Source organism: Rhizobium sp. BK008 (genome assembly GCF_014197345.1).
In the GTDB taxonomy this organism is placed as follows: Bacteria; Pseudomonadota; Alphaproteobacteria; order Rhizobiales; family Rhizobiaceae; genus Rhizobium; species Rhizobium anhuiense.
The window spans coordinates 2,132,257-2,189,927 of sequence record NZ_JACIFK010000001.1; the positions used below are offsets into that span (position 1 = coordinate 2,132,257).

A 57,671-nucleotide genomic window follows, 5' to 3' on the forward strand; every position below is an offset into this window, starting at 1 on the left:
AAATCGATGCAGGATGCGATGAAGGAATCCGAAGCCAATCCGAATAAGGAACAGTCGCAGCAGGCGCTCGGCCTTGCCATGCTTGGCCTGATGCAGCAGCTGTCCTTCGAGGCCGCACAGGTGCGCTTCGAAGATGCTTCGATCACCAAGCGCGCGCTGGATTATGCCGGTTCGCAGCAGAACATGTCCGGCAAGCAGATGGCGGATTCGCTGAAGGCGATGACGCCGATCATGCTGGCGCAGCTCAATATCCCGGAACTGCAGAACGCCGTTTCGGCCGCCGTCAACACCTTCCTCGACGATCCGAAGAGCCTGACGGTCAAGGCCGCGCCTGAAAAGCCGGTGCCGTTCCCGACGATCGTGGGCGCCGCCATGGGCGCCCCGAACACCCTGCCGCAGGTGCTCGGCGTCAAGGTTACCGCCAACGACTGATCGCTTCGATCTTGCGATCAAAGGCCCGGCAGCAGTGAACTGCGCCCCAAAGGTTGATGTCCAACTTTCGGGGCCAGTTCACGGACTGCCGGGCCTTTTCGTTTTCAGGCGCGGTGGCGGGCGACCTCGGCGATCGCGTGGGCTGCGATATCAAGCAGTTCGTCAAGAGGCGCCCCGTCCCTCGCCTGCACCGACATGCCCTGGATGATGGCGCCGAGGAACCGTGCGAGTGCGCGAGGGTTCGTCCCGGCCTTGATATCGCCTTCGCGAATGCCGCGCTCGATCCTCGCGGTGAAAGCGTCGAGCGACCGACGACGCATCGCCGCAACATGATCGACGATCACGTCGTTCTCGCTGGCGCAGTTCAGCGCTGCCGTCGAGATCATGCAGCCTTTCGGATGCTCCGGTGCCGAGAAGATCGCCGCCGAGCCCCGCAATATGCGCTCGAAGGCGGAGACGGTGTCGATCGGCTCGCCGAGCGCGGAAAACGTATCGGCGCCCAGGCCGCGATATTGCTCGAGCGCCGCGCGATAGAGATCGGCCTTCGAGTGGAAGGCGGCATAGAGGCTTTGCGGCGTGATGCCCATGGCGGCGGTGAGATCGGCGATCGAGGCGCCCTCATATCCATGCGCCCAGAAGGTCTCGCGCGCCGCCGAGAGAACGGTCTCGCGGTCGAAGGCCGGCGGGCGGCCGCGTCGTCGGGCGGCGGTTTTTTCTACGTCTGGAGTATTTTTCACAATGATCACTCTAGAAATTCGAGGCGCCTTGCTATATTCAGGAACGGTCATTGTGATTATAGGAGATTTAATCTGATGAGTCTTCCCCTCGAAACGGCGGATGCCGACAGGAATTCATCCCTTGCCGCAGCAGTCGATGCGGCAATCACAAGCGCGCTCACCGAAAAACGGCTGGTTGGAACGGTGGTGCTCGTCGCCCGCGACGGAGAGATCGTCCATCGCCGTGCCGCCGGCCTTGCCGATCGCGAAAACGGTTTGGCCATGCGCGAGGACACGATCTTCAGGCTCGCCTCCATTACCAAGCCGATCGTCACCATCGCCGCGATGCGGCTCGTCGAGCAGGGAAGAATCGGGCTCGACGACGCGGTGACGCAATGGCTGCCGGACTTCCGTCCAAGGCTGCCCGACGGCGCCGAAGCAACCATTCGCATCCGCCACCTGCTGACCCATACAGCGGGCCTCGGCTACAGCTTCTCCGAAGAGGACGGCGGCCCTTATATCAGCGCCGGCGTTTCCGACGGCCTCGACGAACCGGGACTGCCGCTGGCCGAGAACCTGCGGCGGATCGCCAGCGCGCCGCTGCGCTTCACCCCGGGCAGCGACTGGCAATATTCCCTCGCCATGGATGTTCTGGGCGGCGTCATCGAGGCGGAAACCGGCGTGCCGCTCGGCGACGCGGTCGCTGATCTGGTGACGAAACCGCTCGGTCTTGCCGATACCACGTTTTCGGTTCGCGACCGCAGCCGGCTGGCGGCGGCCTATATGGATGCTTCACCGGAACCGGCGCTGATGGGCGAGAATGCGCTGGTGATGTCGCTGATGGGTCCCATCCGCTTCGCGCCGAACCGCATCTTCGACCCCGCCTCCTATCATTCGGGCGGCGCCGGCATGGCGGGAACCGCGGGTGACGTGCTCGCCATCCTCGACACCATCCGCAGGGGCGGCGCCCCGCTGGTCTCGAGCGAAACCGTAGGGATGATGACGACCGACCAGGCCGGCGGGCGCCGCCAACAGCACGAGCCCGGTTCCGGCTTCGGTTTCGGCTGGTCCGTTATCACCAATCCGGCCGAGGCAGGCGTCCCCTTCCCCAAGGGCACGCTGAAATGGGGCGGCGTCTACGGCCATAGCTGGTTCATCGACCCGGTCAACGGGCTGACCGTCGTGGCGCTGACCAACACGACGCTGGAGGGCATGTGGGGCAAGTTCACCGTCGATCTTCGCGAGGCGATCTACGCGGCATTATGAGCGAGTGAAACAAGCAAAAGCCCGGCGGTTGTGCCGCCGGGCTTTTGCATTTGGGATCAGAGATCTCAGTCTTTCTTGACCGGCGGGATCGGCCGGATCGAGAGCTCGCGCAGCTGCGTCGGCGTTGCCGGGCTCGGCGCCCCCATCAAGAGGTCCTGGGCCTGCTGGTTCATCGGGAACAGCGAGATTTCGCGCAGGTTCTTCGCGCCGACGAGCAGCATGACGATGCGATCGATGCCGAAGGCAGCGCCGCCATGCGGGGGCGCGCCATACTGGAAGGCACGGTAGAGACCGCCGAAACGATCTTCGACATCCTGCTGGCTGAGGCCGACCTTCTCGAAGGCGGCGACCATGGTTTCCGGCGACTGGTTGCGGATCGAGCCCGAGGCGATTTCGAAGCCGTTGCAGACGGCGTCATACTGGAACGCCTTGATCGTCAATGGATCCTGGTTCTGCAGCGCGTCAAGGCCGCCCTGCGGCATCGAGAACGGGTTGTGGGCGAAGTCGACCTTCTTGTCTTCCTCGCTCCACTCGAAGAAGGGGAAGTCGACGATCCAGCACAGTTCGAAGCGGTCGCGGTCGACGAGGTTCAGTTCTTCGCCAGCCTTGGTGCGAGCCTCGCCGGCGAACTTGTAGAACTTTTCCGGCTCGCCGGCGACGAAGAAGCAGGCGTCACCATCTCCGAGACCGAGCTGGGTGCGGATCGCATCGGTGCGTTCCTCGCCGATGTTCTTGGCAAGCGGACCTGCGCCTTCGAGCTTGTCGTTCTCACTGCGCCAGAAGATGTAGCCGAGGCCGGGCTGGCCCTGGCTCTGTGCCCAGGCGTTCATGCGGTCGCAGAAGGCGCGCGAGCCGCCGGTCTTTGCCGGGATCGCCCAGATCTCAACCTTCGGGTTGGAGGCGATCATGCCGGCGAAGACCTTGAAGCCGGAGCCGGCAAAATGTTCGGTCACCGCTTCCATGACGATCGGGTTGCGCAGGTCCGGCTTGTCCGAACCATATTTGCGGATCGCCTCGTCATAGGGGATGCGCGGCCATTCCTTGGTGACCGGCTTGCCTTCGGCGAATTCCTCGAAAATGTTGGTCATCAACGGACCCATCGTGTTCCAGACGTCTTCCTGGGTCACGAAGCTCATTTCGAGGTCGAGCTGATAGAATTCGCCCGGCAGGCGGTCGGCGCGCGGATCTTCATCGCGGAAGCACGGCGCGATCTGGAAGTAGCGGTCGAAGCCCGCGACCATCAGCAGCTGCTTGTACTGCTGCGGCGCCTGCGGCAGGGCATAGAAGGTGCCGGGATGAATGCGCGAGGGCACGAGGAAGTCGCGTGCGCCTTCCGGCGAAGAAGCCGTCAGGATCGGGGTCGTATATTCGGTGAAGCCGACATTGCTCATTTCGCGGCGCATGGCGGAGATGACCTGGGTGCGCTTGACGATGTTCCGGTGCAGCGTTTCGCGGCGAAGATCGAGGAAACGGTATTTGAGGCGGACGTCCTCGGGATAATCCGGCTCGCCGAAGACCGGCAGCGGCAATTCCTTGGCGGCGGAGAGGACTTCGATCTCCTGCGCGTAAAGCTCGATCTCGCCGGTCGCCATGGTCTTGTTGATGGTGTCTTCGGTGCGAGCCTTGACGAGACCGTCGATGCGGATGACCCATTCGCCGCGGACGGTTTCCGCCATCTTGAAGGCCGGGCTGTCGGGATCGGCGACGACCTGGGTGATGCCGTAATGGTCGCGAAGGTCGATGAAGAGAACGCCGCCATGGTCGCGAACGCGGTGGACCCAGCCGGAAATGCGGACGGTCGAGCCGACATCCGTCTTACGGAGGGCGGCGCATGTGTGGCTGCGATAGCGATGCATGATGTCAAATCCTGGCATGTACTGAGACGGCAGCAAGGGTTTCAGGACCCTCAAGCGCCGACAAGAAAATCGGGCGGAAAAGCGCATGGACGCTCCGATTTGTCAAGGCTTGGCGCACGCGGCCGGGCGTTTGACACGTGTTTATGGCGAGGCGGCGGCCGCCATGCTGCGGCAGTTTGGCCGCGCTTGCCGTATTGCTGAAGCTACCGGTCAACTTTAAAAGGATCGGCATTCTCACCGTGGAGCGTCCGCATGCCTCTGCTTACCCGCCGCAACCTCTTGAAGGCATCCGCCGTCGCGGGCGCTTATGGCGCCGGCATTGGCATTGCCGGCAAATTCGGGCTTGCCGAGGCAGCTCCCGAGCCGCAGTTGCTGACGGCGGTAAAGACCGAGGCCATGCTGACCGAGGCGGGACCGACCAGGGATATCATGAGCTGGGGCCACGACGGCATGCCGCCGGTTTTGAGGATGACCAAGGGACGCCCTTATGCGGCGCGGCTGAAAAACGGGCTCGACGAGCCGACCACGATCCACTGGCACGGGCTTCGCATCGACAACCGCATGGACGGCGTACCGTTCATGACGCAGCCCTACATCTATACCGGCGACAGCTTCGATTATGCCTTCACGCCACCCGATGCCGGCACCTTCTGGTATCATCCGCATTGCAACACGCTGACGCAGATGGGGCACGGCATGACCGGCGTCATCGTCGTCGAGGACCCAGCCGATCCGGGGTTCGATGCCGAAGTGGTGCTGAACCTGCGTGACTGGCGGCTCGGCGGCGACGGGCAATTCATCGCTCCCTTCCGGCCGCGCGACGCGGCCAAGACCGGCACCTACGGCACGGTGCGCACAGCCAACTGGCACCAGGAACCGCAATATGACGCGCCAGCCGGCGGGCTGGTGCGGCTGCGCATCGCGATCACCGACGTGACGCGGATCTTCTCGCTGAAGATGGAAGGCGCCGATGCGACGGTGATTGCGATCGACGGCAATCCGGTGCCGACGCGTTTTCCCCTCGACCTCCTGCAGATCGGGCCGGGTCAACGGCTCGATCTTGCCGTGCGCATGCCGGATAGCGAAGGCGCGGTCGCGACGCTGGAAGATATCCGCGGCACGACGCCGAAGACGATCGCCAGCCTGCGCGCGGTCGGATCATCATTGAAGCGCGATATCGGCGATCTCGGGCCGCTTGTCGAAAATCCGGTGCCGAAGGCCGATCTTTCCACCGCCGAACAGATCCCGCTGGTGCTGAGCGCCACCGCCGAGAATGCCGCCGTCGAAAGCATCTGCGGCACGCTCGGCTACAGTTTCTGGGCCATCAACAAGGTGCCGTGGCCGGGCGACACGCCCGATCCGACGGCGCCGCTTGCGGAATTGAAGCTCGGCAGGAGCTATGTCTTCAATCTGGAGAACACCACGCCGCATACGCATCCGATCCATCTGCACGGGATGAGCTTCACGGTGATCTCCTCCTCGACGCGGGAGGTGATGCCGCTCACCTCCGATACCTATCTCATCCAACCGGACGAGAAGGTGCAGCTCGCCTTCGTCGCCGACAATCCCGGCGACTGGCTGCTGCATTGCCATATCATCGAGCATCAGAAGACGGGGATGACGAGTTATCTCAGGGTGAGCTGAGACCGCGCGCCTTCACGATCGTGGCCGCGCGTCGCGCCGTGGTTCGCCCTTGCCTCAGTTTGGACGTGATTCTTCGCCAGCAATGCTCGAAGCGTATGCTGTTGTATTGACATATCGAACCGAAAGGAGAAGGAAGGTTCAACCGACCTTTTCCTTGCGAATGAAATGATATGATCGAAACCACCGCCGATTTGGCGGCCGCCTGCAAAGAGCTGGCCAAGTCCGACTTCATCACCATCGACACCGAATTCCTGCGCGAGACGACCTTCTGGCCGGAGCTCTGCCTGATCCAGATGGCAAGCCCGACGACCGAAGTTCTCGTCGATCCGCTGGCCAAGGGCATCGATCTCGCCCCCTTCTTCGAGCTGATGGCCGATACGAAGGTGCTGAAGGTCTTTCATGCGGCGCGCCAGGACATTGAAATCATCTTCAATCGCGGCAATCTCATTCCGCATCCGATCTTCGACACGCAGGTCGCCGCCATGGTCTGCGGCTTCGGCGACAGCGTCTCCTACGATCAACTGGTCAGCCGCATCAAGAGTGTCCATATCGACAAGTCGTCGCGCTTCACCGACTGGAGCCGCCGGCCGCTCTCCGACAAGCAGCTGGAATATGCGCTGGCCGACGTCACCCACCTGCGCGACGTCTACCTGTCGCTGAAGGCGGAGCTCGATCGCGAAGGCCGCACCTCCTGGCTCTCCGAGGAAATGGACATTCTCGAGGCGCGCGAAACCTACGACATGCATCCCGACGATGCCTGGCAGCGATTGAAAATGCGCCTGCGCAAGCCGCAGGAGCTGGCGATCCTGAAATATGTCGCCGCCTGGCGCGAACGCGAGGCCCGCGCCCGCAACGTGCCGCGGTCGCGCGTGCTGAAGGACGATGCGATCTACGAGATCGCCCAGCAGCAGCCCAAGGATACCGAGGCGCTGGGCCGGTTGCGCACCATTCCGAAAGGCTGGGAGCGCTCGACTTCCGGCGCCGCTGTCATCGAGGCCGTCAACGCGGCGCTTGCTCTTCCGAAGGCCGATATGCCGCACGCACCACGCCAGGCGCAGGCGCCCGAAGGGGCCGCTGCCGCCGTCGAACTGCTCAAGGTGCTGTTGAAGCTGATTTCGGAAAAACACGGCGTGGCGCCGAAGGTGATCGCCAACAGCGAGGATCTCGACAGGATCGCCGCCGAGGGCGAAAAGGCCGATGTCGCGGCCCTCAGCGGCTGGCGGCGCGATCTTTTCGGCGAGCCGGCGCTGCGGCTGATCCAGGGCGACATCGCTCTGCGCTTCGTCGACCGGAAGGTCGAAACCGTCAGCCTCTGAGGTTGGATAGATTATGCAGCACTTCCAAGGGCTGCATCGTGCTTCACGCGTCCGAACGACGCGGCGCCGTCGTTTCGAATTCGCTTGACGGTTGGTTCCGGCCGGAAACAATGGCTGGGTGAAACATCACGGCGCAGAGGCGGCATGCGGGAAATATCTCCGACGCAGAATTGGATCCTGATCGCGATCGTCCTCGCGGCCAGCGGCGTCATCTATGATTCCATGTTCTATTCCAACCAGACGCCCGTCATCGGAGCGATCTTCGCGCTTTTCATCGGCATGCCGATCATCGCTTTCGAGCGTAAGGTACTGTTGCGCACGCTCTACAGGCGCATCCAAAAGCTGCCGACTTTCGCCTTCATCATCACCGAGCTGGTGATCTATGAGATCCTGATGAGCATCGGCTTTGCCTGCGCGGGCCTGCTGCTCTGGTCGGTCGGCATGCTGAAGCCGCCGTCGCTCCTCGATCTCGTCATCATGCCGTTCGAGGTCTTCCTCTATGCGCTGGCGGTCTGCGCCTTGATGATCTTCGTCCTGCGTGTGCGAGAACTGCTCGGCCGCGACGTTTTCCTCAGCATGCTCGTCAGCCGCTACCGCAATCCGGTCAGGGAAGAACGTGTCTTCCTGTTCATCGATCTCGTCGATTCGACGGCCTTTGCCGAAAAGCACGGTGACCTCAGGGCGCAGCAGCTGCTGAGCTCGCTGTTTGCGACCTTCGCCGAGCCCGTCAGGCGTCACAAGGGCATGATCAACGACTATGTCGGGGATGCCGCGATCATCACCTGGCCGCTTGCCCGTGGTGTCAAGAATGCGCGCTGCGTGCGCTGCATCTTCGACATTCTCGCCGATATCGACGCCAATGCCGCCGGCTGGCGGAAAAATTACGGCCAGGTGCCGAAGCTGCGCGCCGCCCTTCACGGCGGCGAGATCATCACCGCCGAAGTCGGCGTCGACCATCACAAAATCAGCTATTTCGGCGATACGGTGAACACCACCGCCCGGCTGGAAACCCTCTGCCGCAGTCTGAACCGGCCGGTGCTGATCTCCGCCGAGCTTGCCCGGCGCATGGAGTTTCCCGACAACATCTCCTGCGAAGATCTCGGCACCCATGCCGTCAGGGGCCGCGGCCAGGCGCTTGGCGTCATGGCGCTTTCCTCACGCGCGGTGACCGTCCTGAACACGCCCGCCGTCATTCTGCACGGCTGAGCAGCGGTTCGGCCGCACGTCACCAAAGCTTCACCCAACCGTCAATTCGCTGACATCAAAGCCCTGCTAAGCGGAAAGCATTCGCATCCGTTCCACGGGGATATTATGAAGACCGTCCTTTTTGCTTCCGTATCGCTTTTCATCCTGGTCGCGACCTCCGCTGCGGCCGACCAGCAGCAGTTTCCGGCCAAGCTCGCCGGCCAGGCGATCCTGCCTGCCAACACCATGGTTCCGGCACCGGCCGATGCCCCCGAATTCCTCAAGCATTCCGGCAAGTTCACGACGGCGGACCGCAAGCGCACCGAAGCGCTCGGCACCGTTCCCGGCAAGGACGGCGCCCGCATCACCGATCTGAAGCTTCCCTTCAACGGCCAGCCGATCCAGGGTTTTTCCGGCATCAAGACGATGACCGACGGCACCTTCTGGACGCTCTCCGACAACGGCTTCGGCTCGAAGGCCAACTCGTCCGACTCCATGCTCTTCCTGCACCAGATGAAGTTCGACTGGGCCGGCAACAAGGCTGATGTCGTCAAGAACCTCTTCCTCTCCGACCCCAACAAGATCGCTCCGTTCCCGATCGTGCTCGAAGGCACCGACACGCGCTACCTCACCGGCGCCGACTTCGATATCGAATCGATCCAGCCGGTTGCCGACGGCTTCTGGCTCGGCGACGAATTCGGTCCCTACATCCTGAAATTCGACCCGTCAGGCCGCCTGACCGACGTCATCCCGACGACGCTCGACGGCAAGCCGGTGCTTTCGCCCGACAATCCGCTGATCCAGCTGCCGGGCAACCCGGCCGCGAAGATGCCGGTCTTCAACCTGAAGCGCTCCGGCGGCTTCGAAGGCCTCGCCATGTCGAAGGATGGTTCCAAGCTCTACGGCCTACTCGAAGGCGCCATCTACAAGGATGACGGCACGATGGAAACGGTCGATGGCCACACCGCCATCCGCGTTATCGAATTCGACGTCGCCGCCAAGAAGTGGACCGGCCGCAGCTGGCTCTATCCGTTCGAAGACAAGGGCGTGTCGATCGGCGACTTCAACATGCTCGACGACACGACCGCTCTCGTCATCGAGCGCGACAGCGGCGCCGGCGCCAAGGACAAGGCCTGCGCCGACCCCAAGCAGCCGAAGCCGGATTGCTTCGAGGCTCCGGCCGAACTGAAGCGCGTCTACAAGATCGAGTTCAACGATGCCAATGTCGGCAAGGCCGTCCGCAAGATCGGCTATATCGACCTCCTCAATATCCAGGACCCCGACAACAAGAAGAAGGCCGGCAGCAAGGACGGCGTCTACGACATGCCGTTCGTGACGATCGAAAACGTCGACCGCGTCGACGCCACGCACATCATCATCGGCAACGACAACAACCTGCCCTTCTCGGCCGGCCGCGCCGTCGACAAGGCCGACAATAACGAGTTCAGCCTGCTTGAGGTCGGCGAGTTTTTGAACGCGAAGTAATTCGGGTTTGATGTGAGATAGAGAGGGCGGTACGTAAGCGCCGCCCTTTTTTATCTGGTCGTGGGCATCTAAGTTTCTCCTTCATTCCTGTGCTCGTCACAGGAATGCAGTGCGCCCAAGTCGTTGGGCGCAAGAGACTTTTTCAACCCTCGCATTGAGTCGTTCACCGAGCGGACGCGCGGTGGCTGGATTCCTGTGACGAGCACAGGAATGAGGGAAGGCGGAGGGACGGCACGGTCAAAACAGCCCGCCGTAAAGATGCCTACCCTACTCGAACAGAAACGCCAGCCGCTTGTTGGTCAGTCTCGACAGCTGCTGCAGGCGACCGTCCAGGCGTTCGCCGGCGAAATCGCGGTACTCGGGAGGCACGACGAATTCGAGGTCGAGGTCCGGGTTCGGCGATTTGCGGAAGGTCAGGTTCTTGACGATGCCGGGCATCGAGGCCGAGAAGAGGTAGACGACACGCAGCATGCCGCCGAGCAGCTTGGCGCGCTCGATGAGCTGAGGCGTGGCGATCTGGGCCAGCGGGCCGGTGGCGCCGTCGTCATGCAGGCCTTCGAAACGGTAATAGTTGGAAAGCGCGATAAAGGCGCGGCCGGGATGACTGATGCCGACGAAGGAAGAGTGAGCGATGACGTTCAGCGCCTGCAGCCCTCGATAGTCAGGATGGGCGCGCCAGCTGATATCGGCAAGCAGACAGGCGGCCTGACGGTAGCGGCTTTCCTCTTCGGTTTCCTGGATGCCGAAGAGGGGCATCATGCGGCCGGTCCATTCGGCCAGCTCGCGAGCATGCTCCGGCGAGCGGGCACGCAGGATCGCCAGCTCGCCGGCAGCGGCAAGCAGCGGATCGGCGCGGCGCTCGGCCTCCGACAGCAGCGAATAGAGATATCCCTCGCGCACACCTTGCGCCGAGAAGGAAATCATCGACGGCTTCATCGCGCTCAGCACTTCCTTCATGGCGACGGCGCCGAAGGGCAGCAGCGACCGGCGATGCTTGGAAACGGCCTGCAGCGCCGGCTCCCTGGAATCGCGCGCGGCCACCACCTGGTCGAGGAACTGCATCATCGCTTCGAGCGACACCTCATAGCCCTGCATCATGTGCAGCGGATAATGGGTGATTTCCATGTGCAGCTTGGCGATGTTTCGCCAGGTGCCGCCCACGGCGTAGAAGGTACGCCCCTCGCCTTTCGACAGCAGCTTTGCCGTCTTCAACTGCTTGCGGGCAAAGCTCTGGGCCTTGGAGAGCGAACCGCCGGCATATTCCGACAGGCGCAGGCCGCCGAGCGGCAGAGTGATGCCCTTGCCGAATTCCTTACCCTTGATATCGATCAGCTCCAGCGAGCCGCCGCCAAGGTCGCCGGCAATGCCGTCAGGATTGTAGAAACCGCTGATGATGCCGAGCGAGGCGAATTTCGCCTCTTCCTCGCCCGAAAGCACGCGGACTTTGCGGTTCAGGATGGTTTCTGCCTGGTGGATGAAATCGGGACCGTTGCTCGCCTCGCGCGCGGCTGCCGTTGCCAGCACATACATGGTGGCGGCGCGCGCCTGGTCGGACAGAGCCTTGAAACGATGCAGCGCCGCCAAAGCCCGCGCGACGCTGTCTTCATCCATCTTGCCGGTAAGGGCGACGCCCTTGCCAAGGCCGCAGAGGACCTTTTCGTTGAACAGGACGGTCGGCGAACGGGACATGCCTTCGTAGACGACTAGACGAATGGAATTCGATCCAATATCGACGACGGAGACCGGGGCGATCCCCGGAAGGCGCCCCTGGGCTTCAGATTCAACCATTTAGGTCCAGTTTTACTTGTTGTTGCGGCCTTCGAGCAGGCCGGCGATCAGCTTCGGCGCACTGGACTTCAGAGCTTCACCACGGCCCGACAGGCTCGGATTGGTCATGAAATACTGCTGCGCATTGAACGGTTCTTCGCCCCTGCGCACTTCCATGCGTCGCGACGTACCGTCGGGCAATATCTCGTAGCTTTGTTGATTGTCAATCACGTTGCCGAGCATAATCTGTGACAAGACTTGCTCGTGAACGGTCGGATTCGTCAGCGGAACCATGGTTTCGACGCGGCGATCGAGGTTTCGTGGCATCATGTCGGCCGAACCGATGTAAACCAGCGCCTTATCGGACGGCAGGCCGTGGCCGTTGCCGAAGCAGAAGATGCGGCTGTGTTCGAGGAAGCGGCCGACGATCGACTTGACGCGGATCTTCTCCGAAAGGCCGGGCACCTGCGGGCGCAGGCAGCAGATGCCGCGCACCACCAGATCGATCTCGACGCCGGCATGGCTGGCGCGATAGAGCGCATCGATGATGTCGGGATCGACAAGCGCGTTCATCTTCATCCAGATCGCGGCCGGCGCGCCGTTCCTGGCATGCTGGATCTCCTCCTCGATGTGGCGCAGGATGCGCGGGCGCATCGTATAGGGCGAGATGGCGAGCTGCATGCCCTGTTCGGGCTCGCCGTAGCCGGTGATGAAGTTGAAGATATTCGCCATGTCATGGGCGATGACGGGATTGCAGGTAAAATAGGAAAGGTCGGTATAAATCTTCGCGGTGATCGGGTGGTAGTTGCCCGTTCCGAGGTGGCAATAGGTGCGCAGCTTGCCTTCCTCGCGCCGGACGACCATCGACATCTTGGCATGGGTCTTGAGCTCGATGAAACCGAAGACGACCTGCACGCCGGCGCGTTCGAGATCGCGCGCCCAGCGGATGTTCGCCTCTTCGTCGAAGCGGGCCTTGAGCTCGACCAGCGCCGTCACCGACTTGCCGGCTTCGGCGGCGTCGATCAGGGCGCGGACGATCGGGCTGTCGTTGGAGGTACGGTAAAGCGTCTGCTTTATCGCCAGGACGTCAGGATCGCGCGCAGCCTGGAGAAGAAACTGGACCACCACGTCGAAAGATTCGTAGGGGTGATGGACGACCATGTCCTTTTCGCGGATGGCGGCAAAGCAGTCGCCGGCATGTTCGCGGACGCGCTCGGGAAATCGCGCATTGTAGGGGGCAAACCTGAGATCCTCGCGCGGCGCCTTGGTGATCTCGGACAGGGTGTTCAACGCCAAAAGACCCGGCAGAACGGCGACGCGATTGTCCGGGATATTGAGGGCCTGAACGACGAACTGGCGCAGCGAGGCCGGCATTTCCGAGTCGGTCTCGATGCGGATGACCTTACCGCGGCGGCGGCGCTTCAGCGCCGTTTCGAAAAAGCGGACGAGATCCTCGGCCTCTTCCTCGACTTCGATATCGCTGTCACGGATGACGCGGAACGTACCGGAACCCTGCACCTCGTAACCCGGGTAGAGCCGATGGATGAAGATGTTGGCGACATCTTCCAGCGTGATGTAGCGGATCGTGTTTCCATCATCCGGCAGACGAACGAAGCGGTCGAGCGCCACCGGCAGGCGCAGCAGCGCCGTCATCGGCTCGCGGCCGTTCTTGCTGACGAGCTGCAGGCCGATCGAGAAGCCGAGATTCGGAATGAAGGGGAACGGATGGGCCGGATCGATCGACAGCGGCGTCAGGACCGGGAAGATCGCCTGTTCGAATTCGGCGGCCAGCCACTGGCGGTCGGCATCGCTCAAGGCGCCGGGGCGCACGATCAGGATGTCTTCCTTGGCGAGATATTGCTGCAGGACGGCGAGCGAGGCCTGCTGCTCCATCTGCAGATGGTCGATCTCCTGCAGGATCGAGTCGAGCTGCTCGGCCGGCGTCTTGCCGTCGGGGCTGCGGATGGCGATGTTCTGGCGCACCTGGCCCTCGAGGCCGGCGACACGCACCATGAAGAATTCATCGAGGTTGGCGGCTGAGATCGACAAGAAGCGGACGCGCTCGAGCAGCGGATGCTCGGTATTTAGCGTTTCTTCGAGGACACGGCGGTTGAACTGCAGCCAGGAGAATTCTCGGTTGATGAAGCGCTCGGGGCTCTTGAGCAGCTCTTCCAGCGGGGGAGTGTTGTCGTTGATCTCGGGAGCGAGTTCTTGATGTTCTGCGACTGCACTATCCATTGTCCGCTTACCCCGTTCTCAATCGCCAAAGGCAATTATATCAGTTTGACGACGGAACTGTGACAGTCAATCGGCCGGTTCCGAATTTCCCAATTCATTCAATACTTCGGCAGCAAGAGACCGGGTGATTTTCGTGCCCCGCGACAGGGCCAGCCGGTCAAGCCTTTCGACGATCGTCTGGGCCGCGTTCAGCGACCGCTCCATCCGGTTGACGATATAGAGCACGAGTTTGTCATCTATATAAAGCTGCCGGTCGGCGAAGAGCTTGACGATCACCTGCGACAACAGCGCCTCATCGGGTTCGCCGATCTCGACGACGGTTGCCGCTTTCAGGCGTGAGCGCAGATCGGGCAGCGAAACCGGCCATGACATCGGCCAGAGACGGCTGGTGATCAACAAGCTGGTGCCGTTTTCGCGCACGCTGTTGATGACGTGGAACAGCGCGTTGTCATCGAAGCCGAGGCGATCGGCGTCCTCGAACAGCACCGGGCCGGCGGCGGCGGCAACGGCGGCATCCGAGCCGAGCTCGGGATGGATGTCGACGGCGCCGCTCAAGTCCCGCCAGATGCGGGCAAGATGCGATTTACCCGAGCCGACCGGGCCGGCGAGCACGACGACCGGCGATGGCCATGCGGGCCAGGCATCGACGATCGAAACGGCGGCGGCGAGACGCTCCGAGATCAGGAGGTCGTCGCGCCCGCTTGCGGCATCGTGCGAAAAGACCAGCGGCAACTGCTCTCCGGCCTTGCGCTTCGGATCAGCGTTCTTGACGTCATTCATTGGGAACTGATTTCGTCTTCCTGGCGCGGCCGCTTGATGACCCGCCAAAATAAAGATCGCTCTGAAGGTAGCGTGAAAGCGCGAAGCGAACAAGGACGCCGACGGCTGCGGCGGCCGGCACGGCGACCAAAAGACCGACGAAACCGAAGAGCGCGCCGAAGGCAAAAAGCGCAAACATCAGCCAGACCGGATGCAGGCCGACGCTGGAGCCGACGAGCTTCGGCTGCAGAATGTTGCCTTCCAGGAACTGGCCGCTGAAGAAGACGACGAGCACCAGCCCGATCCAGGGATAATCCGGCCAGAACTGCACGAGCGCCACGCCGATGGCGAGGACGAGGCCAACCATCGAGCCGACATAGGGAATGAAACTGATCATGCCGGCGAAGAGGCCGATCAGCAGGCCGAAATTCAACCCGACGAGAGAAAGGCCGACGGCATAATAGATGCCGAGGATAAGGCAGAGCGAGCCCTGGCCGCGGATGAAGCCCGCGATCGCCTGGTCGATCTCCTTGGCGATCTGGCGGACATCGCTGACATAATCGCGCGGGATCCACTGATCGACCTTGGCAACCATGCGGTCCCAGTCGAGCAGGATATAGAAGGCGACGACGGGGGTGACGACGAGCAGCGATATGACGTCGACGATCGCCTTGCCGGAATTCCAGATCTGCGCGAAGAGCCCGGTGAGGAACCCCATACCCTCCGACAGGATGCCGGAGAGATTGTCCTTGATCGCGCCCATCTGGTTCTCGACCCAGTCCGGCAGCAGCGAATTCTGCGCCTGCGTGATGAACTGCTGCAACTGGCTGATATAACCCGGCAGACGCTCGGCAAAATCGTTGAACTGGCTGATGAGCACCGGAATGAGGATCATCAGCGCTAAGGCGAAGACGATGACGAAGGCGACCAGAATGCCGATGGTCGCCATCATGCGGCTCAGGCCCAGGCGTTCAAGCCGGTCGGCCACCGGATCGAGGAAATAGGCGATCGCCATGCCGGCGATGAAAGGCAGCAGGATCGAGCTGAAGACATAGAGAAAGACGATGAAGAAGACGAGCACTGCCAGCCAGAAGAAGATCTGACGCTTGAGACTGTTGCCGCTGACATGCTGTGGCATCGCTTCCCCGTTGATTGCTCGCCGCCGCCAAACGCCGCATCCGATCCGAAGCGGCCATTCAGCACATAGGATGCAGGCGCAAAGATGGTCAACCCTGTCGCGTCAAATCCCGGAAAGGGTGGAGGGAGACGCGGGAAATTGGGGGCTTTTGCCATGCAACGCTTGCATAAACGCCCCTGTCATGCAATTGCGACCGGCAGATGACGCGGCACGTTTGCCGCCTGAAATAGCCATCGGAGACCAGCATGAGCCAGTCTGGGAAAAACGGCCTGACATATAGCGATGCAGGCGTCGATATCGATGCCGGCAACCTCCTCGTCGAGAAGATCAAGCCGGCAGTGCGTTCGACGCGCCGTCCCGGCGCCGATGGCGAGATCGGCGGCTTCGGCGGGCTCTTCGACCTCAAGGCGGCGGGCTTCAGCGATCCGGTTCTGGTCGCCGCCAATGACGGCGTCGGCACCAAGCTGAAGATCGCCATCGATGCCGACTATCACGACACCGTCGGCATCGACCTCGTCGCCATGTGCGTCAACGATCTCGTGGTGCAGGGCGCCGAGCCGCTGTTCTTCCTCGATTATTTCGCGACCGGCAAGCTCGACCCCGACCAGGGCGCAGCCATCGTCGGCGGCATTGCCGCCGGCTGCCGCGAGGCCGGCTGCGCGCTGATCGGCGGCGAGACCGCCGAGATGCCCGGCATGTATTCCTCCGGCGACTACGATCTCGCCGGTTTTGCCGTGGGTGCTGCCGAACGCGGCAAGCTGCTGCCCTCGGGCGATATCGCCGAGGGTGACGTGATCCTCGGCCTCGCCTCCTCCGGCGTCCATTCCAACGGCTTTTCGCTGGTACGCAAGATCGTGGAACTGTCCGGCCTCGACTGGAGCGCCGCCGCACCTTTTGCCGAAGGCAGGCTGCTCGGCGAAGCGCTGCTCGAGCCGACCCGCATCTATGTGAAGCCGCTTCTGAAGGCGATCCGCGAGACCGGCGCCATCAAGGCGCTGGCGCACATCACCGGCGGCGGTTTCCCGGAAAACATTCCGCGCGTCTTGCCGAAACACCTAGCCGCCGAGATCGATCTTGATGCCGTCAAGGTTCCAGCGGTGTTTTCGTGGCTCGCCAAGACGGGCGGCGTCGAATCCAGGGAAATGCTGCGCACCTTCAATTGCGGCGTCGGCATGATCGCCGTCGTTGCCGTCGAGAACGTCGCGGCCGTTTCGGCCGCCCTCGAAGCCGAGGGCGAGACTGTGATCACGCTCGGCCGCATGATCGCCCGCGACGAAGGCGCTGCCGGCACGGTCTACAAGGGCACGCTTGCGATATGAGCGCACCGCGCAAACGCGTCGTCGTCTTCATATCAGGCAGCGGCTCCAACATGATGGCGTTGGTTGCGGCGGCGAAGGCCGCCGACTATCCGGCCGAGATCGTCGGGGTGATCTCCGACAAGGCGGATGCCGGCGGGCTTGCCAAGGCTGATGCCGAAGGCATCGCCACCTTCGCTTTCCCCCGCAAGGACTACGCCAGCAAGGACGCGCATGAGGCGGCGATCTTTTCGGCGCTCGACGAGCTTTCGCCCGACATTCTGTGCCTGGCAGGCTACATGCGGCTACTGACGGCAACTTTCATTCAGCGTTACGAAGGCCGGATGCTCAACATCCACCCTTCCCTGCTGCCGCTGTTTCCCGGCCTGCATACGCATCAGCGGGCGATCGACGCCGGGATGCGGATCGCGGGCTGCACGGTGCATTTCGTCACCGAGGGCATGGATGAAGGGCCGGTGATCGGCCAGGCGGCCGTACCGGTTCTCTTGGGCGACACGGCCGAAAGCCTTGCCGCGCGTGTGCTCACCGTCGAACATCAGATCTATCCGCAGGCGCTGCGGCTGTTTGCCGAAGGCCGGGTGACGATGGAAGGCGGCAAGGCCGTCGGCGCGGAGGCCTCGACCGCCGCACCCAAGGCACAGCTGATTTCGCTGATCGGCGACCGCGCTTAAGCCGCCAAAGCCCGCAGCGGATGCAGCGTGCCGTCGCTGTAGACGAAGCGGCCGGCGCGGAAAGTGGCGCGGATGCGGTTGATATCGCCCGGTTCGACCACGACGAGATCGGCGCGCTGGCCGATGGCGATCTCGCCACGATCCGACAGACCGGCCGAGCGGGCCGCATTGCCGGTCGCCATGGCAACGGCTGCCGGCAGGCCGCCTTCCACCATGTCGGCAAGCTTGAAGATGCCGGGCACGAAGGCGGCCGGATGATAATCGGCGGCGATGACGCTGAGCAGGCCGGCCCTTGCGGCATCGAGGGCGCTGAGATTGCCCGACATCGACTGGCCGCGCAGCGCGTTCGGCGCGCCCATCAGCGTCCAGAGGCCACGGCGGCGCGCCTCTTCCGCCGCAGGCGCCGTGACCGGAAACTCGCTGATGGTGACGCCGAGATCATGCATCTCGGCGACTTTTTCGACGCTGTCATCGTCATGCGAGGCAAGCGACAGCTTGTGCCTCAGCGACAGCGCGACGATTTCCTTCAGCTTGGCCTCGATCTCGGGATTGTTGCGCATGGCGATACGCTTGGCGACGATCTCCGCCGCCATGTCCTCTGAGATGGCGCGGCGCTCGGAAATGCTGAGGATGTAGCTCTGCAGATTGTTGTATTGGCCCTGGCCCGGCGTGTGGTCGGTCAGCGACACCATGTCGATCTGGTCGGCATTCAGCAGACGCTCGAGTGCCGGGGCTGCACCGACATTGGTGATTTCGTAGCGGGCATGGACGCGGTGGTCGATCAGCAGATCATCGCGCAGACGGTTGATGCCCTCGATCACTGCCGAGGTCGTCTCCAGCGAACGGACATGGCCGTAGACGCTCTCGGTCGCAAAAGAGACGGCGGCAAAGGCGGTCGTGACACCGGCGGCGGCAAGCTTCTTGTCGAGTTCGTGGATGCCGAAATCGATCGGCATCGTCGCGTTCGGCCGCGGGGCGATCTCGCGCTCGATCATGTCGCCGTGCAGATCGACGAATCCGGGCATCAGCAGCCGTCCGCCGCCATCGACGGCAGCGGCGGCAACCGGCTCCGGCCTGATCTCAGCGATGACGCCATCCTCAACACGCACTGCACCTTCACTCACCACCTCGTTTGGGAGAACGAGGGTGAAATTGCTGAGCCACATGGGCTTTCTCCTGACCGCATCCGATGATTGACAAGCCGCAGCGGATAAAACCGCTTCGTGACAGTCGTATGAAATTTCGAGCGCGATCACCTTAAAGCGGAAACTTGCGCTTTGGAATTGGTTGAATGCGCTCGCCGCGCGGATTCACGACCATCGTTTCAAACAGCGCGAGTCTCGAATCCAGCGACCTGGAGCCTTCGAATTGACTAGTTATAAATAAACTAGTATTATTATTACTATGACATCTATCAAACGCTCTCCAGTCGCGCTCGCCGTCCTTGCAATGCTCATGGAAGAGCCAATGCATCCTTACCGAATGCAGCGGCTCATCAAGGAGCGCGGCAAGGACGAAGTGATCAAGGTCACGCAGAGGGCGAGCCTTTATCAAACAATCCAGCGGCTCGAACGCGAGGGCTTGATCATCCCGCGGAAAACAGTCCGGGACGACAAGCGTCCAGAGCGAACCGTGTACGAGATAACCGAGAAGGGCCGCAAAATCGCGCTTGAATGGATGCGGGCGATATTGTCGACCCTGACGCGAGAATATCCGGAATTCCCCGCGGCGATGTCATTTCTTCCGCTGCTTACGCCTGATGATGTGGCGAGCCAGCTTGAGCTCAGAGCAAAAGCCATCGAGTCGGAACTTCGCAGGATCGACGACGTCTTGCAGGAAGCTCAGGCTGTTCCAAGGCTCTTCCTTCTCGAGATGGAATATCTCCGAGCGATCCACGCAGCCGAATTATCCTGGATCAGTGGCATTGTCGGGGACCTCAGCGCCCAGCGTATCACCTGGACAGAGGAGTGGCTGAGACAGATCGCCGCCAAATTCTCCATCGCCCCCAAACTCGACTAGGACCAACACCATGAAGGTTTTGATTATCGGCGCCGGGACCGGCGGTTTGGCACTCGCACATCTGCTTAAGCAGGCTGGGGTTTGCATAGCGGTATATGAGCGCGACTTTGCGCCGAGCACCGACAGTGGTGGTTATCGCGTCGGCATCAGCCCGGCTGGAAGCCGCGCGCTAAAAGCCTGTGTCCCCGGCGAACTCTACGATCTCTATGTCGCCACCTGCGCCAGGTCGCCACGCTATTTCAACATGCTCACTGAACAACTGGGCGAAGTCCTGAGCTTCGATATCGATGATGCAGGCCCGAACACTCTCGACGGTGAAAAGAACGTCATTCGAAAGACGCTGAGGCGGGTTCTGCTCAGAGGACTTGAAGACGACGTCTTCTTCGGGAAGACGCTTCAAAGTTACATAAACAGCGCCGACGGGTCGGTCATAGCTTGCTTTCAGGATGGAAGTCTCGCGACGGGAGATGTGCTGGTGGGCGCTGACGGCACGAATTCGACTGTACGCAAGCAACGTCTGCCGGAAGCGCGTCTGGAAGACACGGGGATCGTGTCGGTCGGGGGCAAAATTCCGATGACGGACGCGACGAAAGCTCTGCTGTCGGACAAAATGTTTCAAGGCATGTCGCTGATCATGGCGCCGATGGGCTTCGGCGCAATCATTCACTCGCTCGAGTTCGCCGGCACTAGAAGCGACCCAGGTTTTATTGCTCGTTGGCCGGACTTCGTCGAAGCACTCGACGAGGACAGCGTCGGTTGGGGGGTATGGGGAGCTCGGCAGAACTGGCCGCGGGACCCGACCGGTCTGAGCGGCGAACAATTGAGAGAACTGGGCTTGAAACTCACCCGGGACTGGCATCCGCACTTACATGCGCTCATTCAGATGACGGAGCCCTCGACGATCCACGATGTCAGGATGAGAACCGCCGTCCCGCTGACGCCTTGGGCGAGTTCGAATGTCACTCTGCTCGGTGACGCCGTCCATACGATGACGCCAGGACGAGGCGCGGGCGCCAATACCGCGCTTCGCGATGCCGCACTGCTCGGACACATGCTGGTTGAAGCGAACCAAGGGCGAAAACCGCTTGTCCAAGCCATACATGCCTACGAAGTCGAGATGCTTCGCTACAGTACCGAAGCGATCCGAGAATCGAAAAAGCAGATGGATGCCAGCGACCTGGTCCATCGGCCGATTGTCGGCAGACTTCAACTCGCTGTCACGCGCGGCGTAATGCGCATCATCAATGCGGTACCTGCACTGAAGCAGCGCGCCTTTCAGCAGATGATGCGAGTTCGCGGAGAAAACTAAACGGGTCGCGGATCATGTCGATCCGCCCGAAGTAACTTGACGAACCAGGTCTCGATCGCCTTACCCGCTAACGAAGTTTGCCCCTGTTCAACAGCGCCCATTGCAACAGCACGATCGTCTTGGCATCGAAGATCTCGCCGGTTTCGATCATTGCCGCGGCCGCGTCGAGCGGGACTTCGAGGACCTCGATATCCTCGTGCTCTTCGTCCAGGCCGCCGCCTTCCGCCACGCGGTCGGCAGTGTCGATGAGGGCTGCGAAGAAGTGGACGACCTCGGTGACGGCGCCCGGCGAGGTATAGGATTTGAACAGGAAGCGCGCGTCGCGCAGCCGATAACCGGTCTCCTCCATCGCCTCGCGGCGGATCGCCGCCTCGGGATGATCATCATCGAGAAGGCCGGCCGGCACCTCGATTGTCCAGGCGGGATCGCCATTGAGATGAACAGGGAGGCGGAACTGGCGAACGAGCACGACAAGGTCGCGCCTGGGATCATAAAGCAGGATGCAGGCGGCGGGCGTGCGGTGATAGACCTCCCGCTTCAACCGCTGGGTTGCGCCCTTGCGGTCTAAATAATCGAGCAGGTAGCTGGAGAGCCGCGTCCAGCCATTCGACAGGATTTCTTCGCTGACGATCTTCACGCGTGATGTCGGCTGCATCATGCTGCGTCCCTGCGAAGCCAGACCTTGTTGTCGTGAACGGCCGCCCCGCCATAGGGTGCGACGGGGTCGGCGCCGGTCAAGACATTGATGCCCTCGCCATCGACATGCGCCTTGTTCGGCCAAAGCCCCTCGGCGATCAGCACGCCGGATTTCACTTCGGTGGTGATGCGGGCGTGGATGCGCAGATCGCCGCGGCTGTTGCCAATGCGAACGAGATCGCCATGGGCGATGCCATTGGCTTCGGCGTCGGCGGGATTGATCATCACCTCGGGGCGCCCTTCCTTTTGGCGAGAGGTCTTGGTCTCGGAGAAGCTCGAATTCAGGAAGTTGCGGGCGGGCGACGTGGCCAGCCGGAAAGGATGCTCGGGATCGGCGACTTCGATGACATCGACCTGATCAGGGAAGGCCGGAAGCTCGGCATGCGGCCCGAGCACCCCGATGGCGGCCGGCGGCTTGTTCGGCGCCGGCTGATTGATCCAGTCCGGGCGAAAGTGGAACTTGCCATCCGGATGGGCAAAGCCGTTCAGATAATGCGCCTCCTCGAAGGCGGGCTGGCGATCGAACCATTTGTGTTCGAGGAAATGCTCATAATCCGGCAGGCCGCTCGATTCGAGGATGCGGTCGACCATCTCGCGGGCGGTGAAGCCGAAGCCGGGACGATCGGCGACGCCGAGGCGTTTGGCCAGTTCCTCGATGACGAAGAGATTGGTGCGCACGGTCGGCGGCGGCTCGACCAGCTTCGGCCCCAGCAGGATATGGTTCTGGCCGCCGGCCCGGTAGATATCGTCATGCTCGACGAACATCGTCGCCGGAATGACGATATCGGCGATCTCAGCCGTTTCGGTCATGAACTGCTCGTGGACGGCGACGAAGAGGTCGTTGCGGGCAAAGCCGCGTCTGACGAGGCGCTGCTCGGGGGCGATGTTGGCGGGATTGGTGTTCTGGATCAGCATCGCCGTCACCGGGCCGCGATGACGGAGCGCCACCGCATCACCGGTCAGCACCCGGCCGATCTGCGACTGGTCGAGCATGCGGATATCGGCATCCTTCATCGACCGGCCGGTCAGTTCGGCGCTGTTCATGCGGAAAATATCGCTGTTCGAATGGAAGGCGCCGCCGCCTTCATATTGCCAGGAGCCGAGAACGGTGGCGATCGAGGCGGCCGCATGCATGGCGACCGCGCCGTTGCGCTGGCGGGTGAAGCCATAGCCCAGGCGGAAGAAGGTCTTCTTCGTGGTGCCGACGAGGCTGGCGAAGGCTTCGATCTCCTCGACCGAAAGACCGGTGATGGCGGCGGCCCATTGCGGCGTCCTGGTTTTCAGATGCGCTTCGAGACCCTCGGGATCGTCGGCATACCGCGCCATATAATCACGGTCGGCATGGCCGTCGCGGAAGGCGATGTGCATGACAGCGCACGCGAGTGCTGCATCGGTACCCGGCCTGACGATCAGCGCCATGTCGGCCTGCTTCATCGTCGGATTGTCGTAAATGTCGATGACGACGATCTTGGCGCCGCGCTCCTTGCGCGACTTGATGGCGTGGGTCATCACATTGACCTGCGTCGAGACCGCGTTGGTGCCCCAGATGACGACGCAATCGGTGCGGCCCATCTCGCGCGGATCGGGACCACGCAGCGTGCCGGTCGCCATGGTGAAGCCGGTCCAGGCGGGGTTGGTGCAGATCGAGGAGAAGAAGCCGGAGTAACGCTTGGCATGACGCAGACGATCGAGCGAATCGCGCTGCACCCAGCCCATGGTGCCAGCGTAGAAATAGGGCCAGATCGCCTCGCTGCCGTCCCTCGCCTCGGCCTTCACAAAGGCTTCGGCGATCTCATCCAGCGCATCGTCCCAGGAAATCTGCTGCCACTGCCCTGCCCCCTTGGCGCCGGCGCGGCGCAAGGGATGCATCAGGCGGTCGGGATGGTAGAGCCGCTCGGCATAACGGGCGACCTTGGCGCAGATGACGCCTGACGTGTAGGAATGGTCATTGGCGCCGCGTACACGGCCGATGCGGCCATCCTCTGATATATCGACCTCCAGCGCACAGGTGGAGGGACAGTCATGCGGACAGGCGGTGTGGCCCACCCTGTTGGCCGGCTTTTCTGATTTGGCGTGGATGGGAGTCGCAATGTTCATGGCATTTGTATATTCCAAGGCTTGCACGGCCAAAAGCCACAAAAGCTCGCCATGACGCGAATTCATACGGACATCAGCGAAAATGAACTACCGCCATATCTACCACGCGGGCAACTTTGCCGATGTGCTGAAACATGCCGTGCTGGCGCGGCTGATCCGCTACATGCAGAAGAAGGATGGGGCGTTCCGCGTGCTCGACACGCATGCCGGCATCGGCCTCTACGACCTCTCCTCCGAGGAAACGCAGAAAACCGGCGAATGGCTCGAGGGCATCGGCAAGCTGATGGAGGCCGAGCTCGGACCTCAGGTTTCCGAACTGCTCGAGCCCTATCTCTGGGCAATCCGCGAACTCAACCCAGAGGGCGGCATCCGCTTCTATCCTGGATCGCCGAAACTTGCGCGCATGCTGTTCCGCCCGCAGGACCGGCTGTCGGCCATGGAACTGCACCCCGAGGACTTTATCAGGCTGCACCGGCTGTTCGAGGGCGATCACCATGCCCGCATCACCGAGCTCGACGGCTGGCTGGCGCTCGGCGCGCATCTGCCGCCGAAGGAGAAGCGCGGTATCGTGCTCGTCGATCCGCCCTTCGAGGAAGAGGATGAATATCAGCGTCTGGCCGAAGGGTTGGAAAAGGCCTATCGGCGTTTTCCCGGCGGCACCTATTGCCTGTGGTATCCACTGAAGAAGGGCGCGCCGATCAAGGAATTCCACGAGAGCCTGCAGGCGCTCGACATCCCGAAAATGCTCTGCGCCGAACTCGTGGTTCGCAGCGACCGCGGCACTACCGGATTGACGGGCTCAGGCCTCGTCATCGTCAACCCGCCCTTCACGCTGAAGGACGAGTTGCACCAATTGCTGCCCGCATTGAAGGACCATCTGGCGCAGGATCGTTTCGCCTCGCACCGCGCCTTCTGGCTGCGCGGCGAGAACAAGGCCATAAAGGACGATAGCTAACTACAGCACCGCGCGTCTTTTCAGACGCGCAAAGACGCCGTAGCACTTTGAATTTGCGCATAATCCTTTCCGAAAATCGATTTCGATTTTCGGGGTTATGCGCTAGCTTCGCGGATAGTCCGCGCCGCAATCCACAATCTCATCAGGTGTCCCATGAAGCTCCTTTGTTCGCCCGCCTCGCCCTATTCCAACAAGGTGCGGATGGCCGCGCATTTTCTGGAGCTGGAGTTGAACGCCATCCGGGTCGACACCAATACCGGACCGGCGATCCTGGTGGATAACAATCCGCTCGGCAAGATTCCGACGCTTCTGACCGATGACGGGCTTTCGATCTATGACAGCGTGGCGATCATGCATTATTTCGACCGGCTGACGAAGGGTGGGCTCTATCCCTCCAAGAAGGGCAAGCGCACGGATGCGGAAATCCTCGAGGCGCTCTGCGACGGCATCTGCGACTGCCTGCTGGCGATCGTCTATGAGCGGCGCTTCCGCGACGAGGAAAAGGTTCACCAGCCGTGGATCGACCGGCAATGGAAGAAGGCGACGAGCGGGCTCGCGCATCTGAGCGCCAATCCACCGAAGCTCGGCAAGAAGCTCAGCGGCGGGCATTTCGCGCTGGCCGCGACGCTCGATTATCTTGAACTGCGCTTCAAGGACCAGTGGGAGGCCGATCATGCGCCGCTCACCGACTGGCTGCGGCAGTTCGGCAAGAAATTCCCTGCCCATAACGAGCTCAAGTCCCAGGGCTGAGTGTGCTCAAAGCGCACGGCTGAACGACCGGACCAACAAACGCACAGCAAAAAGCCGGGCGATGAGCCCGGCTTTTCATGCTTGAACGGTTTGTCCGGCTTAGAACTTGACGCCGATACCGAGCTTGACGCTGTTCTCGTCGTAACCGCGCGAGAAGCTGCCGGAGTCGAGGTCGTAGTCCTTGCTCTGGTAGTCGGTGTAGCGATATTCCAGGCGCGTCGTGATGTTGTTGGTCACGAAGGCTTCGACGCCGGCGCCGACCGTATAGCCGAAGTTCGTCTTGCTTTCGTCCGAGGTGTCGTCGGAAACCTTGACGTCGCCGATCGCCAGACCGGCCGTGCCGTAGAGCAGGAAGGGGTTCATGTCGTAGCCGACGCGGCCACGGACGGAACCGTTCCAGCCATACTTGTTCTTGACGCCGCCCGAGGAGACGTCGTCGCCGCTGTAGCCGAGGTCGGATTCAACGCCGTAGACGATCTGGCCCGCCTGCCAGTTGTAGCCGGTGAAGACCTGGCCGCCGAAACCATAGGTGTGGCGGTCGGAACCGAAGTCACCCATGTTGTAGGTGCCGGCGCCGCCGAGATAAAAGCCTTCCCAGTTTCCTGCCGGCTTGACCGGAGCGTCCTGGGCAACCGGCGCTTCCGGAACCTGGTCGACGGCATCGGCCGCCTGAGCTGCCGAGACGCCCGCAATTGCAAAAACGGAGGCCATGAGGCCAGCAATGAGTACACGCATACTTAGTCTCCTTTCAGTCCCGCGCCGCTTGTCATCTGTCTATCAGTGAAGCATTGGCGGGATATTGCCAGATGTCCCTTCCGGATCGAGACTGAAATTGGAACTCAAATGCGGATTTGAAAGAGCCAAATTGTGATATCATTGTGGCAGCCGCATGGCTGAAATTCGATGTTGCTTTGACGCAACATACACTTCATTAACCCTATCGAAGAGTTAAACTTAAAATACTTATTTTAGTAAATCGCATTCTTAAATAATACATAGAATATCTCGCTCGGGGACGCAACCGCAACGGCCTATTTATATAATCTCCGCCGGCCCCTATATAGTCTGCAGGCAGACTCGCGGGATCAGAAAGCAAGATTTTGAACGACGAAAGACTTCGCACGGCCCTTATAACAGGGTCAGCTAAGAGAATAGGACGGGCAATCGCCGAAGACCTTGCTGCAAATGGCTTTTCCGTCGCGATCCACGCGAACGGCTCCGTTGGTGAAGCCGAAGAGCTGGTGGCGGAATTGCGGCGGAAGGGATATCGGGCAGCCGCCTTGCAGGCCGACCTGACCGATATCGGCGAAACCGGCGCGTTGGTCGCGAAGGCGTCGGAAGCACTCGGGCCGCTCGATCTGCTCGTCAACAATGCGTCGGTCTTCCAGCATGATTCAGCGCGTAGTTTCAATGCCGCCACCTGGGCATTGCACTTCGACCTGCATGTACGTGCGCCCTCTATCCTTGCGGCGGCCTTCGCGCAGCAGATGCCCGTTGCGGCATCGGGGCTGATCGTCAATATCATCGACCAGCGGGTTTGGGCGCTGAGGCCCAGCTTCTATTCCTATACCCTCTCCAAATCCGCGCTGTGGACGGCGACGCAGACGCTTGCACAGGCATTGGCGCCACGCATCCGCGTCAATGCCGTCGGCCCCGGTCCCTCGATGCCGAGCGAGCGGCAGGCGATGGAGGACTTCCAAGCGCAGGTCTCAGCCCTTATCTTGCAGCGAGGGCCGGCGCTCGAGGAATTCGGACAAACGATTCGCTTCCTTTACGACACGCCCTCGATCACCGGCCAGATGATTGCCCTCGACGGCGGCCAGCACCTCGCCTGGCAGACGCCCGATGTGGCGGAGATTACGGAATGAACGGACGAAAGCTGCCGGATGGCGGCGTTCTCTACGACGAGACGGATGAGAGCGAAGACGATATCGAGGTGGAAGGCGATGTTTCCGCCGCCGCCCCGCTTGCCGCAGCCGTCGACTGGAACGCCGGCAGCCTCAATGAAACCGGGCTCATCGGCGCGGAACTGATCGGTGAATTCGTCAAGCGGCTGCCGAACAGCCCCGGCGTCTACCGCATGTTCAATGCCGAGGGCGACGTACTTTATGTCGGCAAGGCGCGCAGTCTGAAGAAGCGCGTCGGCAATTACGCCGTCGGCCGCGTGCATTCCAACCGCATCGCCCAGATGGTACGCCAGACGGCGAACATGGAATTCGTGACGACGCGCACGGAAACCGAAGCGCTGCTTCTGGAAGCGAATCTGATCAAACGCTTGCGGCCGCGCTTTAACGTATTGCTGCGCGACGACAAGTCCTTCCCCTACATCCTCATCACCGGCGACCACCGGGCGCCTGCGATTTTCAAGCATCGCGGTGCGAGAGCGCGAAAGGGCGACTATTTTGGACCTTTCGCTTCGGCCGGCGCTGTCGGGCGGACGATCAATTCGCTGCAGCGCGCCTTCCTGATTCGCACCTGCACCGACAGCGTCTTCGAAACGCGGACGCGACCCTGCCTGCTCTACCAGATCAAGCGCTGTTCCGGGCCCTGCACGCATGAGGTCAGCGACGAGGGTTATGGCGAACTGGTGCAGGAGGCGAAGGACTTCCTGTCCGGCAAGAGCCAGAAGGTGAAGTCGCATATGGCCGAGGCCATGAACCAGGCGGCCGAGGACCTCGATTTCGAGCGGGCGGCGATATATCGTGATCGCCTGGCGGCACTTTCGCATGTGCAGAGCCACCAGGGCATCAATCCGGCCGGCGTCGAAGAGGCTGATGTTTTCGCCATCCACCATGAGGGCGGCGTTTCCTGCATCCAGGTGTTCTTCTTCCGCACCGGACAGAACTGGGGCAATCGCGCCTATTTCCCAAAGGCCGATCCGCAGCTTTCGAGCGCCGAAGTGCTGAACTCCTTCATGGCGCAGTTCTACGACGACAAGCCGGTGCCGAAGCAGATCATGCTGTCGGAAACGGTCGAGGAGTTGGAACTGCTCGCTGCCGCACTCAGCGAAAAGGCCGGCCACAAGGTTTCCATCCTCGTGCCGCAGCGCGGCGAGAAGCGCGATCTGGTCGATCATGTCGTCGGCAATGCACGCGAGGCGCATGGGAGAAAGCTCGCCGAAACGGCGTCGCAGTCGCGGCTGCTCGAGGGTTTCAAGGAAACGTTCGGGCTTTCCTATGCGCCGCAGCGCATCGAGATCTACGACAACTCGCATATCATGGGCACCAATGCCGTCGGCGGCATGGTGGTCGCGGGGCCGGAAGGCTTCGTCAAGAACCAGTACCGCAAGTTCAACATCAAATCGACCGACATCACGCCCGGAGACGACTTCGGCATGATGAAGGAGGTGATGACACGGCGTTTCTCGCGGTTGATCAAGGAGGAAGGCATTCCAGACCGGACGGTGCAGGCGGCCACACCCGACGCCGCCGACATGCCCTTCCCCACCTGGCCCGATGTGATCCTGATCGACGGCGGCCAGGGGCAAATGACGGCGGTGCGCGCCATCCTTGCCGAACTCGGCATCACCGACAGCGTCACGGCGATCGGCATCGCCAAGGGCGTCGACCGCGACGCCGGGCGCGAACGTTTCTTTCCGCCGGGGCGCGAGAGCTTCACGCTGCCGCCGCGCGATCCGGTGCTCTACTTCATCCAGCGCCTGCGCGACGAAGCGCATCGTTTCGCGATCGGCTCACACCGGGCGCGGCGCAAGAAGGAAATGATCAAGAACCCGCTCGACGAGATCGGCGGCATCGGCCCATCGCGCAAACGGGCGCTGCTCCAGCATTTCGGCACGGCGAAGGCGGTTTCGCGCGCCGCCCTGTCCGACCTGATGGCGGTGGAAGGCATATCGGAAGCGGTCGCCAAGCAGGTCTATAATCATTTCCACGACGACGCCGCGAAATAACCGGCCTCCGTCGCAAATTCCACGCAAAGGCGGTGAAAAGACAGAAAGAATGTTGACGGTCCGCGGCCAAAGCCGTCATCTACCGCATCGGCCCGAAAATCGGACTCGATTTTCGGAAAGCACGATGCGCAGGTTCAAAATGTTACAGCGTCCTTTGCGCGCCTCAGAAAGACGCGCGGCGCTGTAACGGCGTATCAATTCAGAGAAACGATCCCATGGCATCGCGTGCGTACAGCATTCCCAATCTTCTGACCTACGGCCGCATCCTCGCCGTGCCGCTGATCGTTCTCTGCTTCTTCATCGAGGGCAGGCTGTCGATCAGCAACACGGCGCGCTGGGTGGCGCTGTGGATCTTCGTCATCGCTTCGCTCACCGATTTCCTCGACGGCTATCTCGCACGCATCTGGAACCAGACGTCGAATATCGGCCGCATGCTCGATCCGATCGCCGACAAGCTGCTGGTCGCCTCGATCCTGCTGCTGGTCGCGGCCGACCAGACGATTGCCGGCTGGTCGATCTGGGCGGCGATCACCATTCTTTGCCGCGAGATCCTGGTGTCGGGACTGCGCGAATATCTGGCGGCGCTGAAGGTCAGCGTACCGGTGACACGGATCGCCAAATGGAAGACGACGCTGCAGCTGGTCGCCATCGCCTTCCTCCTCGCCGGCCCGGCCGGTGACGAGATCTTCCCCTATACGACGCAGACCGGCATTGCGCTGCTGTGGATCGCAGCACTGCTGACCATCTATACTGGCTATGATTATTTCCGCGCCGGGCTGAAACATATCGTGGATGACGAGGAATGACGCGGCTTGTCTATTTCGCATGGGTGCGCGAGCGCATCGGCAAGGGAGAAGAGGAGATCGACCTCCCCTCCTCCGTCGTCACCGTCGCCGATCTTCTGAATCATTTGAAGACGCTCGGCGAAGAATATGAGACCGCACTTCAATATCCCGAGGTGATCCGCGTGGCGCTCGACATGGAGCATGTCGAGCATGACGAACCGATCGGCGCCGCACGGGAGATCGGGATTTTTCCGCCGATGACGGGGGGATGAAGCGGTGATGGTGGTGTCGTGTCGATACCCCCCCTCCGCCCTCTCCATACCTCCCGCTACGGCATCAAAACAGTCGGGGATGTTATCATGACCGTTACCCCCACCATCCGCGTTCAACACGAAGACTTCGACCTGCAGACCGAGGTCGATCTGCTCTCCAAAGATAAAGCCGGTATCGGCGCCGTCGTCACTTTTTCCGGTCTCTGCCGCGATGAAGGCGGTACGCTGGCGGCCCTCGAACTGGAGCATTATCCCGGCATGGCGGAGGCGGAGATACGGCGCATCGGCGATCTTGCCATAACGCGTTTCGGACTTCTCGGCCTGACCGCCATCCACCGCTACGGCAAGATCGCGGCTGGCGAGAATATCGTCCTGGTCGTCGCAGCCGCACCGCACCGGCAGGCGGCGTTCGACGGCGCCAATTTCGTCATGGATTTCCTGAAGACCGCCGCCCCCTTCTGGAAGAAGGAACATGGCAAGGATGGCGCTACGGGCAACTGGGTCGCGGCGAAAGACGCCGACGATACGGCGCGCGACAAGTGGAAATGATCAGAGCACGACGCGCTCTCTGCGGCTCATGACCAGGAGCAGGACGAGCAGCGAGAAGATGACGAGATCCCGCCAGACGAAGGGGCCGTAGGCGCCCCACAAGGTTTCGACGACGGCAAGCCCGGCAGCGCCACCGGCCGAGCGCAGCGGATCGGAGTAGCCGCCGACGGCAGCGATCAGCAGCACCTTCAGCCCGAACATCAGGCCGGCGCCAAAATCCATCGAGCCGTAATAGAAGGTGGCGAGGATGCCGCAGAGGGTGGCGACGAGGGCCGCGGCCGCATAGGCGCCGAGAAAGACGCGATCGGCGCTGGTGCCGCAGAGTTCGGCGGCCAAGGGATCGTCGGTGACGGCGCGCCAGACGCGGCCCCAGGCCGTGCGCCTGAGGATCAGCGCACCCACCGCGACGATGGCGCACATCAGCGCGCTGTCGATCAGCTGGATATAGGTGAGCGTCACCTTGAACAGGCCGTCGCTCCAGAAGACGACCGTGTCGTTCAGGAACGGCGGCAGCCAGATGCCGTGGCTATTGGCGGCAAGCCGGGCTGTCTCCATCAGCACGATCATCATGCCGAGGGCGGCGACGATGACCGTATTCGGCGATTTGCTGACCAGCGGCAGCATGATCGAGCGGCCGATCCAGAGGCCCGCCGCCAGCGAATAGATGATGGAAGCGCCGGCGCCGATGGCAAGAGCCGCCGGCAGCACCAGCCAGAACCTGACATAGGCGAGTTCGGTGAAGAGCAGCAGAATCTGGCCGGCGAAAGCAAAGATCGCCCCATAGGTGATGTCGGCCCGCTTCGTCACGCCGAAGGCCACGGCATAACCGAAGGCGAGCGCGGCATAGAGGGCAGCGAGCGGAACCGCATTCGCCAGCTGCTGCAGAAGATAGGCCATTCCAGACACTCCGCGTCCGCAAAATTATAACTGGTAAAACCTATTTTGCCAGTTATAATTTTAATATGAGCTTTTCCTGGACCCCTCACCGCTTTGCTGGCGGCGCACTGGCGCTCGATGTCGCCAACAGCGTCGTTCTGCGCCACGATGCTACGCGGCGGATCGATCGCTTCGCAGTCAGCGATCAGATGCGGAGTTTTCCGCGCGCGGCCGCCGAATTCTGCGCCGAACGCGCCCTCTTCGGCGACATCGCGCCGGTGGCGGCGGAAAACGAGGCGGATTTCATCGCGCTGCGGGAAGAGATCGACCTCTATTTCCGCAAGCGTATACTCGATGGCGGCAACGACCAACTGCTGGCCGGGCTGTTGGAAGCCTTGGCGAAGACATTGCGCGACCCAAGCCCCGGCAGCCTGGCCTCGGCTACTGCCCATTCGGTGCTACGGCTGATCGCCATGCCGGATCCGGAGCGGATGAAGATCTGCGGAAATTGCGGCTGGCTGTTCATCGATCGCAGCAAGAACCGGAGCCGGGCCTGGTGCGACATGGCGGTCTGCGGCAACCGCGCCAAGGCCAATCGGCACTATCGCCGCAAGAAGGAGGAGACGCCATGAGGAATTATTGGATCGTGATGGCGGTCACTGTCGGGCTGCTGTCCGCCTGCCAGCGCCAGGCGGAAAATCTGGTCGAGGTCACCGGCCATCTCTTCGTCTTCAACTATCGGGTGGCGAGCGCCACCTATCTGCTGACGCTGAAGAAGACAGGACCCATTCCCGACGGTTCGGTGATCATCGCCGAATTCGAAAATCCTGAAGGTGGCGATCCGCTGGTACTGAATCAGAAGATCTACCCGATCGACGACAAGATCGCGCTGCAGAGCGAGAACCTGCACTGTGTGCGCAAGGACCGCCCCTATTCCGTGAGTGTCCGGCTGGTCGACAAGGACGGCAAGGTGCTGCAGGAATTGAAAACGCAGTTCCGTTCCGACCTCGACCAGACAGTGCTGCCGAGCAAACCGCTCGTTATCGGCGCGCTTTATGAAAAGAATCCTGAGGTCTTCAAGCCTGACGGCAGCGTCGATTTCTCCAATACCGATAAATGCCCGGCATAGAAACAAGGGCACATAGAAAAAGCCGGAGCAGAGCCCCCGGCTTTCAAGAGTCAATTCAAGGTGTTCGGCACGAATGCCGACGTCAGGCCTCAGCCGACGATTTCGGTGTCGGAGAACCAGTACTTGATTTCCTGGGCGGCCGTTTCCGGAGCATCCGAGCCGTGAACGGAGTTTTCGCCGATCGACAGGGCGTGAACCTTGCGGATCGTGCCTTCGTCAGCGTTTGCCGGGTTGGTCGCGCCCATGATCTCGCGGTTCTTGAGGATCGCGCCTTCGCCTTCCAGCACCTGGACGACGGTCGGGCCGGAGGTCATGCCTTCGACCAGTTCGCCGAAGAAGGGACGGTCCTTGTGAACGGCGTAGAAGCCTTCGGCTTCGCGACGGCTCATCCAGACGCGCTTGGAGGCGACGACGCGCAGACCGGCATCTTCGAGCATCTTGGTGATGGCGCCCGTCAGGTTGCGCTTGGTTGCATCCGGCTTGATCATCGAGAAGGTGCGTTCAATCGCCATAGTCAAATCCTCTGTTTTCTCGGGAAAAGTGGGCGGTCTTTACCCGCCCCAACGCCCGAAAACAAGGGGTCGGCGGCAATTTCACGCCGCTGTCACAGTCCTGCCGCGGCTTTGGTGAAGATCGAGGCAGCGTTCGAACCAGCCCATGACCGGATCGGCGGCGGCCAGCATGGCGAGACCGGCGGAGACACGCAGCCATTGCAGCGCGCCGAAGACGATATAGTCGGCAAACAGCGGCGTCTGCCCGCCGATGAAGGGCTGGAACTTCAGCATGTGGCGGAGCGGCTCCAGCTTGGCGCCGAAGGAAGCCTTCTCCGCTTCGCTATCGGCGGCAACCACTTCCAGCGGCTTGCCCAGCCTGACCTCACGGCTTTCGCGGAAATAGGCCTTGTCGCCCTCGTCGAGGTTCGCGTGGATATCGAGAAGGGCAATGCGCATGATCGCCGGATGGATGATCATCTGCGAATAGCCTTCGACCATGCGCGATAGCGCCTTGCCGCCCTCGCCGCCAAACAGCGACGGCCGCTCGGGATAGGCCTCCTCCAGATAGAGGGCGATGTCGAAACTGTCGGGGATCAGCCGGCCGTTGTCATCGAGCACCGGCACGGTCGGCGACACGCCGCCGCCGATCGCGCGGATGCGGGCGTAGGTCGTCGGAATCTCCTCGAAATCGAGCCCTTTATGCGCCAGCGCCATCACCGCCTTCCAGCAATGGGGAGAAAAGAAGCGCCGCTCGTCGGCACCGCAGAGGGAATAGAGGGCTCTGGTCATGACAGTCCTTTCGAGATCACGGCTGCATCCATTCCACGACAGAAAGCGCCGGCGATCAAATCAGGAAATATCATGGGCATATCACTGCGATTTCGGGGAAACCGGGCTAGACTGCAGCGACCAATCCGGGAGGGAGTGAATGCTCAGACATTACAGGATGTTCGCCGCCTATAATCGCTGGGCCAACACGCAAGTCTACGCGGCCGCGGCCGAACTCAGCGATGCAGACTTCCGCAGCAATCGCGGCGCCTTCTTCGGCTCGCTGCATCGCACGCTCAATCATCTGCTCGTCGCCGACCGGATATGGATGAAGCGCTTCACCGGCACCGGCAATGCGCCGACGACACTCGATGCCGTGCTCTTCGAAGAGCTGGATGCGCTGGCCGCCGCCCGCAAAGCGGAGGATGAGCGGATCATTGCCTGGACGAGCATGCTGGACGAGAAAACCCTCGCCGGCGACTTCACTTATGTCACGGTGGTACAGCCGGTCGAGATCACCCAACCGCTGTCGGCAGCGGTCGCGCACTTCTTCAACCACCAGACCCATCATCGCGGCCAGTGCCATATGACGCTGACGGCACTCGGCAAGCCGAGTCTCACGCTGGATCTCATCTACTTCCTGCGCAACGAGGGCCGCGAGTGGATGTAAGATCCGATCCAAATTAAAAGCGAGGACATGATGTCATCCAAAACCGCTCGCACTTTCGGCATCATGCTCCGGCGATCAACACTGAATTAACCGCCTTTGCCGGTTCCGCCGCCGATCCATAGCTTTCCGATTGAAGATTCAGCCTCTTTTAAAAGCTTGCGGGCATAGCGGGATGTGAGAGATGTGGCCGGGCTGCGAGGGATCGTCATGCAGAATGCGAACGCAAACGCACTGGTGCCGCGCGAGACCGCGCGTCCGGCGCCGATGGCGGATATTCAGAAGATTGCCCAGCACATGGCGCGCCTCAACGTTGCCGCGCTGCCGCGCAACTATGAACTCTTCCATGAAGCGATCGTCGGGCTCAATGCCGGCCTTGCGCAGGATATCGCAGCACTCGGGCCGCAACCGCAGCAGCCGATGCTCGACGAACTCGGCCTGAAATACCGCCTCGTCGGCCATTGCGGACTGGCGGGGGAGACCTCACGCAACGAGGCGAGCCGGATGCTGCGCGAGGTGGCGGAAAGGCTTGCCGAAGGGCTGAAGCACAAGAACGCCTTTGCCCGCGCCTGCGGGACGATCCTGAAATCCGTTTCCGGCAACGACGACCAGAGCCTTGCCGCCTTCCTCGGCGAGATCGACTATCTCACCGCCTCGCTGACGACAGTGCTGTCGGCCGAGATGGAAATCGGCGTCAGGCTGCAGGATGACATCAGGGTGCTGGAAACGCTGGAACGCGGCATTTCGGCGATGCAATCGGCCACTGTGGCCGACAGGATCACCGGGCTTCCGAACCGCATCGCGCTGAACCGGACGATATCAGATCTCTACGCGCGCGAAGAGGGTGCCGCCGGCAGCGCGCTGATCATGGTCGATATCGACAATTTCAGCGATCTCAACGACAGATACGGGACCCAGGCGGGCAACAAGCTTCTGAAGAAGCTCGCCGGCCTCTTCCGCAAATGCGTCAAGAAGAACGATTTCATCGCCCGCACCGAGGCCGACGAATTCGCCCTGCTGTTTTCCCATGTCGGCATGCAGGATGCGATCACGATCGCCGAGCGCCTGCGCACCTCCGTCGAGGACAATCTCGTCTTCGCGACATCCGACAAGGCCGATCCCGGCCGGCTCACCATTTCGATCGGCGTGGCGCTCAGCACTGATGCGGCAACGCCCGGGCAGTTGCAGGCCAATGCCCGTGTGGCGCTTCTCGCCGCGCAGTCGAACCCCCGACAACCGGTGCAGGCTTTCGGCCGCTGAGGCGTACAAGTCTCTTGCGGCAGGCAAAGCACTCTTGCCTTGGCGAGCGCTTTCGGCCAAAACGCCGGCCATGATCACGCTCACCGACATTTCCGCCCGCATTGCAGGCCGCCTGCTTCTCGACAATGCCAGCATTTCGCTGCCTTCGGGCACGAAGGCAGGGCTGGTCGGGCGCAACGGCGCCGGCAAGTCCACGCTGTTTCGCGTCATTACCGGCGATCTCGGCTCGGAGACCGGATCGGTGTCGATCCCGAAGGCCGCACGCATCGGCCAGGTGGCGCAGGAAGCACCGGCGACCGAAGACGCGCTGATCGAGATCGTGCTTGCCGCCGACAAGGAACGCACGGCCCTGGTGACCGAGGCGGAGACGGCGACCGATCCGCACCGCATCGCCGAAATCCAGATGCGTCTCGTCGATATCGACGCGCATTCGGCCGAGGCGCGCGCAGCGAGCATTCTTGCCGGCCTCGGTTTCGACCAGGCGGCGCAGGCCCGTCCCGCCTCCTCCTTCTCCGGCGGCTGGCGCATGCGCGTCGCCCTTGCGGCCGTGCTGTTTTCCGAGCCGGATCTGCTGCTGCTCGACGAGCCGACCAACTATCTCGACCTCGAAGGCACGCTGTGGCTGGAAGATTATGTCCGCCGCTATCCGCACACCGTCATCATCATCAGCCACGATCGCGACCTCCTGAACAATGCGGTCAATGCGATCGTCCATCTCGACCAGAAGAAGCTGACCTTCTATCGCGGCGGCTACGACCAGTTCGAGCGGCAGAAGGCCGAAGCCGACGAGCTGCAGACCAAGGCGAAGGCCAAGAACGACGCCGCGCGCAAACATCTGCAGAGCTTCATCGATCGCTTCAAGGCCAAGGCCTCCAAGGCCCGCCAGGCGCAGTCACGCGTCAAGGCGCTCGAGCGCATGGGAACGGTTGCCGCGGTAATCGAGGATCATGTCCAGCCGATCACCTTTCCCGAGCCGGAAAAGCAGCCGGCCTCGCCGATCGTCGCGATCCAGAGCGGCGCCGTCGGCTACGAGCCCGGCAATCCGATCCTGAAGAACCTCAATCTGCGCATCGACAATGACGATCGCATCGCCCTGCTCGGCTCGAACGGCAACGGCAAATCGACCTTTGCCAAATTCATCTCAGGAAGACTTGCACCCGAGAGCGGCGAAGTGAAGCTGGCGCCGAGCCTGAAGATCGGCTTCTTCGCGCAGCACCAGCTCGACGACCTCATTCCCGAGCAGTCGCCGGTGGAACATGTGCGCCGGCTGATGCCCGGTGCGCCTGAGGCCAAGGTGCGCGCCCGCGTCGCCCAGATGGGGCTTGCGACCGAGAAGATGGCGACGGCCGCCAAGGATCTTTCCGGCGGCGAAAAAGCCCGGTTGCTGATGGGGCTTGCCGCCTTCCATGCGCCGAACCTGCTGATCCTCGACGAGCCGACCAACCACCTCGACATCGACAGCCGCCGCGCGCTGATCGAGGCGCTGAACGATTACGAAGGCGCCGTCATCCTGATCTCGCATGATCGCCATCTGATCGAGGCGACGGTCGACCGGCTGTGGCTGGTCAATGGCGGTACGGTGACGACCTTCGAAGGCGATATGGACGAGTATCGCGACCTGATCGTCACATCCGGTAAAAAAAAAGAAGAAAAGCCGCAGCTAACTGAAGAGGCGACGTCGAAGGCCGACCAGCGCAAGCTCAATGCCGAACGTCGCGCCTCGCTGACCCCACTCAAGAAAAAGATCAACGAAATCGAATCCTTGACGGCGAAACTGGAGAAACAGATTCAGGCGCTTGACGCGGAACTTGCAGATCCCGCCCTTTATGAAAAGACACCGGCCAAGGCCGCCGAGAAGGCAAAACAGCGCGGCGAAGCGGCGGCAAAACTGGCTGCCGCCGAGGAAGACTGGCTGATGCTTTCGGCCGAATACGAAGAAGCGATGGCGGGATAGCCACAGGCCTTAGAACAGGATGTCGTCCGAAAACCGCGCACACTTTTCGGCATCATGCTCTGGCGAAAGCGTGGCGAAGTGCCGCGCATCGGCACAATTCCCGCCTGCATCAACCGATCGTTAACCATAATTCGAAAGGTTGTCTCAACATTCGTTACCGATTTGTTGAGCCCTTTCAATGTACCGTTTTTTCGTTCTGTCCTGCATGGCCCTCACGGCCACTCTTTCTGCCTGCAGCACCACCAGACAATCCGCGCCGGACACATCGATCAAGACCTCCTCGGTGATCGCACCCGAGGAGCGGAAGCTTGCCTATACCGGCGACGCTGCGGCGCCGCGCATGACCGGCTGGCATCATCTGGCCGGGCGGACGCTGGAGGTTTCCTCGCTCGCCGATCTCAAGCTGCAGGACAAGGAAGTGATCCTGAGCTTCGACGACGGCCCGATCCCCGGCCGGACGGACAAGGTACTGGCGATCCTCGACCAGTTCGGTGTCAAGGGCGCCTTCATGATGGTCGGCGAAATGGCCGAAATGCATCCGGCGCTGGCGCGCAAGGTCGCCGAGGACGGCAACACGATCGGCAGTCACACCTATGACCACGCCAATTTGAGTTCGCTGGATTTCGACGCGGCGATGGCCGAGGTGATCAAGGGCGAATTGGCGGTGACCAAGGCGACCGGCACGGATGTCTCCTTCTTCCGCTTCCCCTATCTAGCCGAGAGCCACAGGCTGCGCGCCGCGATCGCCATGCGCGACATGGTGGTCATGGATGTCGACATCGACAGCAAGGACTATTTCAACACGACGCCGTCCGTGACGCAGCGGACGATGGACCTGCTGCACAAGCGCGGCCGCGGCATCATCCTGATGCATGACATCCACAAACGCACGGCGACGATGCTGCCAACCTTGCTTTCGGAACTCGAAACCGAAGGCTACAAGGTCGTGACGCTGAAATTCAAGAAGACGCCGATGCCGAACAACGTCCTTGCCTCGGCCGATTTCGTGACGATCCGCTAAGGCGGGTTGCCAAGTCGGGATTAGCCGCAAGACGGCAGGAATTCGGCCGAGCAAAATCCGTTTTTTGATGCCATTACCGGGCGGGAAGGTTGCCGATCAGCAACCCTCTCGTGCACAAGATTTTTCAACGAACGCGCCTATTTCAGAAAATAAAATCTACAAAATCCATCACAATGATGATTTTCTCTGAGACAGAATGTTCCTTCTCTCTCATCGGTTCCCTATGCCTTTCAAAGCCGTCCAGTTGCCGATTCGCGCAGGAAAGCGATGCGGTCAGCGTCCTTTTCTATCAGCGCGGAGAAGCATGGCCAATATTGCGCGGGAAGCCGACGTCCATCTCATCACCAGCCTTTCGGCCTCACCTCGAAGTGGCGCACATCCACGCCGTAGCAGTCGAGCCAAAGAGCGCTGCAATTGCTCGAGGACCTGAACCGGTCCCTCCACCTTCCCAAGACGGAGCTCAAACATGTCACGCAAATTTCTCCCGAAGGCGCTCCTCGCCATGTCGATTGCCTTGCTGGCGGCAACGCAGGCATCGGCGGATGCCACGCTCGACCGCATCAAAGCCCGCGGCACCCTTACCGTTGGCGTCATCCTCTCGGGGGCGCCCTTCGGCTATATCGATCCGACATCGCAAACGCAGAAGGGATACAATCTCGATATTGCAAAAGCGCTCGCGGACGATCTTGGCGTCAAGCTGGAAACAGTCACCGTCACGCCCCCGAACCGGGTGCAATTTCTCCAGCAGGGCAAGGTCGATATCCTGATTGCGAACATGCAATATACCGAGGACCGCGCCAAAGTTCTTGATTGGGTGGCGACGCCGTATGATCGCAGCGGCGGTGCTGCCGTCGGACGCAAGGACAGCGGCCTGAAGGACTGGGCAGATCTCAAGGGAAAGCCGGTCTGCGTTTCGCAAGGGTCGAACTTCACGCAGCCGCTCATCGAACAATACGGCGCCGAGGTAAAGGGCTTGCCGAGCCAGCCGGAATCGCTGCTGGCGCTGCAGGGCGGCAATTGTGTCGCCGCCGTCCATGTCGGCGCAACCGTCGGCCTTCTGCTGGAGGACCGGCCCGAGGAGTGGAAGGACTACACTATTCTCTTCCCGACCGAACTGCTCCCTTCCGACTCGGTGATCTGGGTGCGAAAAGGCGAAAAGGAGACGGCCGAGGCGCTCGATAAGTCGATCCGGCAGCTCCATACGTCAGGAAAGCTCCTGGAATTTGCGAAGGCGAACCGGCTCCGCAATACCGACTATCTCGAACAAGAGCGCAAGACCCTGTCGGCTGGCAAGTAAGACAGGCTACACTGGCGGATCGACATGCAGGACACCAGCATGACCAGCCTGTTCGTCAACCTGACGAACAGGCTTGGCCTTAACTACGAGTTCCTGGCGGCGGGGTACGAGGCGCAGATATGGCGTGATGGTTTCATCACCACACTCTATCTGATTGCCCTCTTGATCCCCGTCAGCCTGATTGCCGGGCTGCTGTTTGCCGCCTGCCTGACATCCGGCAATCCCTGGCTATCGACGCCGGTCCGCGCTTTCGTGGAAATCACCCGAAACACGCCGACGCTGGTACAGTTGATGTTCAGCTTCCTCGTTCTCAATACATTCGTATCGAACCTGGTCGGCGGGACGCAGAACAATCCGCTCACACCCTTCTTCTGGGTGGTGGCGGTGGTCGGACTGCACATCGCCGCCTTGCATGCCGAGGCGATCCGCGCAGGTATCGAGGCGGTGCCGTCGGCCACGGTGGAAGCGGCGCGCGGCATCGGCTTCAGCGCGCTGCAGATCCTGCGTTACGTCGAAGTTCCCCTGGCAATGAGGGCATCGCTGCCCGCGATCGTCAACAATCTCATCAATCTCGTGAAGTTGACGACGGTGGGCAATGCGATTGCAGTCAGCGAGATTACCTATGCCTCGATCATGGTCTGGACGCAGCGCGACAACGTGGTGTCACTGATGATCGTCATTCTGCTGTTCTTCAGCATCATCAACCTTGCCGTTGCCCGCATCGGCCTGTGGGTGGAGCGCAAGCTCGCCATTCCGGGGTATGGCCTATGACGACTGCGGTACTTTCCGAGCAGCGCAGGAATGGTCGCCTGCTGCGCAATATCGGCTTTACGGCACTCCCGCTTGTTATCGTCCTGTGGTCGCTGACCGACCTGACGCTGGGGCGCGAACTGGTGACGTGGCTTCCCTATCTCGGCTCGGGCTTCATGATGAACGTCATCATCAGCCTGTGCGCGATGACGCTTGGAACGACCGTCGGAGCCGTGTTCGGCATACTGGAACTGGTTCCCTTCAAGCTGGTGCGCTACCCGGTCGTGGCCTATGTGCAAGTCTTCCGCAATGCCCCGCATCTCGTGCTGATCTTCGCGACGACTTACATCTTTCCCTTCGAAATCGTGGTGGCCGGCAACTATCTGCCCTTCCCGGATTGGCTGAAGGCGGTGATCGGCCTTGCCATACCGGCCAGCGCCTATGTGGCCGAGATCACCCGCGGCGCCGTCCTTTCGATCCCGACCACGCAATGGGAAGCGGCAAAGGGGCTCGGTTTTTCGCGCGGCCAGGCCTTGCGCTGGATCATCCTGCCGCAATGCCTGCGGCGCTCGCTGCCGCCATGGATGAACATATTGGCCTCCATTACCATGGGCACGTCGCTCGCCTCGCTGGTTGGCGTGCACGAACTATTGCATGCCGCAACCGATGCCAGCACATCCGTGCGCCGCCTCGATTTCACGATCATCGCCTATATCGTGGTGATGGCCGCCTTCTTCACGCTTTGCTACCCGATCGCCCGCCTGACCCGACGCCTCGAGCGGCGTTTCAAGACGGCCTGAGGATTTGAATGATGAACGCAAAAACCGACGAAACGATCGTGCGACTGGAAGAAGTGCACCTGTCCTTCGGCCAGACGGAGGTGCTGAAGGGCATAGACCTCACCGTCAACAAGGGCAATGCGGTTTCCATTATCGGCCCGTCCGGTTCGGGAAAGTCGACGATCCTGCGCTGCATCAACGCATTGGTGGCGCCGCAGCGCGGCCGCATCACGGTCGACGGCACCCGCGTCGATCAACTGGCCAAGGAGAGCGAACGCATCGCGCTGCGCAAGCGTATCGGCATCGTCTTCCAGCAGTACAATCTCTTTCCCCACCTGAGCGTGCTGGACAATATCATGCTGGCCCCGACCCGCATCCTCGGCGTCGAACGGCGCGAAGCGGAAAAACTCGCACGCGAACTGCTCGACAAGGTCAGGCTTTCGGAAAAAGCCGGCGCCTATCCCGGCCAGCTTTCCGGTGGTCAGCAGCAGCGCGTCGCGATCGCCCGCGCGCTGGCGATGAAGCCGGAACTGGTGCTGTTCGACGAAGTCACCTCGGCGCTTGACCCCGAGACGGTGGGCGAAGTGCTGTGGGTGATCCGCGACCTCATCCGCGACGGCATGACTAGCATCCTCGTGACCCACGAAATGCGGTTCGCCGAGGAGATCAGCGACATCGTCGTCTTCACCGAGAACGGCCGCATCGTCGACCAAGGCTCGCCTGAACAGATTTTCCACACCTTCGACAATCCCCGTATCCGCCAATTCGTCGGCGGTCTCGCCGGAGGGCGCGGGCCAGTGCGCGAAGGCATCTAGGATTTTTTCATGACGAGCACATTCGCGCCCCTGACGTCGGCATTCGCCCAGGCGATCATCTCCTCGGATCCATCGAAAGATCCCGTGGCATTGGACGCGGCGCGCAAGGCGATCATCGATTTTCTCGCCTGTGCGATCGCAGGCGCCGGCGACCGCACGACCGGCATTCTGGCAGATACCGTCGGCGCCAATCTGCCGGGCGAAGCGATCCTGCTCGGCAGCTCGCGCCGAACCGATCCGCTGGTCGCGGCGCTCGTCAACGGTCATGCCGGCCATGTGCTCGATTATGACGACGTGCATGCAAGCGTGCGCGGCCATCCGACGACCGTGATCATCCCGGCCCTGCTGGCGTTCGCCGCCGAGCGCGAATTTTCCGCAGATGCGCTGATCGCCTCCTATATCGTCGGGCTCGAAGCCATGGCGCGGCTGGGGTTGTCGCTCGGCTCAAATCACTACGAGAACGGTTTCCACGCCACGGCGACGCTCGGGACGATCGGCGCGGCGGCGGCAATCGCCCATTTGACCCGCGCCTCCATCGACGAGACCGCCGTCGCGCTGGGCCTTGCGGCAACGCAATCGTCCGGGCTGCGGCTGCAATTCGGCACGGACGCCAAACCTTTCCACGCCGGCATGGCGGCGCGATCCGGACTCCTTTCGGCGAGAATGGCAGCTGCGGGTTTCGGCGGCGCTCCCGATTTCCTCGACAATCCGGTCGGCTTCCATTCGGTCTATGCCTTCGGCGCGGAACGCCCGCCCGCCGTGACCGAGAACTGGGGTTCGCCATGGCAGATCGTGGCGCCCGGGCTGACGCTGAAGGCCTATCCCTGCTGCACCGCCAGCCATCCGGTCGCGTCTCTCGGCATCGGCCTCAACCGGGAAGGTCTGGAGGCTGATGCGATCGAGCATATCACCTTCACCTACCCGCCCGGCGCCGATGCCGCCCTGGTGGTGAACAAGCCCGGCAACGGGATCGAGGCGCGCTTCAGTCCCGAATACGTGTTCGCCGCCGCCCTCATCGACGGGGCTCTGCGGCTCGACCATTTCGACGAGCGGCCTGTCTTGCCGCGCCTGATGGACCTTGCCCGGCGCGCCGGCCGCCGCCACGACGAGACTGCGCCCCGCATGTCGAGCGATCCACGCACCCGCTTCGTGATCGTCGATATCGTGCTTCGCGACGGCAGCGCGATACAGCGCCGCTTCGACGGCCTGCCGGGGCTGAGCGATCCGGCCGAAAAATTTCGCGACGCAACTGCGCGCAATCCCGCCTTCGCGGATGTCCCGTCGCTCGTCCGGACAATGAGCAGCACGGCCGATCTTCGCCAACTTCTGGCGCTGCTCAACCAGGATGCCGCCCGAAATCCAGAATGACGAAGGATATTGTCATGACTCGCAAAAGAGAAATCCACCTGGGCCTGTTTCTGCAAGGGGCGGGCCACCACGTATCCGGCTGGCGTCATCCTCACGCCGAGGCGGGAAGCGAGAATTTCGACTTGCTGAGACGCGTGTCCCAGATCGCCGAAGCAGCGAAATTCGACATGGTCTTTCTGGCCGACGGATTGACCAGCGGCATCGACGCTCATCCCTCGACGATCGCGCGTTTCGAGCCTTTGACGCTGCTTTCGGCGCTCGCCGTGGTGACAGACAAGATCGGCCTCGCGGCAACCGCATCCACGACTTATGGCGAGCCCTATCACACTGCCCGCGCCTTCGCCTCGATCGACCACCTGAGCCACGGCCGGGCCGCCTGGAACGTGGTCACGACATCCTATGCCCGCACGGCGAACAATTTCTCCAAGGCGCACCCGGAGCACGATGAGCGTTACGCCGTGGCCGAGGAATTCGTCGACGTCGTGCGCGGACTGTGGGACAGCTGGGATGACGACGCCTTCGTCAAGGACAAGCAGAGCGGCGTCTATGCCGACCCTGCCAAGCTCCATGTGCTCGATCACAAGGGCAAGTATTTCTCAGTCAAGGGGCCGCTGAACATTCCGCGCGCACCGCAGGGCCATCCGATCCTGATCCAGGCCGGCTCATCCGGCCCCGGCCAGGATCTTGCCGCCCGCACCGCCGACGTGGTGTTCACCGCGCAGCAGAGCCTCGAAGAGGCGCAGGCCTTCTACAAGAGCGTCAAGGAGCGCGTCGCGCGCTTCGGACGTCAGCCGGACGAGGTCGCCATCATGCCGGGCTTCCTGCCGGTGATTGGCCGCACCGCCAGGGAAGCCGAGGACAAACTTGCAGAACTCGACAAGTGGACTGACATCAAAAGCGCCATGCCGCTTCTGGAAGAACGCATCGGCCACAGCCTTGCCGATTACGATGTCGATGGCCCTCTGCCGGACCTTCCGATCTCCGACCAGTTGCGCAGCCGTGCCGAATTGCTGACCGCGCTTGCAAGGCGCGAGAACCTGACCATCCGTCAGTTGGCGCTGCGCGTTGCCGCCGGTCGCGGCCACCATATCGTGCTTGGCACGCCGGTCGAGATCGCCGACCGGATGCAGCAATGGTTTGAAAGCCGCGCCGCCGACGGTTTCAACGTCATGCCGCCGTTTTTTCCCGAAGGGCTCGAAGACTTCACGCAGATGGTCGTGCCGATCCTGCAGGAACGCGGCCTGTTCCGCACCCAATATGATGGCTCGACACTGCGCGAGCATCTCGGCCTTGCGCGGCCGGCACTAATTTCGCCCTAACTGTGCGAAATATTGGCTAGACATACGACGTCAACGGAATCAGGCAGGTCGAACATGAACCTTCATCTCGAAACGGACGACGATCCGCGTACCCGCCAATTCATCGACGAGCATAACGGGCTTTCCGACAAGGAACTGAGAACACCGGAATTCGTTAGGGATCGCGATGCGATAAAAGCATTGATCGAACGGCAGGACAGGCTGATCGTCCCGATGCGCCGAGGCGGGTGGTTGTTCGATTTCCGGCAGAGCAAGGACAATCCTCTCGGCGTCTGGCTCCGCCTGCCGGCCGATCAGCAGCCCTTGCCCGATGCCGGCTGGGAACCGGTCTTCGATCTCGATGCCTTCTGCGTGAGCGAAGGCAAGCGTTGGAACTGGCGCGGCGCCGTCACCTGCCCATGGGAACCGACGCGAGTGCTGCTCACACTTTCGGACGGCGGCTCCGATCTTCTCCGGCTGCTCGAATTCGACGCCGAGAGCAAGCAGATCGTCGAGGGCGGCTTCGATACGCCAGCCGCGCGATCGCATGCCAATTGGCTGAGCCGTGACGAGATCTGCTATTTCGGCTCCATCGACCGATTTTCGGCGACCCGTTCGGGATGGCCGCGGGTCGGGCGGCGATTGAAGCGCGGGCAGCGGCCGGAAGAGGCCGCCGTCATGTTCGAAGCCGCCGACGAGGACGTCTACGGCTTCAATCTCGTCATCGACCCAGCCCTGTCAGGCGCTTCGGCCGATGCCGGATTGATCGACATTTTCGTCGCCGCCCATGAGATCGGCGTCGCCAGCGCGTTCCTGATCGCCAATGACGGCACGCAGCGGCGCATCGATCTGCCTCAGGAGGCCGATTTCCAGTTCAATCACGATCATTGCCTTTGGCGGGCAAAGACCGATGAGCGCGTTGCGTCCGGCAGCCTCGTGCTGCAACGTTTCAACCCCAACTCGGAGACGGCTCTGCTCGGGCCGGAGCGGATTCTGTTTCAGCCTGCCGAGGGCCAGTCCATCTCGCAAATGATGCTGATGCGGGAGTGGTGCGTCTTCATCATCTCCGATCGGCTGCGTCCGCGTCTCATGGTGCTGGACCTGACAAGGCCCGATGCCGAACAGCGCGAAATCGCGCTGCCGGCGGACATGCAGACGGCCCATTTCAGGCCGCTGCATGCCGATCTGCATCTTGGCGACGATACGCTCTGCATCGTCGGCCAAGGCTTCCTGCAGCCTCCGGCCTGTTATCGGCTCGAGCTGTCGGATCGCAGCAGACAGGCCGAACCGATTTTCGTCGCCGCGGCGCCAAGCTATTTCGATGCGACCGATATGTCATCCGAAACGCTGGAGGCTGTTTCCGAGGACGGGACGAAGGTTGCCTATCGGCTGATCCTGCCGAAGCAGTGGATCAAGGGGGCGCTGCCGGTGCTGCTTTACGGCTATGGCGGCTTCGATGTTTCGCTGTCGCCGAACTATTCCGGCGTGACGGGACGCTGGCTGGAGCAAGGCGGCGCCTATGTGCAGGCCTATATCCGCGGCGGCGGCGAATTCGGACCCGACTGGTATCGCAGCGCCAAGCGGCAGGGGCGAGACCGGGCCTTTGCCGATTTCGTCGCCATTGCCCGCGATCTCGTCGCCCGCGGCTACACCGTGCCGTCGCGGATCGCCTGCCAGGGCGGCAGCAATGGCGGCCTGCTGACCGGCGTGATGCTGACGCGCTACCCGGAGGATTTCGGCGCCGTCTGGTGCCAGGTGCCGGTCCTCGACATGACACGCTTCCACCTGTTCAGCGCAGGACAAGCCTGGATGGACGAATACGGCGATCCGGAGACGCCGGCGGACCGGGATTTCATGCTCGGTTATTCGCCGCTGCACAATGTCGGGCCGGCGACCGAGGTCAGCTATCCGCCGATCTATATCGAAAGCTCCGCCAATGACGACCGCGTGCATCCCTCGCATGCGCGCCGCTTTGCCGCGCGGCTGGAGGAAGCGGGACACCGTTCGCTCTTCCATGAATTCGGCTCCGGCGGGCATGGTGGCGACGGCAATTCCGAAGAGCGCGCCGCCCGCGCGGCGATGGGTTACAGCTTCCTTCGCCAAACCATCATGCGCTAAAGCTCTTTGTTTTATACATGTCGCCCGGAACCGCTGCACACTTCCGGGCGACATGTATTAGGATACAACAGAATTGGAGGAGGAGAGCTTGTCGGCGCGCCTCTTTCTGCTACAAACAGGCTCAATAAATCATACTTTTTAACAGGCTCGAGCGAAACACCATGTCCCCTATCAACCTCGCCATCGTCGGCGTCGGCAAGATCGTCCGCGACCAGCATCTTCCCTCCATCGCCAAGAACCCGGATTTTAAGCTCGTCGCCACGGCCAGCCGCCACGGCACGGTCGAAGGCGTCACGAGCTACACCACGATCGAGGCGATGCTCGACGCCGAGCCGTCGATCGATGCGGTTTCGCTCTGCATGCCGCCGCAATATCGCTATGAGGCAGCCTACAAGGCACTCGTCGCCGGCAAGCATGTCTTCCTGGAAAAGCCGCCCGGCGCCACGCTGAGCGAAGTGGCCGATCTCGAGGCGCTTGCGAGCAAGCAGGGCGCGTCGCTCTTTGCCAGCTGGCATTCCCGCTATGCGCCGGGCGTCGAGGCCGCGAAGGCGTTTCTGGCCTCGACGACGATTGAAAGCGTGCATGTGATCTGGAAGGAGGATGTCCGCCACTGGCATCCGAACCAGGATTGGATCTGGCAGGCCGGCGGCCTCGGCGTCTTCGATCCCGGCATCAATGCGCTGTCGATCGTCACCCATATCCTGCCGCGGCCGATCTTCATCACCGAGGCCGTTCTCGAGTTTCCCGAGAATCGCGATGCGCCGATCGCGGCCGATATCCACTTCCGCAATGCCGACGGCCTGCCGGTTCATGCCGAATTCGACTGGCGCCAGACCGGCAAGCAGAGCTGGGACATCGTCGCGGAGACGGCCGCCGGCCAGATGGTGCTTTCCGAGGGCGGCGCCAAGCTTTCCATCAACGGTGCGCTGACATTCGCCGAACCGGAGCAGGAATATCCTTCGCTCTATCGTCGCTTCGCCGAAATCGTCAAAGCCGGCAGATCGGATGTCGACCTCGCGCCGCTGCGCCACGTCGCCGACGCCTTCATGCTCGGCAAGCGGAAGTTCGTCGACGCATTCCACGACTGAGGGTCGCAATAACGTCATAGAAACCGGCAAGATTTGCCGGCCTATGTGCAATAGTGTTCGGGGGCAGCCGCTCATGAGCAACAAAATCCGCCGCAAGGGCCGATTTTTCCGCGTTTTGAAGATTGGCATCCTTGTGGTGCCGCTTCTCGGCCTTGCAGCATGTTCGGGCGAACATGTCGTCATGCCTCCTGATGCACCGGGCGTTTCCCGATCCGAGGAATATTCCTACGGATCTGCGACCCAGGCCCAGGATTGGCAGGCCACCAAAAAGGTGCTGGACCAACTGGAAGGGCGGTTCGGAGAGAAATCCGTGCGTGTCCTGGCGCGCAATCTCGCCAGCACCACCAGCCCGCAGAGCATCAAGGCCTATTATGCCGAACGCCTTGTCCATCAAGCCGGCTGGGCGGAAATGCCGGTCAGCACTTTTGCCGACAGCGCATGGGCATTCGCTTTTGTCAGTCCGAGCGGCAAGCGGGTTTTGGCAGTGGAGGCGCTCAATCCGTCGGAAGATGCGGGAGGGATCGTCCCCCTCAACATCCTGACGAACCTCGACGAGGACAAAGGGTCGAAAGGATAACGGCTTCCGACGGCCGCTGAGAACGACGTCGGAAGACTTCATACAGCAATTCAAGATCTTACAGCGTCAGGCCTTCTTCTCCCACCGCCCCTCCGGCGTCTGCTGCCAATAGGTGAGGTTATGCCCCTCGCCTTTCAGCTTCTTCCATTGCGCACGGGCGGCTTCCAGTTGCTCCTGGTCATGACCGTCGAACATGAAGACGATGCGCTCATAGGCATCGGCCGGCGGCGGCTCGGCGCCGTCGACGATGAAACGCACGGTCGCCGCATTGGCATTGTCTGACGTCACCGTCAAAAGCACAGGCTGGCTTTCGGCGAAATCGGCCTCGTCGGTGCCGTGCGGCAGGAAGCTCTCCTCGCGGAACGTCCAAAGATGCTGATCGAGAGCATCGCGCCGCGCCGGCTCACGCGTCTGGACGGCAACGCGCCAGCCGCGCTCGACGCTTTTGTCGATGAGCGGCGGAAGCGCGTCCTCCAGCCGGCTTTCGGTCAGATGATAGAAGAGAACGTCCGTCATCAGGATTCATAATGGGCGCGGACGAGCTCATCGAGCAGGCGCACACCGAAACCGGAACCCCAGGACTGGTTGATCTCGTCCTGCGGCGAGCCCATCGCCGTGCCGGCAATGTCGAGATGCGCCCAGGGCGTGTCCTGCACGAAGCGCTTGAGGAAATGCGCCGCCGTGATCGAGCCCGCCTGCCGGCCGCCGGTATTCTTCATGTCGGCGAACTTGCTGTCGATCAGCTTGTCGTAGTCCCGGCCGAGCGGCATGCGCCAGAGCTTCTCATTGCTCGAAAGGCCCGCTGCCGTCAGCTGGGCGGAAAGCTGGTCGTCATTGGAGAACAGCCCGGCATGCACGTTGCCGAGCGCCACGACGATCGCGCCGGTCAGCGTGGCGAGATTGATCATGAACTGCGGCTTGAAACGATCGTTGCAGTACCAGAGCGCATCGCAGAGCACGAGGCGGCCCTCGGCATCGGTGTTGATCACCTCGATCGTCTGGCCGGACATCGAGGTGACGATGTCGCCCGGACGCTGGGCGTTGCCGTCGGGCATGTTCTCGACCAGGCCGATGATACCGACGGCGTTGACGGCGGCCTTGCGCGAGGCGAGCACATGCATGAGGCCGGTGACGGCTGCCGCCCCGCCCATGTCGCCCTTCATGTCCTCCATCCCGGCGGCCGGCTTAATCGAAATGCCGCCGGTATCAAAGACCACGCCTTTGCCGACGAAGGCGACGGGACGATCCTTGGCCTTGCCGCCCTTCCACTGCATGACCGCCAGGCGCGGCGGGCGCACGGAGCCCTGGGCGACGCCGAGAAGGGCGCCCATGCCGAGACGGCGCATCTCCTTCTCGGTCAGGATTTCCACTTCGACGCCGAGCTTTTCCAGCTCCCTCGCCTTGGCGGCGAACTCGACGGGCCCGAGCACATTCGGCGGTTCGTTGACGAGGTCACGGGCCAGATTGACGCCGCCGGCAACCGCTTCGGAATCGGAAAACGCCTTCTTGGCACCAGCCGCATCGGCGGTGACGATCGTCACCTTGACAGATTTCGCCGGCTTCTCCTCCTCGTCGCCCTTCTTCGTCTTGTAGGTATCGAAGCTATAGGCGCGCAACAGCATGCCGAGCGCGAAGTCGGCGGCGGCCCGCGCGCTCGTCTCGAGCCCAGGCACGTCGATGAAGACAGCGGCCTTGTCGGTATTCTTGATTCTCGATGCCGCGGCACCGCCGGCCTTCAGCCAGTCATGGGCGGTGAGTTCGGCGGCCTTGCCAAGCCCGATGACGACGATCCGCTCGACGGCCGCGCCTTCGGGGGCGACGATATCGAGAGCGCTCATGGATTTCGCGGAGAATCGGGCGATCCTGGCAGCCTTGACGATCACGCCTGCCGGGTCGACCGTTTCGGCGCCGGCAGCGCTGTCGGCCTCCACGGTCTTCAACAGGATCGACAGGCCGCCATTGAGCTTTGCCGACTTTGCGAATGAAATTTCCAACTTTGCTGACATGTCTTCTCCGCTGGGATTCTTTGAAATCCGTCCCTGGCGGATAATTTCGCGTTTGGCGGGTCTGTCAATGGCTTGCGACAATTGTTATGGTCGCCCGCGGCCATCACGGCCCTCATGTTTTCGTCAGTTTCGTAGATATTCGCGTTGACAGTTTTTTCGAAAAATCGATGGCGGGGGCTCGCAATCCGCCTGCCGAAAACGACTTTCGGCGCATTCATGCTGCTGTTCTGGACGTGGTGGGCGCTGCTTGCCGTCTTCCGCGCCTTCCCCGGAATAGACATCTATTTTTCCCAGCTTTTTTTCGTGGCCACAGATTGCGGTGCGACTGCCGCCGCCGGGAGCATCTGCGGCGGCTTTCCCTATCGCGACGTCGCGACCTTCGATCTGCTACGCACCATCTTTTTCCGCCTGCCCTATGTCGTCGCGATCGTGATGGTGTGGAAAATCATCGAATGCCACCAGCAGCATGGCGCGACTTTCAACGCAGATCGGGCCCGCAAGCTCAAGGTCGCACTCGGAACGCTGCTGATCGGACCGGTGCTGCTCGTCAATGTCGTGTTGAAAGAACATTGGGGCCGGCCGCGGCCGATACAGACGGATATTTTCGGCGGTGCGCTGCATTTCGCCGAGGCGGGTTCGCTTGCCGGAAAATGCGTTTCGAATTGCTCGTTCATATCAGGCGAGGCAGCAAGCGCCGGCTGGCTTTTCTGCCTTCTGATCTTCGTTCCGAAATCCCTGCGTTACGCGCTGGTGCCGCCGGTGGCGGCGATCTCCATCCTCACGCCGGCGATGCGGCTATCCTTCGGCGCGCACTACCTCTCCGACGTCGTTCTCGGATGGCTTTCCTCGCTGGTCGTCTTCGCCGCACTGCTGGCGTTAACTGAGTCGCAACAGCATCAAAAAAATTCTGAAATTTGAATGAATTTTTGACACCAGCTTGTCGCAAAAGCGCGACAAAGAGCGTAGAGGGATTCTCCTGCAAAGCCGTTTGGGCGTGCAGGTGCTTTCAAGGGCAGGCATGAAACTACTCGAGACATACATATTGCGGCGCGTCGGCCAGATGTTTCTCGTGGCGCTCCTGCCCGTTCTGGCGATCATTTGGACGACACAGGTTCTGCAGCGCATCAACCTGGTCACCGACAGCGGCCAGTCGATCGGCTCGTTCGCCAAGCTCGCGACGATGATTCTGCCGTCGATCATTCCCGTCGTGCTGCCCTTCGCCCTCGTCATCGCGGTCACCCAGACGCTGACGACGATGAACAACGATTCCGAGCTCACCGTCATCGACGCGGCCGGGGCGCGGCGCAGTGTGCTGATACGCCCGATCCTGCTGCTTGCCGCCGTCATCAGCGTCTTTTCCTTCTTCGTCGACAACGTCGTCGAGCCGCGTGCAAAGACCGTCGTGCGCCAGATGATCGCCGAGACCTATGCCGACCTGCTGTCTTCGGTGATCGAAGAAAAGACCTTCCGCAAGCTTGATGAAGGTCTTTATGTGCAGATCTCGAAGCGGATGGCGGGCCGCATGCTGAAGGGCCTGTTCGTCGCCGACGAGCGCGATCCAGCCTACGAACTGATCTATTATGCGAAGGAAGGCGCCGTCGACGATACGGGCACGACGCTGATCATGCATGAGGGCGAAGTGCACCGCAAAACGCCCGATGGCAATGTCTCGGTGATCAACTTCGATTCCTATTCCTTCGACCTCTCCGACATGACCGAGAATCGCGGCCAGGCGACGCTGCGTGCCAGCGACCGTGACCTGTGGTTCCTGTTCAACCCGGATCCGGCCGACAAGGACTATACGATCCGGCCGCAGAGCTACCGCGCCGAACTGCACCGCCGGCTGACGGACTGGATCCTGCCGGTCGTCTTTGCCCTGTTTTCGCTGGCGATCGCCGGCGACGCGCGCTCGCACCGCGAAGCGCGGCTGCATCCGATGGTGAGCGCGCTTGCCTATGCCTTCGCGATGCGATGGGCGGCCTTCTACGCGGCCAATCAGATCGACACCGACCCTGAATATATTGCCGTCCTCTACGCCATCCCGATCGTCAGCAGCATCATCTCGATCGTCTTCCTCGGCCTGCACAAACGACTGGTCATGCCGTCGTTCGTTCGGGACCGGATGTCGTCCTTCTGGAGACGAACGCAGGAAAGACTGCTTGCCGCCACCGGCAGGACCGGCGGGGGCACTGCCCAATGATGTTCGGGACATTGTCGCGTTATTTCTTTCGCCGCTACCTGGCGACGACGGGCTGGTTCCTGATCGGCGTCTCGGCGATTTCTTTCCTGCTCGATTTCAGCGAGACGGCGGGCCGCATGTCCGGCCTGCCCGGCTACACGATCAGCGGCGGCATCCTGATGACCGCCGTGCGCCTGCCGCTCATCCTGCAGCAGACCGTGCCGTTCATCGCGCTGTTCGTCGGCATGACGGTGCTGATCGGGCTCAACCGCAAATATGAGCTGGTCGTCACGCGCGCAGCCGGCATTTCGGTCTGGCAGTTCATGTTCCCCTTCATCGCCGGCTCGCTGGCGCTCGGCCTGCTGACGATGACGGCGCTCAATCCGCTCGCGGCCTGGGGACAGCGCCAGGCGCTGCTGGTCGAATCCGACTGGCGCGGCGAGAACGCGGTCCTGCGCAAGGCGCCGCAGATTCCGTGGCTGCGCCAGATCAGTGGCCGAGACGATGTCATCATCGGCGCTCAGACGGTTCAGGAGAACGGAACCAAGCTGATCGACGCCGTGCTGATCCATTTCGATTCAGGTGGTCAGGTCATTCTGAGACAGGATGCCGCCACGGCAAAATTGGAAGATGGTTACTGGCAACTTAACAACGTCGTCGAGCGTAAGCCTGGCGAAATCCCCCTGCGTAAAGCTTCGGTTCAACTTCGCACCAATCTGAAACAGGATTTCGTCCAGGAGCGGCTGACAGCGCCGGAAACAATTGGTTTCTTTGACCTTTCCAACCGCATCGCGGCTGCCAAATCCTTCGGTATTTCAACCAAGGCGTTGGAGACGCAATTCAACTCCCTGTTGTCCCAGCCATTGCTGCTGGTGGCCATGACTCTCATTGCTGCAACAGTGTCCCTAAAATTTAGCCGGTTCAACCAATCCCGCTCCGTGATTCTGGGTGGCATCCTCTCGGGCTTCATGCTTTATGTCATCACCGTGCTTGTAAAGGCATTCGGAAGCAGTGGAGTCGTGCCTCCCTTCGTGGCGACGTGGATACCGGTGGTCGTCGCGCTGGCCTTGGGTGCGACTATTCTGCTTCATCAGGAGGACGGCTAGTGGCGGCAGGCGACCGCAAGTATTTTAGTAAACAGCTGGTTGCCCTGCTTGTCGGCGCGACTGTATCTTCCTATTTCGGCAGTGCCCCGGCCTCTTACGGCCAGGCCAGCGCGCCCGAACAAACGATAAAGAATAAGATTCCTGAAGGGGCGAAGCTTCTGCTTTCGGCCAACGAACTCCTCTACAATCGCGACGCCCAGTTGGTGTCGGCGGTCGGCGGCGTTCAGATCAATTATGGCGGCTACAAAATGGTCGCACAGAAGGTCGAGTACAATCAGAAGACCGGCCGGATGATGGCGCTCGGCAATGTCGAGCTGGTCAGCCCCGACGGCAACCGCATCTATGCAGACAACCTTGACGTGACCGACAATTTCGCGGACGGGTTCCTGAACGAACTGCGCATCGAAACGGCTGACAATACGCGTATCGTCGCCGAGAGCGGCGAGCGTGTCGGCGGCACGCAGATGATTCTGAACAAGGGTGTCTACACGGCCTGCCTTCCCTGCGCCGAAGATCCGAAACGCGCGCCCTTCTGGCAGGTCAAGGCCAAGCGCGTGATCCAGAACGGCGTGACGCACACGATCCGCCTGGAGCGCGCGCGCTTCGAGCTGCTCGGTTATCCGATCGCCTTCGTGCCGGTCATGGAAGTTCCCGACAATACGGTGAAGCGCAAGTCCGGCTTTCTCTTCCCGACGATGAGCCTGTCGCAGAATCTCGGCTTCGGGCTTTCCGTTCCCTATTATTACGTGATCTCGCCGAGCATGGACGCGACGGTCACCGCCACCGGCTACACGGCCCAGGGCTTCCTCGTCGAAGGCGAATTCCGCCAGCGCTTCGAAAATGGCACGCATATCCTGCGCGTCGCCGGCATCGACCAGGCAAAGCCGGACAATTTCAGCTCCGGCACCAGCGATGCCGAAGCCGGCCAGCGTGGCATGGTGGCGTCGAAGGCCGAATTCCGCATCAATCCGCGCTGGACGTTCGGCTGGGACGTCATGATGCAGAGCGACAACAATTTTTCACGCACCTACAAGCTGCGCGGTCTGAGCAGCACGGATCGGACCAACCAGATCTATCTGACGGGGCTTGGAAAACGCAATTATTTCGATATGCGGGCGTTCTATTTCGACGTCCAGGATGCCGACCGGACGAACACGGCCGAGAAAAAGCAGGCGATCGTCTATCCCGCGATGGACTATCACTATGTGGCGCCGCAGCCGCTTGCCGGCGGCGAGCTTTCGGCCGATGTCAACCTGACGAATATTTCGCGCACCCATGACGACTTCTATACCGTCGACGGCTTCGACCGCTTCCGCGGCCTGAAGGGCCAGACCTCGCGGCTGACTGCCGAGCTGCAGTGGAAGCGCACCTACGTCACGCCGACCGGCCTGGTGATCACGCCGCTGCTGGCTGCGCGCGGCGACGCCTTCGCGCTGAACATGGACGATCCCACGGGCTACACCGGCAACTATGTCGACGGCAATTCCGCCACCCGTTCGATGTTCACGGCCGGGCTGGAGATGCGTTATCCGATCCTGATGACGACGGATAACAGCACGCATATTCTCGAGCCGATCGCACAGATCTATGCCCGCCCCGACGAGCAGCTGGCAGGCCGCCTGCCGAACGAGGATGCGCAAAGCTTCGTCTTCGACGCCACCTCACTGTTCGACCGCGACAAATTCTCGGGCTACGACCGCGTCGAAGGCGGGACCCGCGCCAATGTCGGCGTCCAGTACACCGGTACGTTCGACAGCGGCTACAAGCTGCACGGCATTTTTGGCCAGTCCTACCAGATCGCCGGTCAGAATTCGTTTGCGACCGATGATCTCGTCAATGTCGGCGCGGATTCCGGCCTTGAAACCACGCGTTCCGACTATGTCGGCCTCGGCGGCGTCGAGACACCGTTCGGCCTTTCAGTGACCGCCTCCTACCGCCTCGACGAGAAGGATTTCGATTTCCGCCGCGGCGACCTGACGACGGCTTACCAGAACGACACCTTCTCGACGCAGGTGACCTTCACCCATCTCAGCGCCCAGCCGGAATATGGCTTCGACGAAGACAATGACGAGATCCAGACCAGCAGCAGAATCAAGTTCAAGGATTACTGGGCGATTTTCGGCGGCATCGCCTGGGATCTGAATAATGATGTGATCAGCCGCCGGACGCTTGGTCTCTCCTATGACGACGAGTGCACGATCTTCACGATCGCCTACACCGACAGCAGGGATTCCGACGACGAGACGGCAAGCGACTGGACGATCGGCGCACGGCTGACCTTCCGCACGCTCGGCGACATCAAGATCGGCACCGACAGCCTGGAGTGACGGCAGGCGGGCGCAAACATCGCCTGAAGCCATTCTTTCGCCGTAAGCCTGTGCAGGATATTGCCGCCAGTCGATATCTGAGGCATAGGGGTTCGCGCCGTGACGGGAGCGATTTCTGCATGTCTCGCACTGTGGTAAGGACGCCGCGAACACGTCTCGCGGCGCTATTGGGAGGTCAACAGATGATTGACGCGAAAAAAGCCATAACCACGTTCCTCGCCGGGGCGGCGCTTGCATTGCTGACAAGCCTCGCCGGTCCCGCGCTTGCGGCAAGCGAAGTCAAGGCCGTGGTCAACGGCACCGCCATCACCAGCGGCGATGTCGCCAAGCGCCAGGCCTTCCTGCGCCTGCAGCACACGAAGGCCGATGCGAAGACTGCGCAGGAGCAATTGGTCGACGAAACGCTCAAGCGGCAGGAGGTCTCCCGCGTCCATATGTCGGTTTCGCAGCAGGACGTCGATGCGTCTTTCGCGCGCTTTTCGAGCGGCAACAAGCTTTCCGTCGAGCAAATGTCGCAGATCCTCGATCGCGCCGGCGTCGGCGTCGATCATTTCAAGGCTTTCATCGCCGTACAGATGAGCTGGCCGCGCGTCGTCAACGCGCGCTACGGCTCGACCTCGCGGCTGTCGAACTATGATCTCGTCTCGCGCATGATGCAGAACAACA

The 57,671-nt window shown here is 61.7% G+C and carries 52 protein-coding genes (2 of these 52 only partly in view); 37 read left to right on the forward strand and 15 right to left on the reverse strand.

Translation table 11 applies throughout. From position 1 onward, the window contains the following. Positions 1-432, forward strand: partial view of a membrane protein gene (locus FHT69_RS10490; protein ID WP_047616388.1) — the final stretch only. Its footprint begins 756 nt before the window's first position; only the last 432 of its 1,188 coding nucleotides appear in the window; its start codon lies beyond the left edge, outside the window; the stop codon is at positions 430-432. 104 nt (positions 433-536) lie between these two features. On the opposite strand, the gene FHT69_RS10495 is transcribed toward FHT69_RS10490, so the two are convergent. Then, positions 537-1,178 (reverse strand): TetR/AcrR family transcriptional regulator, encoded by a 642-nt coding sequence (locus FHT69_RS10495; RefSeq protein ID WP_183905297.1) that lies wholly within the window; start codon positions 1,176-1,178, stop codon positions 537-539. Positions 1,179-1,244: 66 nt separating this feature from the next. On the opposite strand from FHT69_RS10495, the gene FHT69_RS10500 reads away from it, so the two are divergent. Further along, on the forward strand, positions 1,245-2,414 hold the full coding sequence (locus FHT69_RS10500; RefSeq protein WP_183905298.1) for a serine hydrolase: 1,170 nt from the start codon (positions 1,245-1,247) through the stop codon (positions 2,412-2,414). Between the two features lie 65 nt (positions 2,415-2,479). On the opposite strand, the gene aspS is transcribed toward FHT69_RS10500, so the two are convergent. Next, entirely contained in the window at positions 2,480-4,270 is a 1,791-nt protein-coding gene (gene aspS, locus FHT69_RS10505) for an aspartate--tRNA ligase (RefSeq protein ID WP_183905299.1), read from the reverse strand. Between the two features lie 252 nt (positions 4,271-4,522). Here aspS and FHT69_RS10510 point away from each other — a divergent pair, with 252 nt between their 5' ends. The 4 genes from FHT69_RS10510 (at position 4,523) to FHT69_RS10525 (ending at position 9,900) form a co-directional block, all read left to right on the forward strand. Then, on the forward strand, positions 4,523-5,914 hold the full coding sequence (locus FHT69_RS10510; RefSeq protein ID WP_183905300.1) for a multicopper oxidase family protein: 1,392 nt from the start codon (positions 4,523-4,525) through the stop codon (positions 5,912-5,914). A gap of 170 nt (positions 5,915-6,084) precedes the next feature. Further along, positions 6,085-7,230: a ribonuclease D gene (rnd, locus tag FHT69_RS10515; protein ID WP_063474265.1), complete on the forward strand. Its 1,146-nt coding sequence runs from the start codon at positions 6,085-6,087 to the stop codon at positions 7,228-7,230. Positions 7,231-7,374: 144 nt separating this feature from the next. After that, positions 7,375-8,436 carry an adenylate/guanylate cyclase domain-containing protein gene (locus tag FHT69_RS10520; RefSeq protein WP_025570680.1) on the forward strand — a complete coding sequence of 354 codons (1,062 nt, stop codon included), beginning with the start codon at positions 7,375-7,377 and terminating at the stop codon, positions 8,434-8,436. 105 nt (positions 8,437-8,541) lie between these two features. Then, complete coding sequence (locus FHT69_RS10525; RefSeq protein ID WP_063474264.1) at positions 8,542-9,900, forward strand: esterase-like activity of phytase family protein; 1,359 nt, start codon at positions 8,542-8,544, stop codon at positions 9,898-9,900. Between the two features lie 267 nt (positions 9,901-10,167). Here FHT69_RS10525 and ppx read toward each other — a convergent pair whose 3' ends face one another. The 4 genes from ppx to FHT69_RS10545 form a co-directional block, all read right to left on the reverse strand. After that, the gene (ppx, locus tag FHT69_RS10530) at positions 10,168-11,688 is read right to left on the reverse strand and encodes an exopolyphosphatase (protein ID WP_063474263.1); all 1,521 of its coding nucleotides are present in this window, start codon (positions 11,686-11,688) and stop codon (positions 10,168-10,170) included. A 12-nt stretch (positions 11,689-11,700) separates the two neighbouring features. Then, the gene (locus FHT69_RS10535) at positions 11,701-13,905 is read right to left on the reverse strand and encodes an RNA degradosome polyphosphate kinase (RefSeq protein ID WP_047616369.1); all 2,205 of its coding nucleotides are present in this window, start codon (positions 13,903-13,905) and stop codon (positions 11,701-11,703) included. A gap of 66 nt (positions 13,906-13,971) precedes the next feature. Then, positions 13,972-14,685 (reverse strand): DnaA regulatory inactivator HdaA, encoded by a 714-nt coding sequence (gene hdaA, locus FHT69_RS10540; protein WP_025570229.1) that lies wholly within the window; start codon positions 14,683-14,685, stop codon positions 13,972-13,974. Further along, positions 14,678-15,802, reverse strand: coding sequence for an AI-2E family transporter (locus FHT69_RS10545; protein WP_097542988.1), 1,125 nt, complete (start codon positions 15,800-15,802; stop codon positions 14,678-14,680). The genes hdaA and FHT69_RS10545 overlap by 8 nt, the downstream gene beginning before the upstream one ends. A 245-nt stretch (positions 15,803-16,047) precedes the next feature. On the opposite strand from FHT69_RS10545, the gene purM reads away from it, so the two are divergent. Next, positions 16,048-17,121, forward strand: coding sequence for a phosphoribosylformylglycinamidine cyclo-ligase (gene purM, locus FHT69_RS10550; protein ID WP_025570225.1), 1,074 nt, complete (start codon positions 16,048-16,050; stop codon positions 17,119-17,121). Next, a complete protein-coding gene (purN, locus tag FHT69_RS10555) occupies positions 17,118-17,789 on the forward strand; it encodes a phosphoribosylglycinamide formyltransferase (RefSeq protein ID WP_183905301.1) in 672 nt (223 codons plus the stop codon). The genes purM and purN overlap by 4 nt, the downstream gene beginning before the upstream one ends. On the opposite strand, the gene FHT69_RS10560 is transcribed toward purN, so the two are convergent. Continuing rightward, a complete protein-coding gene (locus tag FHT69_RS10560) occupies positions 17,786-18,955 on the reverse strand; it encodes an alpha-D-ribose 1-methylphosphonate 5-triphosphate diphosphatase (RefSeq protein ID WP_183905302.1) in 1,170 nt (389 codons plus the stop codon). The two genes, purN and FHT69_RS10560, sit on opposite strands and share 4 nt — an antisense overlap. A gap of 238 nt (positions 18,956-19,193) precedes the next feature. Here FHT69_RS10560 and FHT69_RS10565 point away from each other — a divergent pair, with 238 nt between their 5' ends. After that, complete coding sequence (locus tag FHT69_RS10565; protein WP_183905303.1) at positions 19,194-19,808, forward strand: helix-turn-helix transcriptional regulator; 615 nt, start codon at positions 19,194-19,196, stop codon at positions 19,806-19,808. Positions 19,809-19,818: 10 nt separating this feature from the next. Further along, the gene (locus FHT69_RS10570; RefSeq protein WP_183905304.1) at positions 19,819-21,117 is read left to right on the forward strand and encodes an FAD-dependent oxidoreductase; all 1,299 of its coding nucleotides are present in this window, start codon (positions 19,819-19,821) and stop codon (positions 21,115-21,117) included. Between the two features lie 67 nt (positions 21,118-21,184). On the opposite strand, the gene FHT69_RS10575 is transcribed toward FHT69_RS10570, so the two are convergent. Both FHT69_RS10575 and FHT69_RS10580 read right to left on the reverse strand, forming a co-directional pair. Continuing rightward, the gene (locus FHT69_RS10575; protein WP_183905305.1) at positions 21,185-21,775 is read right to left on the reverse strand and encodes an NUDIX domain-containing protein; all 591 of its coding nucleotides are present in this window, start codon (positions 21,773-21,775) and stop codon (positions 21,185-21,187) included. Beyond that, on the reverse strand, positions 21,772-23,976 hold the full coding sequence (locus FHT69_RS10580; protein ID WP_183905306.1) for a molybdopterin-dependent oxidoreductase: 2,205 nt from the start codon (positions 23,974-23,976) through the stop codon (positions 21,772-21,774). Before FHT69_RS10580 ends, FHT69_RS10575 begins: the two co-directional genes overlap by 4 nt. Positions 23,977-23,992: 16 nt before the next feature. On the opposite strand from FHT69_RS10580, the gene FHT69_RS10585 reads away from it, so the two are divergent. After that, positions 23,993-24,865: a 23S rRNA (adenine(2030)-N(6))-methyltransferase RlmJ gene (locus FHT69_RS10585; protein WP_025570213.1), complete on the forward strand. Its 873-nt coding sequence runs from the start codon at positions 23,993-23,995 to the stop codon at positions 24,863-24,865. 153 nt (positions 24,866-25,018) lie between these two features. Then, positions 25,019-25,615, forward strand: coding sequence for a glutathione S-transferase (locus FHT69_RS10590; RefSeq protein ID WP_047616355.1), 597 nt, complete (start codon positions 25,019-25,021; stop codon positions 25,613-25,615). A 99-nt stretch (positions 25,616-25,714) separates the two neighbouring features. Here the strand turns inward: FHT69_RS10590 and FHT69_RS10595 are convergent, their stop codons facing one another. Next, complete coding sequence (locus FHT69_RS10595) at positions 25,715-26,350, reverse strand: outer membrane protein (protein ID WP_025570209.1); 636 nt, start codon at positions 26,348-26,350, stop codon at positions 25,715-25,717. Between the two features lie 365 nt (positions 26,351-26,715). Between FHT69_RS10595 and FHT69_RS10600 the strand changes: the two genes are divergently transcribed. The 5 genes from FHT69_RS10600 to FHT69_RS10620 all read left to right on the forward strand — a co-directional run bounded on the left by FHT69_RS10600 (position 26,716) and on the right by FHT69_RS10620 (position 31,128). Then, entirely contained in the window at positions 26,716-27,483 is a 768-nt protein-coding gene (locus FHT69_RS10600; RefSeq protein WP_127430655.1) for an SDR family oxidoreductase, read from the forward strand. Further along, positions 27,480-29,522, forward strand: coding sequence for an excinuclease ABC subunit UvrC (uvrC, locus tag FHT69_RS10605; RefSeq protein WP_025570206.1), 2,043 nt, complete (start codon positions 27,480-27,482; stop codon positions 29,520-29,522). The genes FHT69_RS10600 and uvrC overlap by 4 nt, the downstream gene beginning before the upstream one ends. Positions 29,523-29,737: 215 nt before the next feature. Further along, a complete protein-coding gene (gene pgsA, locus FHT69_RS10610) occupies positions 29,738-30,328 on the forward strand; it encodes a CDP-diacylglycerol--glycerol-3-phosphate 3-phosphatidyltransferase (RefSeq protein WP_003574129.1) in 591 nt (196 codons plus the stop codon). Beyond that, the gene (gene moaD, locus FHT69_RS10615; RefSeq protein WP_025570203.1) at positions 30,325-30,579 is read left to right on the forward strand and encodes a molybdopterin converting factor subunit 1; all 255 of its coding nucleotides are present in this window, start codon (positions 30,325-30,327) and stop codon (positions 30,577-30,579) included. Before pgsA ends, moaD begins: the two co-directional genes overlap by 4 nt. 87 nt (positions 30,580-30,666) lie before the next feature. Further along, positions 30,667-31,128 (forward strand): molybdenum cofactor biosynthesis protein MoaE, encoded by a 462-nt coding sequence (locus FHT69_RS10620; RefSeq protein ID WP_183905307.1) that lies wholly within the window; start codon positions 30,667-30,669, stop codon positions 31,126-31,128. On the opposite strand, the gene FHT69_RS10625 is transcribed toward FHT69_RS10620, so the two are convergent. Beyond that, the gene (locus FHT69_RS10625; RefSeq protein WP_183905308.1) at positions 31,129-32,025 is read right to left on the reverse strand and encodes a branched-chain amino acid ABC transporter permease; all 897 of its coding nucleotides are present in this window, start codon (positions 32,023-32,025) and stop codon (positions 31,129-31,131) included. 65 nt (positions 32,026-32,090) lie between these two features. On the opposite strand from FHT69_RS10625, the gene FHT69_RS10630 reads away from it, so the two are divergent. Both FHT69_RS10630 and FHT69_RS10635 read left to right on the forward strand, forming a co-directional pair. Then, positions 32,091-32,636: a CGNR zinc finger domain-containing protein gene (locus FHT69_RS10630; protein WP_025570198.1), complete on the forward strand. Its 546-nt coding sequence runs from the start codon at positions 32,091-32,093 to the stop codon at positions 32,634-32,636. Next, on the forward strand, positions 32,633-33,133 hold the full coding sequence (locus tag FHT69_RS10635; protein WP_048338664.1) for a hypothetical protein: 501 nt from the start codon (positions 32,633-32,635) through the stop codon (positions 33,131-33,133). The genes FHT69_RS10630 and FHT69_RS10635 overlap by 4 nt, the downstream gene beginning before the upstream one ends. 89 nt (positions 33,134-33,222) lie before the next feature. Here FHT69_RS10635 and ndk read toward each other — a convergent pair whose 3' ends face one another. After that, positions 33,223-33,645 carry a nucleoside-diphosphate kinase gene (gene ndk, locus FHT69_RS10640; RefSeq protein WP_004680549.1) on the reverse strand — a complete coding sequence of 141 codons (423 nt, stop codon included), beginning with the start codon at positions 33,643-33,645 and terminating at the stop codon, positions 33,223-33,225. 81 nt (positions 33,646-33,726) lie between these two features. Continuing rightward, a complete protein-coding gene (locus FHT69_RS10645) occupies positions 33,727-34,416 on the reverse strand; it encodes a glutathione S-transferase family protein (protein ID WP_025570192.1) in 690 nt (229 codons plus the stop codon). A gap of 139 nt (positions 34,417-34,555) precedes the next feature. On the opposite strand from FHT69_RS10645, the gene FHT69_RS10650 reads away from it, so the two are divergent. From FHT69_RS10650 to FHT69_RS10710, 13 genes are all read left to right on the forward strand, one after another. Continuing rightward, positions 34,556-35,065 (forward strand): DinB family protein, encoded by a 510-nt coding sequence (locus FHT69_RS10650; protein WP_127430657.1) that lies wholly within the window; start codon positions 34,556-34,558, stop codon positions 35,063-35,065. Positions 35,066-35,272: 207 nt separating this feature from the next. Further along, entirely contained in the window at positions 35,273-36,322 is a 1,050-nt protein-coding gene (locus FHT69_RS10655) for a GGDEF domain-containing protein (RefSeq protein WP_029875843.1), read from the forward strand. Positions 36,323-36,392: 70 nt separating this feature from the next. Further along, the gene (locus FHT69_RS10660; protein WP_025570187.1) at positions 36,393-38,276 is read left to right on the forward strand and encodes an ABC-F family ATP-binding cassette domain-containing protein; all 1,884 of its coding nucleotides are present in this window, start codon (positions 36,393-36,395) and stop codon (positions 38,274-38,276) included. Between the two features lie 178 nt (positions 38,277-38,454). After that, positions 38,455-39,297 (forward strand): polysaccharide deacetylase family protein, encoded by an 843-nt coding sequence (locus FHT69_RS10665; protein WP_183905309.1) that lies wholly within the window; start codon positions 38,455-38,457, stop codon positions 39,295-39,297. A 466-nt stretch (positions 39,298-39,763) separates the two neighbouring features. Beyond that, positions 39,764-40,594 (forward strand): transporter substrate-binding domain-containing protein, encoded by an 831-nt coding sequence (locus FHT69_RS10670; protein ID WP_047616335.1) that lies wholly within the window; start codon positions 39,764-39,766, stop codon positions 40,592-40,594. A gap of 24 nt (positions 40,595-40,618) precedes the next feature. Then, positions 40,619-41,365 (forward strand): amino acid ABC transporter permease, encoded by a 747-nt coding sequence (locus FHT69_RS10675; protein ID WP_183905310.1) that lies wholly within the window; start codon positions 40,619-40,621, stop codon positions 41,363-41,365. Continuing rightward, a complete protein-coding gene (locus FHT69_RS10680) occupies positions 41,362-42,144 on the forward strand; it encodes an amino acid ABC transporter permease (protein ID WP_025570179.1) in 783 nt (260 codons plus the stop codon). The genes FHT69_RS10675 and FHT69_RS10680 overlap by 4 nt, the downstream gene beginning before the upstream one ends. A gap of 11 nt (positions 42,145-42,155) precedes the next feature. Continuing rightward, positions 42,156-42,938 carry an amino acid ABC transporter ATP-binding protein gene (locus FHT69_RS10685; RefSeq protein WP_127430659.1) on the forward strand — a complete coding sequence of 261 codons (783 nt, stop codon included), beginning with the start codon at positions 42,156-42,158 and terminating at the stop codon, positions 42,936-42,938. Between the two features lie 9 nt (positions 42,939-42,947). After that, on the forward strand, positions 42,948-44,306 hold the full coding sequence (locus FHT69_RS10690) for an MmgE/PrpD family protein (RefSeq protein ID WP_183905311.1): 1,359 nt from the start codon (positions 42,948-42,950) through the stop codon (positions 44,304-44,306). Positions 44,307-44,320: 14 nt separating this feature from the next. Continuing rightward, a complete protein-coding gene (locus tag FHT69_RS10695; RefSeq protein WP_080759975.1) occupies positions 44,321-45,625 on the forward strand; it encodes an LLM class flavin-dependent oxidoreductase in 1,305 nt (434 codons plus the stop codon). Between the two features lie 54 nt (positions 45,626-45,679). Further along, on the forward strand, positions 45,680-47,722 hold the full coding sequence (locus tag FHT69_RS10700; protein WP_183905312.1) for a prolyl oligopeptidase family serine peptidase: 2,043 nt from the start codon (positions 45,680-45,682) through the stop codon (positions 47,720-47,722). Between the two features lie 161 nt (positions 47,723-47,883). Continuing rightward, positions 47,884-48,810, forward strand: coding sequence for a Gfo/Idh/MocA family protein (locus FHT69_RS10705; protein ID WP_028758450.1), 927 nt, complete (start codon positions 47,884-47,886; stop codon positions 48,808-48,810). A gap of 73 nt (positions 48,811-48,883) precedes the next feature. Next, entirely contained in the window at positions 48,884-49,387 is a 504-nt protein-coding gene (locus FHT69_RS10710) for a hypothetical protein (protein WP_183905313.1), read from the forward strand. A gap of 66 nt (positions 49,388-49,453) precedes the next feature. Here FHT69_RS10710 and FHT69_RS10715 read toward each other — a convergent pair whose 3' ends face one another. Together FHT69_RS10715 and FHT69_RS10720 are read right to left on the reverse strand one after the other, a co-directional pair. Then, positions 49,454-49,903 (reverse strand): DNA polymerase III subunit chi, encoded by a 450-nt coding sequence (locus FHT69_RS10715; RefSeq protein ID WP_028758448.1) that lies wholly within the window; start codon positions 49,901-49,903, stop codon positions 49,454-49,456. Beyond that, positions 49,903-51,393: a leucyl aminopeptidase gene (locus FHT69_RS10720; protein ID WP_097542975.1), complete on the reverse strand. Its 1,491-nt coding sequence runs from the start codon at positions 51,391-51,393 to the stop codon at positions 49,903-49,905. Before FHT69_RS10720 ends, FHT69_RS10715 begins: the two co-directional genes overlap by 1 nt. Positions 51,394-51,537: 144 nt before the next feature. On the opposite strand from FHT69_RS10720, the gene FHT69_RS10725 reads away from it, so the two are divergent. The 5 genes from FHT69_RS10725 to FHT69_RS10745 all read left to right on the forward strand — a co-directional run. Continuing rightward, positions 51,538-52,311 (forward strand): phosphatase PAP2 family protein, encoded by a 774-nt coding sequence (locus FHT69_RS10725; RefSeq protein ID WP_097542974.1) that lies wholly within the window; start codon positions 51,538-51,540, stop codon positions 52,309-52,311. A gap of 100 nt (positions 52,312-52,411) precedes the next feature. Beyond that, complete coding sequence (gene lptF, locus FHT69_RS10730) at positions 52,412-53,593, forward strand: LPS export ABC transporter permease LptF (RefSeq protein WP_028758445.1); 1,182 nt, start codon at positions 52,412-52,414, stop codon at positions 53,591-53,593. Continuing rightward, complete coding sequence (lptG, locus tag FHT69_RS10735; protein WP_028756981.1) at positions 53,590-54,678, forward strand: LPS export ABC transporter permease LptG; 1,089 nt, start codon at positions 53,590-53,592, stop codon at positions 54,676-54,678. Before lptF ends, lptG begins: the two co-directional genes overlap by 4 nt. Beyond that, on the forward strand, positions 54,678-57,005 hold the full coding sequence (locus tag FHT69_RS10740) for an LPS-assembly protein LptD (RefSeq protein ID WP_028756980.1): 2,328 nt from the start codon (positions 54,678-54,680) through the stop codon (positions 57,003-57,005). Before lptG ends, FHT69_RS10740 begins: the two co-directional genes overlap by 1 nt. Before the next feature lie 182 nt (positions 57,006-57,187). Beyond that, positions 57,188-57,671, forward strand: partial view of a peptidylprolyl isomerase gene (locus tag FHT69_RS10745; protein WP_028756979.1) — the 5' portion only. 464 nt of this gene lie beyond the right edge of the window; the window shows 484 of its 948 coding nt (coding positions 1-484); its start codon is at positions 57,188-57,190; its stop codon lies off the right edge, out of view.

Coding starts and splice junctions, on each gene's coding strand:
- FHT69_RS10650 (WP_127430657.1), top strand. CDS start 34,556: ATGCTCAGACATTACAGGATGTTCGCCGCCTATAATCGCTGGGCCAAC.
- aspS (WP_183905299.1), bottom strand. CDS start 4,270: ATGCATCGCTATCGCAGCCACACATGCGCCGCCCTCCGTAAGACGGAT.
- purM (WP_025570225.1), top strand. CDS start 16,048: ATGAGCCAGTCTGGGAAAAACGGCCTGACATATAGCGATGCAGGCGTC.
- FHT69_RS10680 (WP_025570179.1), top strand. CDS start 41,362: ATGACGACTGCGGTACTTTCCGAGCAGCGCAGGAATGGTCGCCTGCTG.
- FHT69_RS10645 (WP_025570192.1), bottom strand. CDS start 34,416: ATGACCAGAGCCCTCTATTCCCTCTGCGGTGCCGACGAGCGGCGCTTC.
- ppx (WP_063474263.1), bottom strand. CDS start 11,688: ATGGTTGAATCTGAAGCCCAGGGGCGCCTTCCGGGGATCGCCCCGGTC.
- FHT69_RS10525 (WP_063474264.1), top strand. CDS start 8,542: ATGAAGACCGTCCTTTTTGCTTCCGTATCGCTTTTCATCCTGGTCGCG.
- FHT69_RS10590 (WP_047616355.1), top strand. CDS start 25,019: ATGAAGCTCCTTTGTTCGCCCGCCTCGCCCTATTCCAACAAGGTGCGG.
- FHT69_RS10560 (WP_183905302.1), bottom strand. CDS start 18,955: ATGTGGCTCAGCAATTTCACCCTCGTTCTCCCAAACGAGGTGGTGAGT.
- FHT69_RS10715 (WP_028758448.1), bottom strand. CDS start 49,903: ATGACGGACGTTCTCTTCTATCATCTGACCGAAAGCCGGCTGGAGGAC.
- FHT69_RS10710 (WP_183905313.1), top strand. CDS start 48,884: ATGAGCAACAAAATCCGCCGCAAGGGCCGATTTTTCCGCGTTTTGAAG.
- FHT69_RS10720 (WP_097542975.1), bottom strand. CDS start 51,393: ATGTCAGCAAAGTTGGAAATTTCATTCGCAAAGTCGGCAAAGCTCAAT.
- lptF (WP_028758445.1), top strand. CDS start 52,412: ATGAAACTACTCGAGACATACATATTGCGGCGCGTCGGCCAGATGTTT.
- FHT69_RS10625 (WP_183905308.1), bottom strand. CDS start 32,025: ATGGCCTATCTTCTGCAGCAGCTGGCGAATGCGGTTCCGCTCGCTGCC.
- FHT69_RS10500 (WP_183905298.1), top strand. CDS start 1,245: ATGAGTCTTCCCCTCGAAACGGCGGATGCCGACAGGAATTCATCCCTT.
- FHT69_RS10595 (WP_025570209.1), bottom strand. CDS start 26,350: ATGCGTGTACTCATTGCTGGCCTCATGGCCTCCGTTTTTGCAATTGCG.
- FHT69_RS10685 (WP_127430659.1), top strand. CDS start 42,156: ATGAACGCAAAAACCGACGAAACGATCGTGCGACTGGAAGAAGTGCAC.
- FHT69_RS10635 (WP_048338664.1), top strand. CDS start 32,633: ATGAGGAATTATTGGATCGTGATGGCGGTCACTGTCGGGCTGCTGTCC.
- FHT69_RS10565 (WP_183905303.1), top strand. CDS start 19,194: ATGACATCTATCAAACGCTCTCCAGTCGCGCTCGCCGTCCTTGCAATG.
- hdaA (WP_025570229.1), bottom strand. CDS start 14,685: ATGAATGACGTCAAGAACGCTGATCCGAAGCGCAAGGCCGGAGAGCAG.
- FHT69_RS10535 (WP_047616369.1), bottom strand. CDS start 13,905: ATGGATAGTGCAGTCGCAGAACATCAAGAACTCGCTCCCGAGATCAAC.
- uvrC (WP_025570206.1), top strand. CDS start 27,480: ATGAACGGACGAAAGCTGCCGGATGGCGGCGTTCTCTACGACGAGACG.
- lptG (WP_028756981.1), top strand. CDS start 53,590: ATGATGTTCGGGACATTGTCGCGTTATTTCTTTCGCCGCTACCTGGCG.
- moaD (WP_025570203.1), top strand. CDS start 30,325: ATGACGCGGCTTGTCTATTTCGCATGGGTGCGCGAGCGCATCGGCAAG.
- purN (WP_183905301.1), top strand. CDS start 17,118: ATGAGCGCACCGCGCAAACGCGTCGTCGTCTTCATATCAGGCAGCGGC.
- FHT69_RS10620 (WP_183905307.1), top strand. CDS start 30,667: ATGACCGTTACCCCCACCATCCGCGTTCAACACGAAGACTTCGACCTG.
- FHT69_RS10700 (WP_183905312.1), top strand. CDS start 45,680: ATGAACCTTCATCTCGAAACGGACGACGATCCGCGTACCCGCCAATTC.
- rnd (WP_063474265.1), top strand. CDS start 6,085: ATGATCGAAACCACCGCCGATTTGGCGGCCGCCTGCAAAGAGCTGGCC.
- FHT69_RS10675 (WP_183905310.1), top strand. CDS start 40,619: ATGCAGGACACCAGCATGACCAGCCTGTTCGTCAACCTGACGAACAGG.
- FHT69_RS10585 (WP_025570213.1), top strand. CDS start 23,993: ATGAACTACCGCCATATCTACCACGCGGGCAACTTTGCCGATGTGCTG.
- FHT69_RS10510 (WP_183905300.1), top strand. CDS start 4,523: ATGCCTCTGCTTACCCGCCGCAACCTCTTGAAGGCATCCGCCGTCGCG.
- FHT69_RS10630 (WP_025570198.1), top strand. CDS start 32,091: ATGAGCTTTTCCTGGACCCCTCACCGCTTTGCTGGCGGCGCACTGGCG.
- FHT69_RS10520 (WP_025570680.1), top strand. CDS start 7,375: ATGCGGGAAATATCTCCGACGCAGAATTGGATCCTGATCGCGATCGTC.
- FHT69_RS10570 (WP_183905304.1), top strand. CDS start 19,819: ATGAAGGTTTTGATTATCGGCGCCGGGACCGGCGGTTTGGCACTCGCA.
- FHT69_RS10665 (WP_183905309.1), top strand. CDS start 38,455: ATGTACCGTTTTTTCGTTCTGTCCTGCATGGCCCTCACGGCCACTCTT.
- pgsA (WP_003574129.1), top strand. CDS start 29,738: ATGGCATCGCGTGCGTACAGCATTCCCAATCTTCTGACCTACGGCCGC.
- FHT69_RS10655 (WP_029875843.1), top strand. CDS start 35,273: ATGCAGAATGCGAACGCAAACGCACTGGTGCCGCGCGAGACCGCGCGT.
- FHT69_RS10580 (WP_183905306.1), bottom strand. CDS start 23,976: ATGAATTCGCGTCATGGCGAGCTTTTGTGGCTTTTGGCCGTGCAAGCC.
- FHT69_RS10660 (WP_025570187.1), top strand. CDS start 36,393: ATGATCACGCTCACCGACATTTCCGCCCGCATTGCAGGCCGCCTGCTT.
- FHT69_RS10670 (WP_047616335.1), top strand. CDS start 39,764: ATGTCACGCAAATTTCTCCCGAAGGCGCTCCTCGCCATGTCGATTGCC.
- FHT69_RS10545 (WP_097542988.1), bottom strand. CDS start 15,802: ATGCCACAGCATGTCAGCGGCAACAGTCTCAAGCGTCAGATCTTCTTC.
- FHT69_RS10690 (WP_183905311.1), top strand. CDS start 42,948: ATGACGAGCACATTCGCGCCCCTGACGTCGGCATTCGCCCAGGCGATC.
- ndk (WP_004680549.1), bottom strand. CDS start 33,645: ATGGCGATTGAACGCACCTTCTCGATGATCAAGCCGGATGCAACCAAG.
- FHT69_RS10705 (WP_028758450.1), top strand. CDS start 47,884: ATGTCCCCTATCAACCTCGCCATCGTCGGCGTCGGCAAGATCGTCCGC.
- FHT69_RS10695 (WP_080759975.1), top strand. CDS start 44,321: ATGACTCGCAAAAGAGAAATCCACCTGGGCCTGTTTCTGCAAGGGGCG.
- FHT69_RS10575 (WP_183905305.1), bottom strand. CDS start 21,775: ATGATGCAGCCGACATCACGCGTGAAGATCGTCAGCGAAGAAATCCTG.